This window comes from Mesorhizobium argentiipisi (SeqCode) (genome assembly GCF_037179585.1).
In the GTDB taxonomy this organism is placed as follows: Bacteria; Pseudomonadota; Alphaproteobacteria; order Rhizobiales; family Rhizobiaceae; genus Mesorhizobium; species Mesorhizobium argentiipisi.
Genome location: NZ_JAPYKO010000023.1, coordinates 1 through 55,090 on the forward strand (window position 1 = coordinate 1; position 55,090 = coordinate 55,090).

At 64.6% G+C, this 55,090-nt stretch carries 56 protein-coding genes and 4 pseudogenes; 32 read left to right on the forward strand and 28 right to left on the reverse strand.

Features of this window, described 5'->3' with window-relative positions; translation table 11 throughout:
• Positions 1–255: 255 nt before the first annotated feature.
• Entirely contained in the window at positions 256–888 is a 633-nt protein-coding gene (locus O7A05_RS25360) for a LysE family translocator (RefSeq protein ID WP_337095669.1), read from the forward strand.
• A gap of 3 nt (positions 889–891) precedes the next feature.
• On the opposite strand, the gene O7A05_RS25365 is transcribed toward O7A05_RS25360, so the two are convergent.
• Entirely contained in the window at positions 892–1,716 is an 825-nt protein-coding gene (locus O7A05_RS25365) for a DUF2189 domain-containing protein (RefSeq protein ID WP_337095670.1), read from the reverse strand.
• A 238-nt stretch (positions 1,717–1,954) separates the two neighbouring features.
• Here O7A05_RS25365 and O7A05_RS25370 point away from each other — a divergent pair, with 238 nt between their 5' ends.
• Positions 1,955–2,461, forward strand: a complete 507-nt coding sequence (locus O7A05_RS25370; RefSeq protein WP_337095672.1) for a CAP domain-containing protein — start codon at positions 1,955–1,957, stop codon at positions 2,459–2,461.
• A 6-nt stretch (positions 2,462–2,467) separates the two neighbouring features.
• On the opposite strand, the gene O7A05_RS25375 is transcribed toward O7A05_RS25370, so the two are convergent.
• The 3 genes from O7A05_RS25375 to O7A05_RS25385 form a co-directional block, all read right to left on the reverse strand.
• Positions 2,468–4,000, reverse strand: a complete 1,533-nt coding sequence (locus O7A05_RS25375; RefSeq protein WP_337095673.1) for a DHA2 family efflux MFS transporter permease subunit — start codon at positions 3,998–4,000, stop codon at positions 2,468–2,470.
• A gap of 407 nt (positions 4,001–4,407) precedes the next feature.
• The gene (locus tag O7A05_RS25380) at positions 4,408–5,631 is read right to left on the reverse strand and encodes an HlyD family secretion protein (protein WP_337095674.1); all 1,224 of its coding nucleotides are present in this window, start codon (positions 5,629–5,631) and stop codon (positions 4,408–4,410) included.
• Positions 5,628–6,107, reverse strand: coding sequence for a MarR family winged helix-turn-helix transcriptional regulator (locus tag O7A05_RS25385; RefSeq protein WP_337095675.1), 480 nt, complete (start codon positions 6,105–6,107; stop codon positions 5,628–5,630). The genes O7A05_RS25380 and O7A05_RS25385 overlap by 4 nt, the downstream gene beginning before the upstream one ends.
• 275 nt (positions 6,108–6,382) lie before the next feature.
• Here O7A05_RS25385 and O7A05_RS25390 point away from each other — a divergent pair, with 275 nt between their 5' ends.
• The 11 genes from O7A05_RS25390 to O7A05_RS25440 all read left to right on the forward strand — a co-directional run bounded on the left by O7A05_RS25390 (position 6,383) and on the right by O7A05_RS25440 (position 19,197).
• Positions 6,383–6,991 carry a CDP-alcohol phosphatidyltransferase family protein gene (locus O7A05_RS25390; RefSeq protein WP_337095676.1) on the forward strand — a complete coding sequence of 203 codons (609 nt, stop codon included), beginning with the start codon at positions 6,383–6,385 and terminating at the stop codon, positions 6,989–6,991.
• Positions 6,992–7,028: 37 nt separating this feature from the next.
• Entirely contained in the window at positions 7,029–8,816 is a 1,788-nt protein-coding gene (locus O7A05_RS25395; protein WP_337095677.1) for a bifunctional alpha/beta hydrolase/class I SAM-dependent methyltransferase, read from the forward strand.
• 13 nt (positions 8,817–8,829) lie between these two features.
• Positions 8,830–10,161: a phosphatase PAP2/dual specificity phosphatase family protein gene (locus O7A05_RS25400; protein ID WP_337095678.1), complete on the forward strand. Its 1,332-nt coding sequence runs from the start codon at positions 8,830–8,832 to the stop codon at positions 10,159–10,161.
• Positions 10,158–10,601, forward strand: a complete 444-nt coding sequence (locus O7A05_RS25405) for a hypothetical protein (RefSeq protein WP_337095679.1) — start codon at positions 10,158–10,160, stop codon at positions 10,599–10,601. The genes O7A05_RS25400 and O7A05_RS25405 overlap by 4 nt, the downstream gene beginning before the upstream one ends.
• Complete coding sequence (locus O7A05_RS25410) at positions 10,598–11,257, forward strand: lysophospholipid acyltransferase family protein (protein ID WP_337095680.1); 660 nt, start codon at positions 10,598–10,600, stop codon at positions 11,255–11,257. The genes O7A05_RS25405 and O7A05_RS25410 overlap by 4 nt, the downstream gene beginning before the upstream one ends.
• A complete protein-coding gene (locus tag O7A05_RS25415) occupies positions 11,257–12,192 on the forward strand; it encodes a phosphatidate cytidylyltransferase (RefSeq protein WP_337095681.1) in 936 nt (311 codons plus the stop codon). Before O7A05_RS25410 ends, O7A05_RS25415 begins: the two co-directional genes overlap by 1 nt.
• A 210-nt stretch (positions 12,193–12,402) precedes the next feature.
• A complete protein-coding gene (locus O7A05_RS25420; protein ID WP_337095682.1) occupies positions 12,403–13,545 on the forward strand; it encodes an efflux RND transporter periplasmic adaptor subunit in 1,143 nt (380 codons plus the stop codon).
• A complete protein-coding gene (locus tag O7A05_RS25425) occupies positions 13,542–15,128 on the forward strand; it encodes an FAD-dependent monooxygenase (protein WP_337095683.1) in 1,587 nt (528 codons plus the stop codon). The genes O7A05_RS25420 and O7A05_RS25425 overlap by 4 nt, the downstream gene beginning before the upstream one ends.
• Positions 15,129–15,246: 118 nt before the next feature.
• On the forward strand, positions 15,247–18,351 hold the full coding sequence (locus tag O7A05_RS25430) for an efflux RND transporter permease subunit (RefSeq protein WP_337095684.1): 3,105 nt from the start codon (positions 15,247–15,249) through the stop codon (positions 18,349–18,351).
• Positions 18,352–18,423: 72 nt separating this feature from the next.
• Positions 18,424–18,837, forward strand: coding sequence for a hypothetical protein (locus tag O7A05_RS25435; RefSeq protein WP_337095685.1), 414 nt, complete (start codon positions 18,424–18,426; stop codon positions 18,835–18,837).
• A 27-nt stretch (positions 18,838–18,864) separates the two neighbouring features.
• Complete coding sequence (locus tag O7A05_RS25440; protein ID WP_337095686.1) at positions 18,865–19,197, forward strand: hypothetical protein; 333 nt, start codon at positions 18,865–18,867, stop codon at positions 19,195–19,197.
• Between the two features lie 117 nt (positions 19,198–19,314).
• Here O7A05_RS25440 and O7A05_RS25445 read toward each other — a convergent pair whose 3' ends face one another.
• Positions 19,315–20,808: a winged helix-turn-helix domain-containing tetratricopeptide repeat protein gene (locus O7A05_RS25445; protein WP_337095687.1), complete on the reverse strand. Its 1,494-nt coding sequence runs from the start codon at positions 20,806–20,808 to the stop codon at positions 19,315–19,317.
• A gap of 148 nt (positions 20,809–20,956) precedes the next feature.
• Here O7A05_RS25445 and O7A05_RS25450 point away from each other — a divergent pair, with 148 nt between their 5' ends.
• Positions 20,957–21,790 (forward strand): AraC family transcriptional regulator, encoded by an 834-nt coding sequence (locus tag O7A05_RS25450; protein WP_337095688.1) that lies wholly within the window; start codon positions 20,957–20,959, stop codon positions 21,788–21,790.
• Positions 21,791–21,942: 152 nt separating this feature from the next.
• On the opposite strand, the gene O7A05_RS25455 is transcribed toward O7A05_RS25450, so the two are convergent.
• The 4 genes from O7A05_RS25455 to O7A05_RS25470 all read right to left on the reverse strand — a co-directional run bounded on the left by O7A05_RS25455 (position 21,943) and on the right by O7A05_RS25470 (position 26,648).
• Positions 21,943–22,878 carry a bifunctional helix-turn-helix transcriptional regulator/GNAT family N-acetyltransferase gene (locus O7A05_RS25455; protein WP_337095689.1) on the reverse strand — a complete coding sequence of 312 codons (936 nt, stop codon included), beginning with the start codon at positions 22,876–22,878 and terminating at the stop codon, positions 21,943–21,945.
• A gap of 157 nt (positions 22,879–23,035) precedes the next feature.
• A complete protein-coding gene (locus O7A05_RS25460; protein WP_337095690.1) occupies positions 23,036–24,172 on the reverse strand; it encodes an alanine racemase in 1,137 nt (378 codons plus the stop codon).
• A complete protein-coding gene (locus tag O7A05_RS25465) occupies positions 24,169–25,449 on the reverse strand; it encodes a D-arabinono-1,4-lactone oxidase (RefSeq protein ID WP_337095691.1) in 1,281 nt (426 codons plus the stop codon). Before O7A05_RS25465 ends, O7A05_RS25460 begins: the two co-directional genes overlap by 4 nt.
• A 14-nt stretch (positions 25,450–25,463) precedes the next feature.
• Positions 25,464–26,648 carry an MFS transporter gene (locus O7A05_RS25470; protein ID WP_337095692.1) on the reverse strand — a complete coding sequence of 395 codons (1,185 nt, stop codon included), beginning with the start codon at positions 26,646–26,648 and terminating at the stop codon, positions 25,464–25,466.
• A gap of 119 nt (positions 26,649–26,767) precedes the next feature.
• Between O7A05_RS25470 and O7A05_RS25475 the strand changes: the two genes are divergently transcribed.
• On the forward strand, positions 26,768–27,394 hold the full coding sequence (locus tag O7A05_RS25475) for a TetR/AcrR family transcriptional regulator (protein WP_140840813.1): 627 nt from the start codon (positions 26,768–26,770) through the stop codon (positions 27,392–27,394).
• 6 nt (positions 27,395–27,400) lie between these two features.
• Here O7A05_RS25475 and O7A05_RS25480 read toward each other — a convergent pair whose 3' ends face one another.
• Complete coding sequence (locus O7A05_RS25480) at positions 27,401–28,297, reverse strand: LysR family transcriptional regulator (protein WP_337095693.1); 897 nt, start codon at positions 28,295–28,297, stop codon at positions 27,401–27,403.
• Positions 28,298–28,404: 107 nt separating this feature from the next.
• Here O7A05_RS25480 and O7A05_RS25485 point away from each other — a divergent pair, with 107 nt between their 5' ends.
• The gene (locus O7A05_RS25485) at positions 28,405–29,166 is read left to right on the forward strand and encodes an SDR family NAD(P)-dependent oxidoreductase (RefSeq protein ID WP_415927052.1); all 762 of its coding nucleotides are present in this window, start codon (positions 28,405–28,407) and stop codon (positions 29,164–29,166) included.
• An 8-nt stretch (positions 29,167–29,174) separates the two neighbouring features.
• On the opposite strand, the gene O7A05_RS25490 is transcribed toward O7A05_RS25485, so the two are convergent.
• A complete protein-coding gene (locus O7A05_RS25490; protein WP_337095695.1) occupies positions 29,175–30,026 on the reverse strand; it encodes a hypothetical protein in 852 nt (283 codons plus the stop codon).
• Positions 30,027–30,098: 72 nt separating this feature from the next.
• Here O7A05_RS25490 and O7A05_RS25495 point away from each other — a divergent pair, with 72 nt between their 5' ends.
• From O7A05_RS25495 to groL, 3 genes are all read left to right on the forward strand, one after another.
• Positions 30,099–30,899, forward strand: a complete 801-nt coding sequence (locus O7A05_RS25495) for a class I SAM-dependent methyltransferase (RefSeq protein ID WP_337095696.1) — start codon at positions 30,099–30,101, stop codon at positions 30,897–30,899.
• A 229-nt stretch (positions 30,900–31,128) separates the two neighbouring features.
• Positions 31,129–31,425, forward strand: a complete 297-nt coding sequence (groES, locus tag O7A05_RS25500; protein ID WP_010915433.1) for a co-chaperone GroES — start codon at positions 31,129–31,131, stop codon at positions 31,423–31,425.
• 63 nt (positions 31,426–31,488) lie between these two features.
• A complete protein-coding gene (gene groL / locus O7A05_RS25505) occupies positions 31,489–33,144 on the forward strand; it encodes a chaperonin GroEL (protein WP_095768453.1) in 1,656 nt (551 codons plus the stop codon).
• Between the two features lie 80 nt (positions 33,145–33,224).
• Here groL and O7A05_RS25510 read toward each other — a convergent pair whose 3' ends face one another.
• Positions 33,225–33,833: a TetR/AcrR family transcriptional regulator gene (locus tag O7A05_RS25510; RefSeq protein WP_337095697.1), complete on the reverse strand. Its 609-nt coding sequence runs from the start codon at positions 33,831–33,833 to the stop codon at positions 33,225–33,227.
• A gap of 114 nt (positions 33,834–33,947) precedes the next feature.
• On the opposite strand from O7A05_RS25510, the gene O7A05_RS25515 reads away from it, so the two are divergent.
• Genes O7A05_RS25515 through O7A05_RS25525 form a run of 3 tightly spaced genes read left to right on the forward strand, consistent with a single transcriptional unit; the run spans position 33,948 to position 35,837 of the window.
• Positions 33,948–34,958, forward strand: a complete 1,011-nt coding sequence (locus O7A05_RS25515; RefSeq protein WP_337095698.1) for a zinc-dependent alcohol dehydrogenase family protein — start codon at positions 33,948–33,950, stop codon at positions 34,956–34,958.
• A gap of 37 nt (positions 34,959–34,995) precedes the next feature.
• Positions 34,996–35,430, forward strand: a complete 435-nt coding sequence (locus O7A05_RS25520; protein WP_337095700.1) for an OsmC family protein — start codon at positions 34,996–34,998, stop codon at positions 35,428–35,430.
• Positions 35,431–35,450: 20 nt separating this feature from the next.
• Positions 35,451–35,837 (forward strand): nuclear transport factor 2 family protein, encoded by a 387-nt coding sequence (locus O7A05_RS25525; RefSeq protein ID WP_337095701.1) that lies wholly within the window; start codon positions 35,451–35,453, stop codon positions 35,835–35,837.
• 9 nt (positions 35,838–35,846) lie between these two features.
• Here the strand turns inward: O7A05_RS25525 and O7A05_RS25530 are convergent, their stop codons facing one another.
• The 9 genes and pseudogenes from O7A05_RS25530 to O7A05_RS25570 all read right to left on the reverse strand — a co-directional run bounded on the left by O7A05_RS25530 (position 35,847) and on the right by O7A05_RS25570 (position 41,023).
• Entirely contained in the window at positions 35,847–36,458 is a 612-nt protein-coding gene (locus O7A05_RS25530; protein ID WP_337095702.1) for a LysE family translocator, read from the reverse strand.
• Positions 36,459–36,682: 224 nt separating this feature from the next.
• Entirely contained in the window at positions 36,683–37,033 is a 351-nt protein-coding gene (locus O7A05_RS25535; protein ID WP_415927053.1) for a YkgJ family cysteine cluster protein, read from the reverse strand.
• A gap of 4 nt (positions 37,034–37,037) precedes the next feature.
• Positions 37,038–37,208: a hypothetical protein gene (locus O7A05_RS25540; RefSeq protein ID WP_337095703.1), complete on the reverse strand. Its 171-nt coding sequence runs from the start codon at positions 37,206–37,208 to the stop codon at positions 37,038–37,040.
• Between the two features lies 1 nt (position 37,209).
• A complete protein-coding gene (locus tag O7A05_RS25545; RefSeq protein WP_337095704.1) occupies positions 37,210–37,617 on the reverse strand; it encodes a hypothetical protein in 408 nt (135 codons plus the stop codon).
• Entirely contained in the window at positions 37,617–37,835 is a 219-nt protein-coding gene (locus O7A05_RS25550) for a hypothetical protein (protein ID WP_337095705.1), read from the reverse strand. The genes O7A05_RS25545 and O7A05_RS25550 overlap by 1 nt, the downstream gene beginning before the upstream one ends.
• A gap of 482 nt (positions 37,836–38,317) precedes the next feature.
• Complete coding sequence (locus O7A05_RS25555; RefSeq protein WP_337095706.1) at positions 38,318–39,097, reverse strand: SRPBCC domain-containing protein; 780 nt, start codon at positions 39,095–39,097, stop codon at positions 38,318–38,320.
• A complete protein-coding gene (locus O7A05_RS25560; protein WP_337095707.1) occupies positions 39,097–39,417 on the reverse strand; it encodes an ArsR/SmtB family transcription factor in 321 nt (106 codons plus the stop codon). Before O7A05_RS25560 ends, O7A05_RS25555 begins: the two co-directional genes overlap by 1 nt.
• Positions 39,418–39,489: 72 nt before the next feature.
• Positions 39,490–40,274 (reverse strand): annotated as a pseudogene (locus O7A05_RS25565) (SDR family NAD(P)-dependent oxidoreductase).
• A 74-nt stretch (positions 40,275–40,348) separates the two neighbouring features.
• Positions 40,349–41,023 carry a glutathione S-transferase family protein gene (locus O7A05_RS25570; RefSeq protein WP_337095708.1) on the reverse strand — a complete coding sequence of 225 codons (675 nt, stop codon included), beginning with the start codon at positions 41,021–41,023 and terminating at the stop codon, positions 40,349–40,351.
• A 215-nt stretch (positions 41,024–41,238) separates the two neighbouring features.
• On the opposite strand from O7A05_RS25570, the pseudogene O7A05_RS25575 reads away from it, so the two are divergent.
• A pseudogene (locus O7A05_RS25575) lies at positions 41,239–41,385 on the forward strand (CsbD family protein).
• A 28-nt stretch (positions 41,386–41,413) separates the two neighbouring features.
• On the opposite strand, the gene O7A05_RS25580 reads toward O7A05_RS25575, so the two are convergent.
• Positions 41,414–42,544, reverse strand: a complete 1,131-nt coding sequence (locus O7A05_RS25580) for a metallophosphoesterase (RefSeq protein WP_337095709.1) — start codon at positions 42,542–42,544, stop codon at positions 41,414–41,416.
• A gap of 154 nt (positions 42,545–42,698) precedes the next feature.
• On the opposite strand from O7A05_RS25580, the gene O7A05_RS25585 reads away from it, so the two are divergent.
• Positions 42,699–43,154: a hypothetical protein gene (locus O7A05_RS25585; RefSeq protein ID WP_337095710.1), complete on the forward strand. Its 456-nt coding sequence runs from the start codon at positions 42,699–42,701 to the stop codon at positions 43,152–43,154.
• The gene (locus O7A05_RS25590; RefSeq protein WP_337095711.1) at positions 43,126–43,287 is read left to right on the forward strand and encodes a hypothetical protein; all 162 of its coding nucleotides are present in this window, start codon (positions 43,126–43,128) and stop codon (positions 43,285–43,287) included. Before O7A05_RS25585 ends, O7A05_RS25590 begins: the two co-directional genes overlap by 29 nt.
• Positions 43,288–43,313: 26 nt before the next feature.
• Here the strand turns inward: O7A05_RS25590 and O7A05_RS25595 are convergent, their stop codons facing one another.
• Positions 43,314–43,808 (reverse strand): LmrA/YxaF family transcription factor, encoded by a 495-nt coding sequence (locus tag O7A05_RS25595; protein WP_337095712.1) that lies wholly within the window; start codon positions 43,806–43,808, stop codon positions 43,314–43,316.
• Positions 43,805–43,996 carry a TetR/AcrR family transcriptional regulator gene (locus O7A05_RS25600; RefSeq protein ID WP_337095713.1) on the reverse strand — a complete coding sequence of 64 codons (192 nt, stop codon included), beginning with the start codon at positions 43,994–43,996 and terminating at the stop codon, positions 43,805–43,807. The genes O7A05_RS25595 and O7A05_RS25600 overlap by 4 nt, the downstream gene beginning before the upstream one ends.
• A gap of 61 nt (positions 43,997–44,057) precedes the next feature.
• Between O7A05_RS25600 and O7A05_RS25605 the strand changes: the two are divergent.
• A pseudogene (locus O7A05_RS25605) lies at positions 44,058–44,342 on the forward strand (TetR family transcriptional regulator C-terminal domain-containing protein); the annotation flags it as partial.
• Positions 44,343–44,413: 71 nt separating this feature from the next.
• Here O7A05_RS25605 and O7A05_RS25610 read toward each other — a convergent pair.
• Entirely contained in the window at positions 44,414–45,385 is a 972-nt protein-coding gene (locus O7A05_RS25610; protein ID WP_337095714.1) for a LysR family transcriptional regulator, read from the reverse strand.
• An 83-nt stretch (positions 45,386–45,468) separates the two neighbouring features.
• Between O7A05_RS25610 and O7A05_RS25615 the strand changes: the two genes are divergently transcribed.
• The 4 genes from O7A05_RS25615 to O7A05_RS25630 all read left to right on the forward strand — a co-directional run bounded on the left by O7A05_RS25615 (position 45,469) and on the right by O7A05_RS25630 (position 48,820).
• The gene (locus O7A05_RS25615) at positions 45,469–45,948 is read left to right on the forward strand and encodes a cupin domain-containing protein (protein ID WP_337095715.1); all 480 of its coding nucleotides are present in this window, start codon (positions 45,469–45,471) and stop codon (positions 45,946–45,948) included.
• 105 nt (positions 45,949–46,053) lie between these two features.
• On the forward strand, positions 46,054–47,451 hold the full coding sequence (fumC, locus tag O7A05_RS25620) for a class II fumarate hydratase (RefSeq protein ID WP_224544669.1): 1,398 nt from the start codon (positions 46,054–46,056) through the stop codon (positions 47,449–47,451).
• A gap of 388 nt (positions 47,452–47,839) precedes the next feature.
• The gene (locus tag O7A05_RS25625; RefSeq protein WP_337095717.1) at positions 47,840–48,262 is read left to right on the forward strand and encodes a DoxX family protein; all 423 of its coding nucleotides are present in this window, start codon (positions 47,840–47,842) and stop codon (positions 48,260–48,262) included.
• A 135-nt stretch (positions 48,263–48,397) separates the two neighbouring features.
• Positions 48,398–48,820: a DoxX family protein gene (locus O7A05_RS25630; RefSeq protein ID WP_337095718.1), complete on the forward strand. Its 423-nt coding sequence runs from the start codon at positions 48,398–48,400 to the stop codon at positions 48,818–48,820.
• Between the two features lie 7 nt (positions 48,821–48,827).
• Here the strand turns inward: O7A05_RS25630 and ppx are convergent, their stop codons facing one another.
• Positions 48,828–50,363 carry an exopolyphosphatase gene (ppx, locus tag O7A05_RS25635; protein WP_337095720.1) on the reverse strand — a complete coding sequence of 512 codons (1,536 nt, stop codon included), beginning with the start codon at positions 50,361–50,363 and terminating at the stop codon, positions 48,828–48,830.
• Positions 50,360–52,555 (reverse strand): RNA degradosome polyphosphate kinase, encoded by a 2,196-nt coding sequence (locus O7A05_RS25640; RefSeq protein WP_337095721.1) that lies wholly within the window; start codon positions 52,553–52,555, stop codon positions 50,360–50,362. Before O7A05_RS25640 ends, ppx begins: the two co-directional genes overlap by 4 nt.
• 251 nt (positions 52,556–52,806) lie before the next feature.
• Between O7A05_RS25640 and O7A05_RS25645 the strand changes: the two genes are divergently transcribed.
• Positions 52,807–53,052, forward strand: a complete 246-nt coding sequence (locus tag O7A05_RS25645) for a zinc-finger domain-containing protein (RefSeq protein WP_337095722.1) — start codon at positions 52,807–52,809, stop codon at positions 53,050–53,052.
• Positions 53,053–53,067: 15 nt separating this feature from the next.
• Positions 53,068–54,300, forward strand: a complete 1,233-nt coding sequence (locus tag O7A05_RS25650) for an FAD-dependent monooxygenase (protein ID WP_337095724.1) — start codon at positions 53,068–53,070, stop codon at positions 54,298–54,300.
• A gap of 57 nt (positions 54,301–54,357) precedes the next feature.
• Here the strand turns inward: O7A05_RS25650 and O7A05_RS25655 are convergent.
• Positions 54,358–55,024 (reverse strand): annotated as a pseudogene (locus O7A05_RS25655) (TIGR02117 family protein).
• Positions 55,025–55,090: the final 66 nt, after the last annotated feature.

Sequence of the window (55,090 nt, forward strand, 5' to 3'; positions counted from 1 at the left end):
CCATCTTTACTCAGCCGCCCTTGGCAACCCTGCGCCAGAATCTCCATGCCTTGCGACATCGTTGGCGCGAGCCACCACGAAAGCGCAAGTTTCAAGCCATGCCAAAGCTATCTTAGCGCATATGCCCGCAAGGGGGAGATTGGCCGCTTCGCCGATTTCGCCAATTGTCTTCGCTGGCGCAAGCACCTATCGCAGCAAGCTCTTGCGAATGGCGACACGTCTGGTGAATGTGCGGCCACTGCTGGGAGACCCTCGATGCCCGACGCCGCCAATCATCTCACTTTCGCGCTGATCTGCCTCGGCATGGTGCTGACGCCGGGCCCGAACATGATCTACCTGATCTCGCGCTCGCTGTCGCAAGGGCCGAAAGCCGGGCTGATCTCGCTCGGCGGCGTGGCGGTTGGCTTCCTGTTCTATGTGGTCTCGGCAGCCCTCGGCATCACCGCACTCATCTTCGCCGTGCCTTACGCCTACGATGCGCTGCGCTTCGCCGGCGCGCTCTATCTGTTGTGGCTTGCCTGGCAGGCGCTCAAGCCCGGCGGGCGCTCGCCCTTCCAAGTCCGCGAGCTGCCCCGGGACAGGCCGCGCAAGCTTTTCGTCATGGGGCTGATGACCAACCTGCTCAATCCGAAAGTGGCCGTGCTCTACCTGTCGCTCTTGCCGCAATTCATCAATCCGGCCAAGGGCCATGTTCTGTCGCAGCTTCTGGTGCTCGGCGTGACGCAGATCTCGATCAGCCTCACCGTCAACGCCATCATCGCGATGACGGCCGGCTCGATCGCGAGTTTCCTCGCCGGACGGCCGTTCTGGCTGGTCGTGCAGCGCTGGATGATGGGCACGGTGCTGACGGCTCTCGCCTTAAAAATGGCGACCGAAGCGCAGCGCTGACGGCTACATCGGCCGGCGTACAGGCCGGATCTGCTCCGGCTCGACCACCTTGCGGTAGAGATGCCAGGTCGCGTGGCCGAGGATCGGCATGACGACGGCGAGGCCGGCAAACAGCGGGATCGAGCCGATCACCAGCAACACGGCGACCGTCAAACCCCAGAGCGCCATCTGCAGCGGGTTGGCCATCACGGCGCGGGCCGAGGTCTCGATCGCCGAAACGGCGCCGACGTCGCGGTCGAGCAGCAGCGGGAAGGCAATGACCGTGGTGGCCAAAACGACGGCGGCGAAAACGAAGCCGACGGCGTTGCCGACGAGGATCAGCGTCCAGCCCTTGCCGGTCGTCAGCACGTCGCGCAAAAAAGCGCCGACGGAAGCGGGCGGCTCGGCGCCGAACAGGCTGGTGTAGAGCGACTGCGCGGCGAACAACCACAAAAGGAACAGCGCGAAGAGCAGGATGCCGATGACCGCGATCGACGGCAGCGCCGGCGAATGGCGCACGTCGAGCGCATGATGCCAGCGGCTGCTCATGCCGAGCTCGCGCCGGCGGCTGATCTCGTAAAGGCCGATGGCCGCGAACGGCCCGATCAGCGCGAAGCCCGACATCAGCGGATAGACGAGCTGGATGGCGTTGGAGCCGGAGCTCCACCGCGTCAGGATCAGGCCGACGATCGGATAGATCAGGCACAGGAACACATAATGCGACGGCTTGGCCCAGAAATCCTCGGCGCCGAGCCTCAACGCATCCCAGAGATCCGACGTGGTGATGTGGCGCACCGCGGGCTGCACATGCATCCCGTGCGCGTCCGTCATGACATGAAAACCGGCCATAACCGTCCTCCGTTTGCCAGCGCAGAAGCCCGAGAACCGGAAGGGTCTCGTCAAGCAATCATGCGCCAGATCAACGCGGGTCGGTCACCGCCCTGCGGTGGCCGCCCGTGGCTGCCACTTCAAGAACGGCCACATCATAACCGATTTTCCGGGGAAAGTCGCCGCTTCACGCGATTTTCATCCCTTGCCTTTCCTCCCCTGCCCGGCAAAAGCCACGATCGGCGGTATCAGAGGCCGGATGAGCATCCCGATCACAGCCCTCCCCGATCTGAACCGCCGTTTGCTGCTCAAGGCCGCCGGCCTTACAGCGCTTGCCGGCATCGCCGCCTGCAGCACCGTCACCGTGCCGACCGGCGAAGGCGCCGGCGTCTCCTCCTCCGCCATGGCGACCCTGGCCGGTATCCGCAGCTCCGCCGGTCTGCCCACGCTGACGCCGGACGCGCAGCTCGAGCAGGCGGCGCTCCAGCAGGCCGGCTACATGGCCTCGCGCGAGCGCATGAGCCACACCACCGGCTGGGGCAAGGATTTTGCCTCGCGCATGAAGGACAATGACGTGCGGGGGGCGGCGGCGGAAAACATCGCCGAGGGCCGGTTCGACCTGCAGAAACTGTTCGACATCTGGATGCATTCGGACGGACACCGCCGCAACATGCTCGACCCGGATTTCAGCCGCTTCGGGCTGGCCTATGTGCGTGACGGCCGCGATCCGGCGCTGCGTTACTGGGCGCTGGTGCTGGGCAGATAAACTAGTCTAGTCCATGTGGGCCGCGGGCGCCCCGCCCGCGGGCGCCGCCTTGGGCTTGCGCAGCAGGATGACGAACGGGATCGCGGCCAACGTCATCACCATCAGGATTTTGAAGTCGTTGATGTAGGAGATCATCATCGCCTGGACATTCACGGCACGGTCGACCTGCGAAAGCGCTGCGGGATTGCCGGCGGCGGCCGCCGGAGAAGCGGCCCACAGGTTCGGATTGTAGGGGTTGATGAAGGCCGAAAGCTCGGTGTGGTTGATCTGGGTGTTGCGCACCATCAGCGCCGCGACCACCGATACACCGATGGACGAGCCCAGATTGCGCACCAGGCTGAACAGCGAGGTGGCGTCGGTGCGATAGCGCGCGTCGAGCGTGGCGAAGGCGACCGTCGACAGCGGCACGAACACCATGCCCATGCCGAGGCCCTGGATGACGCCCGAGGAGATGATCAGCCAATTGTCCATCTGCGGCGTGAAGCTCGCCATCGTGTAGAGCGACTGCGCGGTGAGCAGGAAGCCGATGGCGACGAGGATCCTTGCGTCGATCCTGTGCATGATGCGGCCGACGACGAGCATCGAAATCATCGTGCCGATGCCGCGCGGCCCCAGCACCACGCCGATCGTCACGGTCGGATAGCCGAAGATGTTGGCAAGCATCGGCGGCAACAGCGACATCGAGGCCAGGATCAGCACGCCCATGACGAAGATGAAGCCAAGCCCGGTCACGAAATTGCGGTCGAGGAAGATCTTCGGATCGATGAAGGGATGCTCGGCCGTCACCGTGTGGATGATGAACACCCAGAAGCCGGTGAGCGACAGAGCAAGCTCGATCCAGATCTCGGCCGAGTTGAACCAATCGACCTCGCCGCCGCGATCGAGCAGAAGCTGCAGCGCGCCGACGCCGAGCGAGAGCATGGCGAAGCCGAAGAAGTCGAAGCCGCGCACGCGCTTGGCGATGACGGGGAGATATGCGGCCATGCCGAGGAAGGCGAGGATGCCGACCGGCAGGTTGATGAAGAACACCCAGCGCCAGTTGAAGTTTTCGGTCAGCCAGCCGCCGAGCGTCGGGCCAAGGATCGGCCCCAGCATGATGCCGGCGCCCCAGATGGCCATCGCCTGGCCATGGCGTTCCCGGGGGTTGATGTCTAGCAGGAAGGTCTGCGACAGCGGCACGATGGCCGCGCCGAACACGCCCTGCAACAAGCGGAAGAGCACTATGGTCTCAAGGCTCCAGGCAAGACCGCAGAGCATCGAGAAGATGGTGAACCCGACGACGGAGGCGAGGAACAGCTCCTTGCGGCCAAGCCGGTCGGCCAGCCAGCCCGTGACCGGCGTCATGATCGCCGCGGCCACGATATAGGAGGTCAGCACCCAGTTGATGTTGTCGGGCGACGCGCCGAGGTCGCCGGTCATGGTCGGCAGCGCGACATTGGCGATTGTGGTGTCGAGCGCCTGCATGATCGTCGCCAGCATCAACGCGACTGTGATCAGTCCGCGGTGCGGCACTTCCTTGAAGACTTCGGGCGTGCTCATGACGCTGAACTTCCAGCAGGTAACAAAAACGTGTACATTAGAGCATGATGCCGAAAAGTGTGAAGCGGCGTTCGGACGCCATCATGCTCTATCTCTTTGATTTAGAGACGGATTCAGATTTCAGGTCGAACACCTGAAATCATCCGGCTCTAGGTTTCCGGGCGGCAAAGCCTCCCGTTGAGAGACCTTCATCGCGGTGGGACGCGACGACCGATGTGGGGGTTACATCGACCGAAAGTCTCTGTTGGAGCGGATGCCTGCCGCCCGGAAACCTGAGGACCGACGGGTCCGTGCCCAGGCCTCAGCTTTCGGACGAGCCGCAATGCGGCTTGCCTAGCTGACCTTGCCACGTCTCCACCAGACCAATCCCCTCAATGCCCGCCGGATCGCGACGGGCTTCGCTGTCTCTACTGCGCCTGCTCCCCTGCCGTGGCGTGGCCGAAGATCGACGGCAGGCCGCGCGCCACACCGGTGTCCACCGTGACGGTGGCGCTCATGCCGGTACGCAACGCCATCTTGGCGTCGGGATCGGTCAACTCCAGGCGCACGGGAATGCGCTGCGTGACCTTGACCCAGTTGCCGGTAGCGTTTTGCGCGGGCAGCAACGAGAACTCCGCGCCGGTGCCGGCGCCAATCGCCTTGACGGTCGCCTCGAAGGTGCGGCCCGGATAGGTGTCGACGACGATCTCGGCCTTCTGGCCCGGCTTCATATTGGTGAGCTGGGTTTCCTTGAAATTGGCGTCGATCCAGGTGTCGCCGGTCTCAACGAGCGCGAACAGCGGTGTGCCGACCGAAACGTACTGGCCGACCTTGAAGGAGGCGGCCTGGTAGACGACGCCGTCCGCCGGCGCCTTGACGGTGGTCTGCGCCAGATCATAGGCGGCCTTGTCGCGCGCGGCGAGCGCCGCCATCACAGTCGGATGCTTGTCGGTCTCGATGTCCGGATTGCCGCCGAGTGCTGCCTTAGCGCTGACGATGCCCTGCTGAGCGACGGCCAACTGCTGCTTCGCCTTGTCCAGATCGTTGCGGGCCTCGTCGAGCGAGGACTTGGCGTTGATGCCTTTTTGCGCAAGATCGGCAGCGCGGTCATATTGCGACTGCGCATAATCGACCTCGCTGCTCGCCGACCTCTCCTGCGCCATCGCCTGGCTGTAGGCGGCGCGCAGCTGCTCGACATTGAGGCGCGCGGCGGCGACCGCCGCGTCGGCCTGGGCGAGCGCGATCTTGTAAGGCTCGGGATCAATGACGAAGAGAAGGTCGCCCTGCTTGACCAGTTGGTTGTCGGCGATGCCGACCTGGACGATACGGCCGGCCGTGTCGGAGGCGACCGAAATCCTGGCCTGCTGCAGGTTGGCGTTCTCGGTTTCCTGGTAGCGGCCGCCCGTGACCCAGACATAGGCGCCGCCGGCAAGCAGGGCCAGCGGCAGCGCGACCATCAACAAGAAGCGCCCGAGGCGGCGCTTCTTCTTCGGCGCGACCGGACCCGGCTGCGGCTCGGCAACCGCCGCGACCGGAGCGGTCGCCGGCTGCGCCGGGGCTTCTGCGACCGGCTGCGCCGGCGCATTAGCGACCGGCTGCGCCGGCGCAAGTTTGGTGACGTTGTCGTCTTCTATCTTGGCTGCCGCGTTCATGCTGCTGCCCCTTCCGTATTCTTCATCTTTTCCAGGGACGACGTCTCGCCGTCCGTCAGATTCTGCACGATGGTGTCCAGCACGCGGATCAGGACGCGGCGCTCTTCCGCCGACACGCCCGTCAGCGATTCCTCATAGACCTCGCCGGCCAGGCTCTTGACGTCGGCATAGGCCGCGTTTGCCTTCTCGGTCGGGAAGATCATGCGCACGCGCCGGTCAGTCGCGTCCTGGCGACGCTCGATCCAGCCGCCCTCCTCCATGCGGTCGACCAGGCGGGAGACGCTGATCGGCTCGATTTCGAGGAGCTCGGCAAGCCGCGCCTGCGCGACGCCCGCCTCCTTGGTAACGCGCACGAGCAGGCGCCACTGCGCCGAGGAAAGACCCAACCCGCTGGCGCGCGCCTCGAAACGCTTGCGCATCAGGCGCTGCACGTCGTGGATCAAAAATCCCAATCTGTCGATACCATCTGAAACCATGAGCGATATATATAATAAGCGTGCTCACTATTCAAGAGGCAGCTTTGTTCCAGAAGCCGGCAAATCGACATGGCAGGCATACGGTGCATTATGGTTAGCGGTCAGTGAATTCGTCGATCCGTGGCACGGCGAGCCCTACCGGCCGATGCGATCGCTTGGGCGATGCATTCACAGTAAGGCGTCAACCGTCTGAATATTCACCGTGTTTCTGCGCACGCTAGCGCCTTTCGGCTCGCTCATGCTAAAGGTTGCGCCGTGGATCGGGGGATCACGCAATGCCGACGCTCTATGCGCTGAAGCCGGCCTTTCAGGACAGGCTGCGGCCGCTTGTCGACCGGCTGGCGGCAATGGGCGTGACCGCCAATTCCATCACCATGCTGGCAGCCGCCCTCTCGATCGCGGCCGGCGTGACGATCGCGGCGGCGCCCGGCTCGCGCCTTCTTCTGCTGCTCGTCCCCCTGGTGCTGTTCGTGCGCATGGCGCTCAACGCCATGGACGGCATGCTGGCACGCGAGCATGGCCAGGCCTCGACGCTTGGCATGTATCTCAACGAAATCTGCGATGTCGTCTCCGACCTCGCGCTGATCCTGCCGTTTGCGGTTTTCCCGCAGTTTGGCGTCTTGGGCGTCGTTGCCTTTACCGTTGCAGCGATGCTCGCCGAATTCGCCGGCGTGCTCGGCGTCGCTGCCGGGACGGGGCGCAACTATGCCGGGCCGTTCGGCAAGAGCGACAGGGCGCTGGGGCTCGGCGTGGTCGCGGCCTTGTGCGCCATAGGTTTCTGGCCGGCCTCGATCGCGCCTTTTGTGTTTCCGGCCATGGCTACGCTTTCGCTGCTGACCGCCATCAACCGGATACGCGCCGGCCTTACTGGCAACACCGGCTAAGCATCAAGGGCTCGCCATGCCATCCGGGGGAAACGCCATGCTTCACGAACAGATCGCAGCCGCGCCCGCGGAAAATCTTGCGCGGCAGGCGCAGGAACGCAGCTTCCGCAGCCATGACGGCACGGAGATCTTTTACCGTTTCTGGCCGGCGGTGTCGACCGAGGCAAAAGGCGCGGTCGTGCTCTTCCATCGCGGCCATGAGCATGGCGGCCGCATGGCGCATCTGGTCGACGAATTGCGTATGCCGGATTACGCCTTCTATGCCTGGGATGCGCGCGGCAACGGGCGCTCTGCCGGCGAACGCGGCTACGCGCCGTCTTTCGCGGCACTTGTGCGCGATATCGACTGTTTCATGCGCGAGATAGGCGCCAAAGACAGTTTTGGCACACAGGATATCGCGCTCATCGCGCAGTCGTTCGGCGCTGTGCTCGCCGCCGCCTGGGTGCACGACTACGCGCCGAAACTGCGCGCCATGGTCGTCGCCTCGCCCGCCTTCTCGATCAAGCTCTACGTGCCCTTCGCCAAGGAAGGCATCGCGCTGTGGCAAAAGATCAAGGGACGCTTCTTCGTCAACTCTTATGTCAAGGCGAGCCTGCTGACCCATGACCCGGTGCGCATCGCCTCCTTCGAGAACGATCCGCTGATCACCAGGCCGATCGCGTCGAACATCCTGGTCGAGCTCTACCAGCATGCGGCGCGCATCGTCGTCGATGCCCGGGCCATCACCGTGCCGACCCAGCTTCTTTTGTCGGGCAGCGACTGGGTGGTGCGGCACGGTCCTCAGCACGAATTCTTCGTCAATCTCGGCAGCCGCGTGAAGGAGCGGCATGTGCTGCCGGGCTTCTTTCACGACACGCTGGGCGAGCGCGATCGCGCCAAGGCGCTCGACTTGATCCGGCCTTTCCTCGAAGGGCAGTTCGCTTCGCCGGCCGAAGCTGTCGACCTGAAGCAGGCGGATGTCGCCGGTTATACGCGCGACGAGGCCGACAGGCTTGCCTCGCCGCTCGATCTCCTCTCGCCCAAGGGCCTCTACTGGGGCTTGAGCCGCGCCTTCATCCGTATCGGCAGCTGGTTTTCACGCGGCATGAAGATCGGCGTCAGCACGGGCTTCGATTCCGGCTCGACGCTGGACTATGTGTACGAAAATGACGCGCGCGGCATCGGCCCGATCGGCCGGATGGTCGACAGGACTTTCCTCGATGCCATCGGCTGGCGCGGCATCCGCCAGCGCAAGCTCCACCTCGAAGAGCTGATCGGCCAGGCGCTGGCAACGCTGAAGGCGGCCGGACGGCCAGGCCATATCCTGGACATCGCCGCCGGTCACGGCCGCTATGTGCTCGATGCGATCAGCAAGAGTTCGGAGCAGCCGGCCAGCGTGCGCCTGCAGGACTATTCCGACATCAATGTCGAGCTCGGCCGCAAGCTGATCGCCGAACGGCATATGCCGGCGACCGTTTCGTTCCGGCGTGCCGACGCCTTCGACGGCGACGGGCTGGCAGGGCTCGATCCGGCGCCGGACCTTGCGATCGTCTCCGGCCTCTACGAGCTCTTCTCGGACAACGCTCTGGTTACCCGCTCGCTGGGAGGCCTCGCCCGCGCCATGCGGCCCGGCAGTCTGCTCATCTACACCAACCAGCCCTGGCATCCGCAGCTTGAAATGATCGCGCGCAGCCTGACCTCGCATCGCGGCGGTCAGGCCTGGGTGATGCGGCGGCGCACGCAAGGCGAGATGGACCAGTTGGTGGAAGCAGCCGGCTTCGAGAAGCTCGACCAGCGCCTCGACCAGTGGGGCATCTTCACCGTCTCGTTGGCAAGGCGGCTCTAGGAACCGTCCACGCATGCCCGCCAGCGCCGAGCCCCCGCCACTTTCAGCCATCGCCGAGCCCTATGGACGTGTCGTCCTGCGGGCAGCGCTTTGGCTCGCGTTTCTCGCGCCATTCTTCTATTCGACCTACGGCTTCGCCAACTGGCTGGCCTCAAAGCGCTTATATGTCGGCAGCATCGTCTTCTCCTGGGAGCACTACGTTCCGTTCATTGCCTGGACGATCGTGCCCTACTGGTCGATCAACCTGTTCTACGGACTGTCGCTTCTGCTCAATGACACCCGGCAGGGCGTCGACCGGCTGGCCGGCCGCTACCTAACCGCGCAGATCGTTGCCGTCTCTTGCTTCATCCTGTTTCCGCTGACTGCCACTTTCGTCCGACCGGCAACGACCGGCCTGCCCGGTTTCCTGTTTGCCGTGCTCGGCGGTTTCGACAAGCCGTTCAACCAGGCGCCGTCGCTGCATGTCGCGCTTCTGGTGATCGTCTGGGATCACTGGCGCCAACGCCTTTCCGGTCCCGTGCTCGCGCTCTGGCATTTTTGGTGCTTCCTGATCGGCGCCTCGGTGCTGACGACGTGGCAACACCATTTCGTCGACATCCCGACCGGCGCGCTGCTCGGCTTCTTTGCGCTGTGGCTCTTTCCGGCTGACGGAGAATTGCCCTTCGCTGGTTTCCGCCTGACCGCTGATGTCAAGGCGCGGAGGCTTGCGCTCTACTATGCCTCGGGCGCCGCTCTGGCGCTTGCCGGCGCAGCCGCCGGCGCCTTCTTCTCGGCTATAGCGCTTGCGCTTTTGTGGCCTTCGCTGGCACTGGCCATCGTCGCTTTAGGCTATGCCGGGGCGGGGCCAAAAGTGTTCCAGAAGACGGCTAACGGCCGCGTCTCGCTGGCAAGCCGCGTCCTGCTCTGGCCGTATCGGTTGGGCGCCAGGGCCAATGTCTGGGCCTGGACCCGCAAGCTGCCGCCGGTCGTTGCCGTCGCCGACGGCGTCTTCCTCGGGCGTTTTCCCGATGCTGCCGAAGCCGATAGCTTCGGCACGGTGATCGACCTTGCAGCCGAGCTGGAGCGGCCGCGCGATGCGATGGGGCGATGGACGAGCTTGGCCATGCTCGATCTCCTTTCGCCCCCCGCCGATACACTCGACAAAGCGGTAGGGGCGATCGAGCCGGCGCGCAGGCAGGGCACGGTTCTGGTCTGCTGCGCGCTCGGCTTCCAGCGCAGCGCCACCGTCGTCGCCCAATGGCTGGTTATCAGCGGTCGCTCGCACACGGCGGCGCAGGCGCGCAAGCAGCTCGCCGCATCCGGCCGGCCGGTGCATCTTCAGGTCGGCATGGACGAGCCGGCATGAGCGACGACGCCTATCAGCGCGAGACTGCCGCCTTCGCCGCGATGCTGGTCAAGCAGGCGGCATGGCCGGCCGCGCTCGTGATCGCCGCCGACAGCGTGGCGCCGCTCGTCGCTTCGGCGCGCGGCGCGCTCTACGCGCCCCTCGCGGTGCTGGCGCTAGTGGTCGCGGCGGCGAGCGCCGTCGTAGTGCTTGGACTTTCCACGCTCCTCCTTTTCGACGCACTGCTGTTTCGTTTGATGGCGAGCCATGGCGACGAAGTGTCGGGCGGCAGCGCAGTGGACGACATGCTGACGCGCATGCGGCTAAAGCCCGCTCCGCCAACGCCGCGTCCGCTGGAAGAGCGGGTCGCGGGAACGCGAAAACTGCTCGCCCGCCAACGCATCGCCTTCGCGATCTTCGTCGTCGCGTTCCTCACCGCCGGTTTCTGGATGCCGAGATGAGCACGCTTGCGCTGCGCACCTACACCTTGCTGCAGACGTCGACTTCGGTCGGCCTGTCGGCGCTGGCCTGGGCGGTCACCGGCGTGCGGCCGATCTGGAACGGCAGCCAGCCGTCCGACCGTCAGCGCATCTATTTCGCCAACCACACCAGCCATGGCGATTTCATCCTTCTGTCGGCCTGCCTGAGCGAAACGGAGCGCGCCAAGACGCACGCCATCGCCGCTGCCGAATATTGGGGCAAGTCGCGGCTGCGCCGTTTCATCGCCGAGGACATGCTGTCTTCCGTGCTGATCAGCCGGCAATGGATAAGCGAGGCGGAGCACCCGATCTCGATCATGCTCTCCGTGCTCGATCAGGGCCATTCGCTGATTATCTTCCCGGAAGGCACCCGGAACACCAGCGATGAACTGCTGCCCTTCCGCTCCGGGCTCTACAATCTGTCGATGGCGCGGCCAAACGTCGAGCTGATCCCCTGCTGGATCGAGAACATGTCGCGCGTGCTGCCCAAAGGCCAGTTCCTTCCGGTGCCGCTGCTTTGCCGCGTTGTCTTCGGCGCCCCTGTGGCCGTGGCGCCCGGCGAGGAACGCCGCGCCTTTCTGCAGCGCGCCCGCGCCGAGCTTATGGCGCTCAACCCGCGCCCTGACCGAGACGATTGATGCGCCACGAAATCAGCATTTTGATCATCGGCCTTTTCGTAGTGCTGAGCACTGCCAGCGTCACCGCCGGCATCCTTTCGATGCGCGCGCCGAAGCCGCTGAGCGCGACACTGGTAAACCTTACCCAGCGCATCAACGCCTGGTGGGTGATGGTGGCGCTGATGACGGTCGCCTTCTTCTTCGGCCGCTACGGCATGACCATTCTGTTCGCGCTGATCTCGTTCGCAGCGCTGCGCGAATTCGTGACGCTGACGCATAGCCGGCGCAGCGACCATTGGGTGCTCCTCGGCATGTTCGGCATCGTCATCCCGTTCCAGTACTGGCTGGTGTGGACCGCCTGGTACGGTCTCTTCGTGATCTTCATCCCGGTCTACTGCTTCCTGCTGATGCCGGCGATCACGGCGCTGCACGGCGACACAGAACGTTTTCTCGAGCGCGTCTCGGCCCAGCAATGGGCGATCATGATCTCGGTCTATTGCGTCAGCCATGTCCCTGCCTTGCTCACGCTCGACGTGCCTGGCTTCGAGGGCCGCAACCTGCTTCTCATCGCCTTCCTGATCATCGTCGTGCAAGGCAGCGATGTGCTTCAGTATATTTTCGGCAAGTTGTTCGGAAAGCACCGCTTCTCACCGACCGTCTCACCGTCGAAGACCTGGGAAGGCCTGATTGGCGGGCTAGTGGCGTCGAGCCTGCTTGGCGCGCTCTTGTCCTTTATTACGCCGTTCTCGCCGCTGCAGGCCTCGGCCGTCGCCTTCATCGCCTGCACGATGGGATTCCTCGGAGGACTCGTCGCCTCGGCGATCAAGCGCGACCAGGGCGTCAAGGATTGGGGGCACCTGATCGAGGGCCATGGCGGCATGCTCGACCGCACCGACAGCCTGGTCTTCGCCGCGCCGATCTTCTTTCACATCGTGCGTTATTTCTGGACGGTTTGACCATCACCATCGGCACGGGCCGGCAGCGATCCAAAGTCTCAGCCAAACATCGGAAAATTTTCAGAAACCGTTCGGGATTTCCCGGGCCTGAAACGCCAAGAAGATGGGGCTGGCGAAAGACAGGCCGCGAACGCCCGATCCCCTCTCCAGCCGACACATTTCCCGGTCGCATCCTCCCTGCGCGACCGCAACATTGGGCATGGAGACAACATGATTGCCGCACTCTTCCGCAACAAGCCGCTGAGGCGCCGCCTCATCGCGAGCTCGATCGCCGTTCTTGCTTGCGGCGCCGCAATGGTCTGGCATGGCGCCAAAGGCGAGGCCTCGAGCGTCAAGCCCGCGACGCCTGAGACGAAGCTCGTCAAGGCCGTCGCGGTCGCCCCGACGCTCGGCGCGGACACCCGCACCGCCGTCGGCGAGATCCGTCCGAGGCTCGAAAGCGACCTCGGCTTCCGTGTATCCGGCAAGCTCATCGAACGCATCGCCGAGATCGGCGCGACGGTGAAGAAGGGCGACGTGCTCGCCCGCATCGACGATCAGGACTATCGCAACCGGCTCGCCAGCGCCGAGGCCGATGTCGCGGCGGCGCAGGCCGTCCTTGTCGAGGCAAATGCCGCCGAGGCGCGCATCGGCGCGCTGCTCGCCAAGGGTTTTACGACGCGGGCCAATTATGACGCGACGCTGAAGAACCTGCGCTCGGCGCAAGCCAAGCTCAAATCGGCGACCATTGCCTCCGATATGGCCAAGGACCAGCTCGGCTATACCGAGCTGCATGCGGAATTCGACGGCATCGTCACCGCCGCCGGCGCCGAAGCCGGCCAGTCAGTCAATGTCGGACAGATGGTGGTGCGCGTCGCCGATCCGGACGGCCGCGACGCCGTGTTCTCGATCGCGGAAGCCGCCTTCGCCAACGCTCCCGACACCAAGCGGCCGCCGCAGGTGACCGTTTCTCTACTCAGCAATCCGGCGATCACGGCCGTCGGCACCATCCGCGAGATCGCGCCGATGGCCGATGCCGCGACCCGCACCTTCCAGGTGAAGGTCTCGATCGACAATGCACCCGACGAGATGCGTTTCGGCGCAAGCGTCGCCGGCCGCGCCGAGATGGGTGGTGGCGCGCCGGTCATGGTGCTGCCGGGCAGCGCGCTCTTCGACAAGGACGGCAAGCCGGCAGTCTGGGTTGTCACCTCTTCGTCCGCTGTCGAACTCAAGCCCATCACGGTCGCCCGCTACGAGACCGACCGCGTGGTGGTCAGCAACGGGCTCGCCAAGGGTGATATGGTCGTCACCGCCGGCGTGAACCGGCTGCGGGAGCACGAAAAAGTTCGTATCATCGAGGGAGAAGGAAAATGACCATGTCCAAGGCAAAGGTCCTCATTGCCGGTGCCGGCCCGACAGGGTTGACGCTCCCGCTGTGGCTGACCAGGCTCGGCGTGCCGGTGCGCATCTTCGACAAGGCCGCCGCTCCCGGCGAAACCTCGCGGGCGCTGGCCGTCCAGGCGCGCACGCTGGAGTTCCACCGCCAGATCGGCATCGTCGACGACGTGCTGGCGGCAGGCGTGAAGCTCGAGCGGCTTACCGTGCACACGCCGGCCGGCGTCGCCGCCAGGCTGCCGCTGTCGGATTTCGGCCGCGACATCAGCCCTTACTCCTTCGCCTTCGCGCTGCCGCAGGACATCCACGAGCGCGTGCTGATCACGCATCTGGAGCGCGCCGGCGTCGAGATCGAGCGCAATACGGAGCTCGTCGCTTTCCAGGACAAGGGCGAGGCGGTCATCGCCACGCTGAGCAGGAATGGCCGGATCGAGACCGTCAGCACCGCCTATCTCGCAGGCTGCGACGGCGCCCGCAGCGCGGTGCGCCACGGGCTGAACATCGGCTTCCCCGGTGGCACCTACGAGCAGTCCTTCTACGTCGCAGACGTGAAAGGTAGCGGCGAGATCACCCGCAACGGCATGGACACGACGATCAGCACCTACGGCTTCGCAATCGTCATGCCGGTGCGGCAGTCCGGTTCGGTCCGGCTGATTGGCATCGTGCCGAAGGCGCATGAAGCCGACGAGACGATCAGCTTCGAGGCGATCCGCGCCGATGTCGAGCGCGACACCGGCGTCAAGGTCGACGAGGTCAACTGGTTCTCGACCTACCGCGTCCATCACCGGGTCGCCGAGCGCTTCCGCGTCGGCCGCGTCTTCCTCGCCGGCGATGCCGGCCACATCCACAGCCCGGCCGGCGGCCAGGGCATGAACACCGGCATGGGCGATGCGGTGAACCTCGCCTGGAAGCTCGCGGCGGTCGTACAGGGCCGGGCCGATGCGCGCCTGCTCGACAGCTACGAACCGGAACGCATTGCCTTCGCGCACAAGCTGATCGAGAACACCGACACCGCTTTCCGTTTCATTACCAGCCGCTCGCGGCTCGTCGGCCTGTTCCGGCGCTACCTGATGCCGAAGATCCTGAACATCGCCCTGCACACCTCGATCGGCTCGCGCGCCTTCTTCGGCGTGATCTCGCAGGCGGCGATCCAGTATCGCGCCGGGCCGATCAGCTCGGGGGTGGCGGGCAAGGTCAGCGGCGGCGATCGCCTGCCCTATGTCGCTTGCAACATCATGGGCGCGGGCGGCGACAATTTCGAGCCGCTGCGGTCGCTCGACTGGCAGATCCATGTTTATGGCGAGGTCAATTGCGATTTCCGGGCGATGCTCGCACCGACAGGAATTGCAGTGCATGCCTTCGCTTGGACCGACGCAGCCGGGAAAGCCGGGCTACAGCGCGACGCAGCCTATCTGGTGAGGCCGGACGGCCATGTCGCGCTCGCCTCGCCGGTTCAGGAAGCCGCCGTTTTCCAGCGCTATCTCGCCGGCCTCGCCATCCGACCGAGGACCGCCGAACGCGCGCCCTACCGTGTGCCGGGCACCATGCACAGCCTGGCCTGAATTGCGACAGTGCCCGCCGAGCGGCGGGCGCTGACTGAACCCAAACCGTCATTTGTTTTGGCCAGCCGGCAAGCGCCGGCGGAGCGCGCTTGCGCGCGCCCTGAAAAGGAACCGCATCATGACCAGCTTCAATCTTTCCGAATGGTCGCTGCGCCACCGCAGCTTCATCGTCTATCTGATGGTCGCGGCCGCACTTGCCGGCCTCTACGCCTATCGCGGCCTCGGCCGCGAAGAAGACCCGCCCTTCACCATCAAAACCATGGTGGTGAAGACGATGTGGCCGGGCGCCGGCACCAACGACACAGTAGAGCAGATCACCGACCGCATCGAGAAGAAGCTCGAGGAACTGCCGGACCTCGATTACGTCAAGAGCTACACGAAACCCGGCGAATCCGTCGTCTTCGTCAACCTCAAGGACACGGTGGCCGCCGACCAGGTGCAGCCGCTCTGGTACCAGGTGCGCAAGAAGCTCGACGACATCAAGCCGACGCTGCCCTCAGGCGTGCAGGGCCCGTTCTATAACGACGAGTTCGGCGACACGTATTCGCTGATCTATGCGCTCACCGCCGACAGCCTCAGCCATCGCGAGTTGAAGGATCTCGCCACCAGCCTGCGGGCCGGGCTGCTGACGGTGAAAGATATCGCCAAGGTCGACCTCATCGGCCAGCAGGACGAGAAGATCTATCTCGAATTCTCGACGCAGAAAGTGGCGGCGCTCGGCCTCGATGTCGGCACGCTGTCGCAGGCGCTGCAGGCGCAGAACGCGCTGACGCCGAGCGGCACGGTCGATGCCGGCCCCGAGCGCATCGCCATCCGCGTCTCGGGCAGCTTCACCTCCGAGGAAAGCCTCAAGGCGATCAACTTCTATGCCAACGGCCATTACTTCCGGCTGGGCGACGTCGCCGAGGTCAAGCACGCCTATTCCGACCCGCCGCAGCCGATGTTCCGCTTCAACGGCAAGCCGGCGGTCGGCATCGCCATCTCGATGACTTCGGGCGGCGACGCGCTGGCGCTTGGCGAGACGGTCAAGGAGAAGATGCATGAGATGGAGGGCGAGCTGCCGCTCGGCGCCGAACTCGGCCTGGTCGCCGACCAGTCGCATGTGGTGGAAGAATCCGTCGGCGAGTTCACCAAGAGCCTCGGCGAGGCGATCGCCATCGTGCTCGCCGTCTCGCTGCTGGCGCTCGGCTGGCGTCCCGGCGTCGTCGTGGCGGTCGCCATCCCGCTGGTTCTGGCGATCACCTTCGTCACCATGGAGTATTTCGGCATCTCGCTGCAGCGCATCTCGCTCGGCGCGCTGATCATCGCGCTCGGCCTGCTGGTCGACGATGCGATGATCGCGGTCGAGATGATGATCGCGCGCATGGAGGAAGGCTACGACAAGATCTCGGCCGCCACCTATGCCTACACCTCGACCGCCTTCCCGATGCTCACCGGCACGCTGGTGACGATCGCCGGCTTCGTGCCGGTCGGCTTCGCCAAGAGCGGCGCCGGCGAATACTGCTTCTCGCTGTTCGCTGTCGTGGCGATCGCGCTCGTTGTCTCTTGGGTGGTTGCGGTGCTGTTCACGCCGCTGACCGGAGTCTTCCTGCTGCCCGATCGCATAAAGGGTCATGGTGGCAGCCATCATCCCTTGCGCATCGCCCGCGGTTTCCAGGCGCTGCTCGAAATGGCGATGCGGGCGAAGTGGCTGGTGCTGTCGGCGACGGCCGGACTGTTCGCGCTCTCCGTCGTGGCGATGGGCTTCGTCGGCCAGGAGTTCTTCCCGAAGTCCGACCGGCCCGAGGTCATGCTCGACCTCACCTTGCCGCGCACTGCTTCGATCAAGTCGACGGATGCCGTGGTCGAGCGCGTCGAGAAGCTGCTCGCCGCCGATCCAGATATCGACCACTGGAGCTTCTATGTCGGCCAGGGCGCGGTGCGCTTCTACCTGCCGCTTGACGCGCAGCTCGCCAACGACTTCTTCGCCCAGGCCGTGGTCGTCACCAAGGGCCACGCCGTACGCCAGGCGGTCATCGACCGGCTGGAGAAAAAGCTGTCGACCGGCTTCGACGACGTTATGGCCCGCGTCACGCCGCTGGAGCTCGGCCCGCCGGTCGGCTGGCCGCTGAAGTTCCGCGTCAGCGGTCCGAACCCGGACAAGACGCGCAGCCTCGCGCAGCAGTTCGCGCAGGTGCTGGGCAGCGATGCCGCCGTGCGCAACATCAACTACGACTGGAACGAGCCGGCCAAGGTGATCAAGGTCGATGTCGACCAGGATCGTGCGCGCGCGCTTGGCATCTCCTCGCAGCAGCTGTCGGAGACGATCAACGCAGTGCTGTCCGGCTCCAAGATCACGCAGATGCGCGACGACACCTATCTTGTCGACATTGTCGCACGTGCCGTGGACAGCGAACGCGCCAGCATCGACACGCTGCGCGGTCTGACGATCGGCGCTTCGGGCGGACGGCGGGTGCCGCTCGAACAGGTCGCGAAGCTCAGCTACCAGACCGAGCCGCCGCTGATCTGGCGCCGCGGCCGCCTGCCGACCGTGACCGTCCAGGCCGACGTCGCACCTGGCGAGAACGCCACCACCGTGTCGAAGCGGCTAGCGAGCCCCATTGCCACCTTCGAGGCGCAGTTGCCGGCGCGCTACAGCGTCGAGCAGGGCGGCGTGATCGAGGACAGCGCCAAGGCGCAGGCCAGCATCTTCGTGGTCTTCCCGCTGATGCTGTTCATCATGGCCACCGTGCTGATGATCCAGTTGATGAGCTTCCAGCGCCTGGTGCTGGTGCTGCTCACCGCTCCGCTGGCGATCATCGGCGTGGCCGGCGCACTGCTTCTGTCGGGAGCACCGATGGGCTTCGTCGCGATCCTCGGCGTAATGTCGCTGATCGGCATGGTGATCCGCAACTCGGTCATTCTGATCGCGCAGATCGACCAGCATATCGCCGCCGGCGAGGAACCCTGGGCGGCGGTGATCAGCGCCACCACGCATCGCTTGCGGCCGATCTTGCTCACGGCGGCGGCCGCCATTCTCGGCATGATCCCGATCGCGCCAACCGTATTCTGGGGGCCGATGGCCTATGCCGTGATGGGCGGCCTTTTGGTCGCGACCGTGCTGACGCTGGTCTTTCTGCCGACGCTCTACGTCACCTGGTTCGGCATCAAGGCGCCGGTCGAGAGCGCTCCCACGGCCGAGCCGACCACGGCCGCCGCCGAGCCCCAACCGCTGGCGGCCTGACCGGCGCTTCCTCCAACAGCCACGGCGGATGCCGCCGTGGCGAGCCTTCATCCAACACGGAAAGGAACGATCATGACACCCTTCTTTGGCAATCTTCTGGTTCGCTTCAACGCCGGCTTCCTTATCCTCGCATCGGTCGGCGGGCTCGCCACCGACATCGCCGGCTCCTTCTTCGGCCGCGGCGCCGAGGCCGTGCTGCTCAACAACGCGCCCGGCACCGGCATCGGCTTTATCGAAGCGCATGGGCTCGCCTTGATCATCGGCGTGACGCTCTGGCGCACCGCCTATTCCCGCAATTGGCACGCCGTGCTGGCTGCCGTGCATGTGCTGCTCGGAACGGCAAACCTTCTGTTCTGGCAGTTCTTCATCGCCGCCGACGTGCTCGTCGTCGGCGGCGTCACAACCGCGGCGCACTGGCTGTTCGTGGTTGCTCACCTGGCGGCATTGGCGGGTTCGGCCCGGGTTGCCGCTGCATCCTCCCACTAGACCTCACCAACATCTGGAGAAACCAACATGCCTATGAAATCCCTCAGGAAATTCCGTTCGGCGGCAGCGTTGCTCGCCCTCGCGATCACCGCCGTCGAGATCGTCGGCAGCGCCGTTCCGGCCCTGTCGCTGGTCAGTACTGCCGAGGCACGAATCGGCGCGCCCTGGACGCCGCACAGCGCAGCGGGCGTTGCCCGCCGCACCACCACCTGGCGCGTGCTGCGGCATACGACAGCCTGGGTCGCGACGCTCCCCGCCGGCTGCGTCCGCACCAAGCTCAACGGTTTTGACGTCTGGCGCTGCGGCGGCACCTACTACCGCGCCTATCAGGGCCGCTACATCGTGGTCGTGACCGATTGATTGGTCCCGAGCACGACTTAAGGCGCGTTGCGCTGAAACGGAGTCACGCGACGCGCTTTAGATCTTTGTTCTGGTGCACGTTGTCTCGGAACCGCTGCACGTCTGAGCGACATGCATTTAGCCGAGGGCAAGCCTAACGCCTTCGGCGAGATGCTCAGCATCCGCCTGGCTTTCGAACGGAACGCCGCGCAACGCATAGTCGAGCGGCGAGAACGGAGCGCCCTCGTCGACGAGGGCGATCTGCCGACGCGCCTTCTCCATATCTCCCATCTGGGCATAGCAGGCCGCCAGCCGCGTGCGGATCCAGGGCGCCGGGCGCGTTGCCAATTCCAGCGCCTCTGCCGCTTGCCGGTACTCCCCCATCATATAAAGCGCCAGCGCGCGGTCGAACTGGTACCAGTGCGGATGCAAGGGATCGATGCGAATGCCGCGGGCCAGCCAGGTCAGCGCTTCTAGCGGCCGGCCGCGCATGGTGAGCAGCATTCCCATCTGCTCGATGCTGTCGGCGTCATAGGGGTTGAGCTCAAGCGCGATGCGCATGTGATGCTCGGCCGCCTCGTGATCGCGCATATAGAGGCGGATCAGCGACTGCACGCGATGCCCGGTCGGCTGATCGGGCGACAAGGCCAGGCCTTTGTCGGCAAGGTCGCGCGCGTTCTCCAGCACGGCATCGTTGGCGCGCCCGAACTCCCCGTCCAGCGAGCGCGCTAAAGCGAGATAGGAGTAGGCAAGGCCATAATTCGGATCCTTGGCGATCGCCGCCTCGAACAAGGCCTCGGCGCCGCGCTGGTCGGTCTGAGCCGGATCGCGCAACAGCGCAAAACCGCGCAGCAGAAGCTCGTAGGCGGCGAGGCTGGTCACCGGCTTGCGTGAAGCTCGCTCCAGCCCGGCATTGGTGACCCGCGTCACCAGGCGGCTGACGATCTGCTCGACGATCTCGCGTTCGATGGCAAACAGCCCGGCGCCTTGGGACTGGTAGCGGTCGCCCCAGAGCTGTCTGGCGCTGGCGATGTCGACAAGGCTGACGGCCACCACGACATGCTCGCCCTGCCGACGCAGCGACCCCTCGACCAGATAGTCGGCGCCGATGCGGGCGCGGATCTGCGGCCACTCGGCGCGGCCGAAGGAGGTGAAAGAGAAGCTCGAATTGCGCGCCAGGACCGTGACCGTGCCAAACCGCGCTACGCCGTTGATCAGGTCCTCGGCAAAGCCGTCGACCATCGCCTCGTCGGCCGGATCGCCGCTATCGTTACGAAAGCGCACGACGGCCACGATCGGCTGCGAACTGATCTCGGGCGCGGCTTCGGCCTCGGCGGCAAGCATGTAGCCGCGCTTGGAGATGGTGCGCACCATATCCTCGCTCAGCACCTTGCGAATTTCGCGTACCGATTGCGTCAGCGAATCCTCGGTGACGTAGACGCCCGGCCAGACGACATCCATCAGTTCCGATTTCGGCACGACGCGGCCCATGTTGCGGGCAAGATGCGACAGCAGCGCATAGGCTTTCGGGCGCAGGAACAGCGGTTCGTTGACGCCGCGCAGCGTACCCATGGCAAGGTCGAGCGTGAACCCGCCAAACCGGAACACCTGATCGGCCGTCGCCGTCGTCATCGGGAACACCCCTTCCCGCCTATCGTGCACAATGTCAGCCCTTCCCGCTCGACCCGGCTCGCACATCACCATTATTGCCCAGAGCGCAATTTCGATCAAACTGGCCGGCGGCGTAGGGCTAGTATCGTCCCGCCAAATGCGAGGAGCCATGAACCCGACCGAGAAGGCGCTATGGTTTGTCGAAAGCCACTTGCCCGACGCCATCAGCCTCGACGAGATAGCGGCAAGCAGCGGCGTGTCGCGCTTCCATGTGACGCGCGCCTTCGGCGCGGCCACGGGACGATCGGTGATGGGTTATATGCGAGCGCGGCGGCTCAGCGAAGCGGCGCGCAAGCTGGCCGGCGGCGCGCGCGACATTCTCTCGGTCGCGCTCGATACCGGCTACGGCTCGCATGAGGCGTTCACGCGGGCTTTTCGCGAGCAATTCGGCACCACGCCGGAGCTGGTGCGCGCGCAAGGCTCGACCGAAAACCTCGACCTCGTGGAGCCCATTCTGATGGACAGTTCGCTTCTCACCACACTCGAGCCGCCGCGCTTCGAGACCAGCCGCCCCTTCCTCGTCGCCGGGCTTGGCGAGCGCTACAGCTGCGAGACCAGCGCCGGCATCCCGATGCAGTGGCAGCGCTTCACCCCTCATATCGGCAACATTCCGGGCGAAGTGCACGGCGTCTTCTATGGCGTGTGCACGAATGGCGACGATGCCGGCAATTTCGACTATGTCGTCGGCGTCGAGGTGACGGACTTCTCCGACCTGCCGAAGGATTTCCACCGCGTGCGGGTGCCGGCGCAGAAACATGCGGTATTCTCGCATCGCGAGCACATCTCGACCATCCGCCGGACCGTCAACACGATCTGGAACAGCTGGCTGCCGGCCTCCGGCCACGAGATCGCCGATGCGCCCGAGTTCGAGCGCTATGGGCCCGAATTCGACGCGCGCACCGGCAATGGCGGGCTGGAGATCTGGGTGCCGGTCAAGGGGTGATGGTTTTCCCTTCTCCCCCTGTGGGAGAAGGTGGATCGGCGCGCAGCGCCGAGACGGATGAGGGGTGTTCCAGCGGAGTGAGACGTTGGCATTCCCTGGAGCACCCCGCGCCTTCGGCGACACCTTCTTCCACAAGGGGAGAAGGAAAAGCGCTAAAGCTCGAGATTCCACGTTTGCCCGACAAGATCCTTGCCAAAGGAATGATGGCGTTCTTCCTCGACCAGCTTGAAGCCCGCGGCTTGGTAGATGCGGCGGGCCGAGCCAAGGATGTCGTTGGTCCAGAGCGTCAGCGTCTTGTAGCCCTTGGCTCGAGCAAAGGTGATGCATTCGTCGACCAGCCGCCGACCGATGCCGAGGCCGCGCGCCGACGGTTCGACGTAGAGCAGCCTGAGCTTCGCGACCTTGGGTGACTTGCGCATGACGAAGACCGAGCCGACCACCTCGCCTTTGCGCTCGGCGATCCAGCTGCGCTCCCATTGCGGGACGAAGTTCTTGACGAACTCACCGAGGATCTCTGCGACCAGCGCCTCGTAAGTTTCGTCCCAGCCATAGTCCTGCGCGTAGATGAGGCCTTGACGGTGCGTGATCCAGCCGATGTCGCCGACCTGCAGCGGCCGCAGAATATAGTGAACCTTGGCTTCAGGTCTGTCGCCGAGCAAGTCTTGGACGGTGCGCATGGCGTTGACCAGCCGCTCCTGTTCGGCCGGCGCCAGGCGATCGAGCAGCGCGCGCACCTGGTCATGCGAATCCTGGTTGAGAGGCGCAAATGCTTCCCTGCCGGCTGGCGTCAGCGCGATCGAGGCGCGGCGCGCGTCGGTCTCACTAGCTTCGCGTCCGACCAGGCCGCGCTCCTCGAATTTCTTCAACAGCCGGCTGACATAGCCGGGGTCGAGGCCGAGGTCGCGCACCAGGTCGCTTGCGACCAGCCCATCGCGATGGGCGAGCTCGTAAAGCACCCGCGCCTCGGTCAGCGAGAAAGGACTTTTCAGCAGGCCCTCGTCGAGCAGGCCGAGCTGGCGGGTATAGAAGCGGTTGAAGGCGCGCACCGCATCGATACGGTCCTTGCCGGGGTGATTATGGATGGTCATGGGAAATCCTCCTGCCATAGACAGGATCAACCATTTAGTTGACTTAGTCAATTAATATGGCGAGGGGACACTACACAATTTCGTCATTCCAGGGCGGAGCAAGGAGCGAAGCGACGCGCAGTTGCGGAGGCCAATGCCAATCGCGACCGCAGCGGCCCTACCCCATTGGCAGCACTGGCCAAAACTCCACAATACTCCCGGCCGAGAACACAGCGATCGCCCCAAAATGCTGCAGCACCGCCTCGCTCTGCGTCGGCCGCAGGAAGGCATAGTCGCCGGGCTTCACATCTGCGCCCGCCGGCAGGCCCATGAATTGCTGGTTGGACGACAGGCCCATCAATCCGTTCGGTTTCATGCCTTCGGGAAACACCGGCTCGGCCATCCATTTGCCGCCATAGAGATAGCAGCCCTTGCGCGGGAAGAGGCCAAGCCCCTGCAGCGCCCTGGAAACCGCCGACGGGCCGGGCAGCATCGGATCGAGCGCCTTGAGGATCGGCGTGGCGATAAAGGCCGCCGGCTGGAAGCCCTCCAAGCCAGGCGTGTCGAAATCCTTTGGCAGCACGAAGGCCGAGCCGATCGATACTTCGTTGGCGACGCCGCCGCCATGCAGCAGCGCGGTCTTGGAGCCCCCGATGTTGAGGATGCGGCGCTGGTCCGGATCGAGGGCGGCGGCAAAATCGGCGACTTTGGCAGAGGCCTGCTTCAGCGCCTTGGCCGCGCCCCCGAACAGACCCGGTATCTCCGGCGCATGCGCCTCATAGGCCATGATGCCGTCGCAGAGCAGACCTTTTGGAAGCGTGAGCGCGTTAATCTCGGCGGGATCACGAAAACCGCCGCGATGCAGGCCGACATCCACCTCGAAAGCGAAGCGCAATTCGGTGTCGAGCGCGGCAGCGAGCGCGCCATATTCCGCCAGCCGCTCCGGCGTGTCGATCAGCCAGCAGACGCGCGACCACCAGCCGGCGCCGCCCCTGGTCAGCGCGGCCTTGGCGGCACCCATCGGCATCGGCTTGCCGTAGAGAAGATCGCCCTCGGAAAACGCGTGAAGCACGGCCTGCGTCACCGGCGGATGGAAGGTCATAAAGCGGTTGGTGCCAAGCGCCTTGGCGATGTGCGAAAGCAGCGGCATGCAAGGCAGCGACTTGTCGACCAGCCGCACGTCAAGGCCCGGCGCCAGCCTTTGCTTCACCAGCGCGACGTTGCCGTCCAGCCGGTCGCGATCGAGGACAAGGCAGGGCCGGAAAATCTCGGCGGCCATCAATGCATCGGCCAGGGCGGCGAAATAGGCGCTCATTGTTGGATGCCGAACAGGCCGGCCATGTAGGGCGAGACGAAACGGTTTTGCGGATCGATGTCGCGCCGCACCGCCATCGCATCGTCCCAGCGCGGATAAAGCTTCTTGAAGTCCGCCGCCTTCAGGCTGTGCATCTTGCCCCAATGCGGCCTGCCGCCACACTTGCGGAAGATCGGCTCGGCGGCGCGCATGAAAGGCAACGGGTCGTCCGCCGCATCGTGGTGGATTGCGATCGAGCAGGTCAGCCTCTTGTAGAATGGCGAAAGCCAGAATTCGTCGGCCGCCACCGAGCGCACCTCGATCGGGAAATAGACTTCCGGGAAATGCTTTTCCGTAAGCGCAATGATCTCGGCCAACGCCTTGGGACCTTCCTCGTAAGGCAGGTGATACTCCATCTCGTTGAATTTGGTGCGACGCTCGCTGGCGTAGACGTTGAGCCAGTCCTGCACATAGTCTTCCGCCGGCACCTTCTTCACCGCCCCTCTGATCAGCGCGCGGCGCAACCGCGGCAGCCAGCGCAACGCCGTCCGCAGCTTACGCAAAGTCGCCAACCCTTCCTCGTCGTCTTCGGTAGGCCGCGTCGTCGGCGCCGCGTCGCTAAGATCGCTGGCGATGAACTGGGCGTAGCCGGAGAACGGGATGTAGTAGAACTCGGCCGAGCGATGCGCGGCCATCATCATCTCGAAGTTTTTGAGCATGTCGCCGATCGGCAGCACCCATTTGCGGCGGCGCAGCCGGTAGCTGGCGATGTTGTTCATCGCCACTTCGGTCAGCACGCCGAAGGCGCCTAGCGCGACGCCCGTGGCGTGGATCATGTCCAGGTCGTCTGCCCGGCTGAACTCGCGCAGCTCGCCTTGCCCATCGACGAGTTGCAGCGCCTCCAATTGCGTGTGATAGGCGCCGAGAGTCGGCCCGGAGCCATGCGTTGCCGTGCCCAGCGCGCCGCCGATCGCCTGGCGGTCGATGTCGCCCATGTTGGGCAGGCCTTGGCCGATGTCCTGCAGGATGTGCATCAAGGCGCCGAGCCGCGTGCCTGCCCTCACCCGCGCCCGGTTGTTCGCGGCATCGTGCGAGACCAGCCCCTCGATCTTCTCCAGCGAGACGATGGCGCCGTCGGACTGCACCAACGGCGTGAAGGAATGGCCGGCGCCGGCGACGCGCAGCGGACCGGGCGCCGAGCGCACCAGTTCGGCCAGCTCGCCGGCATCGGCGGGCGCCGCGATCAATTTCGGGGAAGCCGTGACGAAGCCGGACCAGTTGCTCCAGGCGGTTGCCATCTTGACCCCTTTGCTCAGACCCGGCCGCGCCGCCGCGCGACCAGCACGAAAATGCCGAGCAAAAGCACGCTCGCCAAAGCGGCGGCGGCGGCGAATTCGGGCACGGGCCGGAAGTCCGCGCCGTCGATCAGCAGCGAGGCGGCGACCGGGCCGATGGCGAGGCCGAAGAGTTGAGCGGCCGGCACCAGCAGCACGGCGGTGCGCGTCTCGTCAGCCGTGATCGCCAGCCGGATCTGGTAAGGCACGATGAAGAGCAGGATGAAGCCCATCACCAGCGCCACGGCCCAGAACACCGAAAGACCCGGGCCGGACGCAAGCAGCAGCGAGTTGATCGCCGCGACGATCCCGATCAAGGTGATGGCAAAACGATAGTCGATGCGCGCCTCAAAGCTTGTCGCAGTCATCGCGCCGAGCACCTGCGCGGCAAGGCTCGCCGAAACCATCAGGCCGACGGTGCGGCCATCGATGCCGAACTGCGCGCCGATGGGCTCGAGAAAAGCCCAGACGGCGCCGAAGAACATGAAATAGCAGAAGATCGACAGCAGCGCGGCGATCGCCGGCACGGTCGCAACGTTGGCGAACTGCTCTTCCTTGGGTAGGTCGGCATAGTCGTCCGGCACGGTCCATGCCACGACGAGCGAAAGCAGGCAGACGATGCCGAGCGCGATGAAGCCGCCAGCCGAGCCCGCTCGCGGCACGGCAAAGAGCGCGAGGATCAGCGCCAGCGCGCATTGCGCCAAGGTCTGCAGCGTAACGAAATAGCCGCCGATGCGCTCGGCCCGGCGCGAGCGGGCGATCAGCTCGGTCGCGACGGCGACAAGCCCGCCCTCCGCGAGGCCGGCCAGCGTGCGCGCGCCAATCAGCGCATTGGGGCTGCCGGCATAAGCGGTCCAGACATTGGCGAGTGCCAGCAGCATGAGCAGCACCGTGCTTTTCCAGCGCATGTTGCGCGCCGGCAAGAGCATCGCCACCACGCCCGAGCCGATCGCTATCGCGATCATCTCGGCGGTGGCGACCAGCGCCAGCTCGTCGCCGGTGACATGGCCTTCGCTGTAGAGCGCACCGAGCAGCACCGGCTGCAGTCCGAGGATGAGGAGACCGACCGAACCGATCCACAGCACCGAGGCCAGCTGCAGGCTCGTCGGATTGCCGACAAGCCAATCGCCATTTTCCGCTTGCGCGGCTTGCGATGCGGTCACGAGGCGCTCTCCCTTGCAGCTCGATCGAAAAACTGACAAGTTGTCAGTATTTGACGGAACTGATACTTGATCATGTTTCTTGTCAACCGCGAATTCGCGGCTTTCACGAGATTTGGCGCATGACGCAGACAAGGCGAACAGCGACGGAACCGCGGCGCAGGCCGAAGCAGGAGCGCAGCCGCGAGCGCATCGACGCGATCCTCGCCACGACCATGCGCCTGATCGGCGAGAAGGGCATCGACGCGGTGACGATGAAGGAAGTCGGCGCGCTGGCCGGCGGGCCGATCGCTACCGTCTATCACTATTTCCCCAGCAAGTCGGCGATCCTGGCGATGCTCTATGAGCGGTTCTCCGAGGAAAGCCGCGCACGCTTCGGCGCGATCATCGCCGGGATAGCCCGGCTGGATGACGTGACCGCCGCGGCCGACCAGCTGCTCGACGATTATCATGCCCGTGTCGCCGCGGACCCGGCTATCCAGGACCTGCAGAACGCCATCCAGGCCGACAAGGCGCTGCAGCATCTCGACATCGCCGAGACGAGGCAACAGGCGAAGATGTTCTGCGACAAGGTCGGGCCGATGCTCCAAGCGGAGCAGCGCGAGGCGTTCGGACGTGTCGTGTTCCTGATCTTCCAGCTCGCCGGCGGCGTCGTGCGGCTGGCGCTGACGCAGGACGAGGCGGAGGGCCGGCGCACGATCGAGGATTATCGTTCGATCATCCACACGCAGTTGCGATTGTTTCTCTGAGCGCGATCAGGGATCCAGCTTCGGCCCCAGGATTTCCACCAGCCAGTCGACGAACACCCTCACCCGTGGCGACAACTGGCGGCTCGGCGGATAGAGCACCGAGATCGGCGTCGGCGTCGGCGGAAAATCGGGAAGCACCTCGACCAGCCGGCCGGCCGCGATATCGTCCGCATAGCGGAGCCTTGGCGCCTGGAACAGCCCGAAGCCCAGCCGGACCAGCGCGGCACTTGTGTCTGAGTTCGCGACCGTGACCCGCGACGGCAGGACGATTTCGCGAACCTTGCCGTCGACGGTGAATTCCAGCGGCATCACCTGCCTCGTGCGCGACGACACGAAGCCGATCATCATATGGCCGGCAAGGTCATCCGGCGTGCGCGGCAGGCCGTGGCGTTCGAGATAGGCGGGGCTGGCAACGGTGATTTCGCGGGCGATGCCGAGCCGCCGCACGATCATGTCGCTGTCGGGCAGCGTGCCGGCCCGGATGACGCAATCGACGCCCTCGCGCACGAGGTCGACGAGGCGGTCGCCTTCGCCGATATGCACGGTCAGGCCCGGATATCTGGCGAGCAGCGCCGGCAGTTCAGGCAGCAGGAAGGTGCGCGCCATGTGGCCGTTGACGTCGACGCTGAGCCTTCCCCGCACATCGTGCGCGCCGAAGCCGCCTTCGGCATCCTCGATGTCGGCTAGAATGCCGATGCAGCGCTGGTAATACGCTTCGCCGTCGAGCGTCGTCGTGACGTGGCGCGTGGTGCGCCTCAGCAATTGCACGCCGAGCCGCTCCTCGAGCTGCTTGATCGCGGCGGTGGCGCTGGAGCGCGGCAGGGCGAGATCGGCGGCGGCCGCAGTGAAGCTGCGCCGTTCCACGACGCGGGTGAAGAGCCGCATGCTGTCGAATCGGTCCATCGCGTATTGTTCGCACATGCTGAATAGTGTTGGCAATCCATGGCCGATTAATGTCGGCCCACCGGGCGAGTATATGCATCTCCATCCAGACAGAAGGAGATTTCGCCGTGACCACTCGTCCCATCGCTCTCATCACCGGCGGCAGCCGCGGCCTCGGCCGCAACACCGCGCTCAACCTCGCCCGCAAGGGTGTCGACGTCGTCCTCACCTATCACTCGCGCGCCGACGAGGCGAAGACGGCAATCGCCGAGATCGAGGCGGCCGGCGGCCGGGCTGCCGCGCTTGAGCTCGACGCCGGCGCCGTCGCCAGCTTCCCGGCTTTCGTTGAAGCGTTGAAGAAGACGCTTCACGAGACCTGGCAACGCGACCGTTTCGACTATCTCGTCAACAATGCCGGCACCGGTCTGCGCAAGATGATCGCCGAGACGACGCAAGAGGAGTTCGACACGCTGATGAACGTCCATCTCAAGGGCGTGTTCTTCCTCACCCAGGCGCTGCTGCCGCTGATCAACGATGGCGGCCGTATCATCAACGTCTCGAGCGGCCTGGCGCGCTTCTCGGTCCCGGGCTCCGCCGCTTATGCGATGATGAAGGGCGGCGTCGAAGTGTTCACGCGCTACCTCGCCAAGGAACTGGCGGCCCGGCGCATCACCGCCAACACGGTGGCGCCGGGCGCGATCGCGACCGATTTCAACGGCGGTCATGTGCGCGACGACGCCGAGATCAATCGCGTCGTGGCTGGCATGACGGCGCTCGGCCGCGCCGGTGTCGCCGACGACATCGGCCCGATGATCGCCTCGCTGCTGTCCGAGGACAATCGGTGGGTCAACGCCCAGCGCATCGAGGTGTCTGGGGGCATGAATATCTAGACGATCGGTCACTTGACCTGGCGGATCAGTCCTTCGAAGCCGTCGGCAAGATTGGCATTGCCGGCGGCGATGAAGCTCGACAGGTTCCTGGCACGCCCAGGGGTCTTGTTGGCATCGAGCAGCACCGCCCTGCCCTCATGCATGACGAAGTCGAACTTGCCGTAATCGAAGCCGAGCTGGCGCCGCAGAGCGCGCAGCTCATCCGGCACGGGCACCGCCTCGCGGCGGATGGTGTCGTCGCCCTTGACCAGGTTCTGCGGCGAGACATGACGGGTGCAGCGCTCGCGCTCGCCGCAGAACAGCCAGAAGCGGGCGCCAAAACCGTCCGGCTCCGGCTCGGGAATGAATTTCTCGACGATCAGATCCCGGCGTTCGAAGATCTCGGCCGGAACATCGGCGAGCGAGGCATGGATCTCGTATCTTGCGAAGGCTGGGACGCCGGGGAACGGCTCCGGTCTGCCGGCTCGCCGCGCGCGCCGGTTCAGCTGCTGTTCCGGCGTTCCCCGATGGTTGAGGCTGCTCTTGACGATGACCTGTCCCTGCCAGTCGTCGCCTTGGTCAATCACGGCGCCGCTGATGCGGCGTTTCGAGATGTCGGCGGCCCCAAGATTGAGGCAGAAGGGAAAGCGGCGCGCATAGTCGACATAATCGGGCGGCGTCACGGTCGCGTCGAGATGCAGCACCGCGATGTCGGCGGCCGGCTTCGCCGAGGTGCCGCGCAGGACCCGCACCGAATGGCCGCGGCGCTTCAGCTCCTGCAGCAGGTCGAAGAGCATATACGGGCTGTCACGGCGCAGCAGCAGCCCGCGCCGGCTCTGGAAGCGGTCTTGTTCATGCGTGATGACGGCGATGCGTGCCATGCGCCCCACTTGGCTTATTATGCGCCTTCGACTATGCGACCGAACACAATGCCTAACCGATACAGGGTTTGCATGACCGAGCACTGGAATGCAATTCGCAAGCACTGGCAGTTGCTCGGCTCGCCGCTGCGGCCGCCGGCTCAGGTGGTCGAGGCCTATGAACGTGAGCTCGAGCTTTCGCAATCGCACGTCGTGATGTTCGGCGTGACGCCCGAGCTCACCGGACTTGGCGCCACGATGACGGCGGTCGACGAATCTCCCGACATGATTGCCGGCATCTGGCCGGGCGACACAGATACGCGCAAGGCGGTGCAAGGCGACTGGTTCGACTTGCCGTTTCCCGGAGCAAGCGTCGATGCGCTGATCGGCGACGGGTGCCTCTCGGTCATCGGCGCCGCGGACCTCAGGCGCGCGCTGTTCGCGTCGATCGCGCGTGCGCTCAAATCCGACGGGCGCGCCGGCATCAGGCTTTATGCTTGCCCCGAAACCCGCGACGAACCGCAGCAAGTCCGCGCCCTGGCGCTGGCCGGTGGCGTCTCGACCTTCCACGAGCTCAAATGGCGTGTGGCCATGACAGCCATGGGCGGTGCGCCTGATTACACGATACCGGTTACGGGCATCCTCGAACATTTCGACAGGATGTTTCCCGACCGCGAGGAGCTGTCGGCTCGAACCGGATGGGAACTGCCGGTCATCGGAACCATCGAAGTTTATCGGAACTCGTCCGTCGTCTACAGCTTCGCCCCGACGGCAGCGCTGATCAAGGAAGCCGTTGCCTTCTTCGATGATGTCCGGCTGGCCTCGACCGGCACATACGGGCTCGCAGAATGCTGCCCGCTGCTGGTGCTGCGTTCGCCGAAGCGCCTGGACTGACGGCAGGATTGCTTGTTGGCGCCCTCGCGATGGCCGACGCATTTCGGCCTGGCGTCTCGCACGAGAAAAATTTCGCGCCGCCGCCCCATTGCGCGCGCCTTGACTCTCGCAACTCGCCAGCCTATTTCAGCGCGACGTTAGCACTCGCCTTTGGTGAGTGCTAACTCATATCCGGCGGCCTCGCCGGATGGAGGAACAGTTCTCACCGTTCTCATTCGAGGAAGACAACATGGCAAAGTCCAAGTTCCGCCCGCTTCATGACCGCGTGGTCGTTCGCCGGGTCGAATCCGAATCCAAGACCGCCGGCGGGATCATCATCCCGGATACGGCGAAGGAGAAGCCGCAGGAAGGCGAGATCATCGCCGTCGGCTCCGGCGCCCGCGACGAAAGCGGCAAGCTCGTGCCGCTGGACGTCAAGGCCGGCGACCGCATCCTGTTCGGCAAGTGGTCGGGCACTGAAGTCAAGCTCAATGGCGAAGACCTTCTGATCATGAAGGAATCCGACATCATGGGCATCATCGGCTGATCATCGGCCTCATCTGAATCTTCATCTTCGGGCTCTTCCCGAGCCCCTGCCAGGAGCTAAAACATGGCTGCCAAAGACGTAAAATTCTCCCGCGATGCCCGTGAGCGCATGCTGCGCGGTGTCAACATCCTCGCCGACGCGGTGAAGGTCACCCTCGGCCCGAAGGGCCGCAATGTCGTGATCGACAAGTCGTTCGGCGCCCCGCGCATCACCAAGGACGGCGTCACCGTCGCCAAGGAGATCGAGCTTGAGGACAAGTTCGAGAACATGGGCGCGCAGATGGTCCGCGAAGTCGCTTCGAAGACCAACGACATCGCCGGCGACGGCACCACGACCGCAACGGTTCTGGCGCAGTCGATCGTCCAGGAAGGCCACAAGGCGGTTGCCGCCGGCATGAACCCGATGGACCTGAAGCGCGGCATCGACCTCGCCGTCACCGAAGTCGTTACGGCGCTCGGCAAGGCCGCCAAGAAGATCAAGACTTCCGAGGAAGTCGCCCAGGTCGGCACGATCTCGGCCAATGGTGACGAGTCGGTTGGCAAGATGATCGCGGAAGCGATGCAGAAGGTCGGCAACGAAGGCGTCATCACCGTCGAGGAAGCCAAGACCGCCGAGACCGAGCTGGAAGTCGTCGAAGGCATGCAGTTCGACCGCGGTTACCTGTCGCCCTACTTCGTCACCAACGCCGACAAGATGGTCGCCGATCTCGAGGACGCCTACATCCTGCTGCACGAGAAGAAGCTGTCCAACCTGCAGGCCATGCTGCCGGTCCTGGAAGCCGTCGTCCAGACCTCGAAGCCGCTGCTCATCATCTCGGAAGACGTCGAAGGCGAGGCCCTGGCCACGCTGGTCGTCAACAAGCTGCGCGGTGGCCTGAAGATCGCCGCCGTCAAGGCGCCGGGCTTCGGTGACCGCCGCAAGGCCATGCTGGAAGACATCGCCATCCTTACCGGTGGCCAGGTCATCTCGGAAGACCTCGGCATCAAGCTCGAGAATGTCGGCCTCAACATGCTCGGCCGCGCCAAGAAGGTGTCGATCTCCAAGGAGAACACCACCATCGTCGACGGCGCCGGCAAGAAGGCCGAGATCCAGGGCCGCGTCGCCCAGATCAAGCAGCAGATCGAGGAGACCACCTCGGACTACGACAAGGAGAAGCTGCAGGAACGTCTGGCGAAGCTCGCCGGCGGCGTTGCCGTGATCCGCGTCGGCGGTGCGACCGAAGTGGAAGTCAAGGAAAAGAAGGACCGCGTCGATGACGCCCTGAACGCGACCCGCGCGGCCGTGGAAGAAGGCATCGTCGCCGGCGGCGGCGTTGCGCTCCTGCGCGCTTCGGGCAACCTCAAGGCCACCGGCGCCAACTCCGATCAGGCCGCCGGCATCAACATCGTGCGTCGCGCGCTGCAGGCTCCGGCCCGCCAGATCGCGGCCAACGCCGGTGCGGAAGCCTCGATCGTTGCTGGCAAGATCCTCGACAACAAGGGCGCGACCTTCGGCTACAATGCCCAGACCGGCGAGTATGGCGACATGATCGCCATGGGCATCGTCGACCCGGTCAAGGTCGTGCGCACGGCTCTCCAGGACGCGGCCTCGGTCGCCGGCCTGCTCGTCACCACCGAAGCCATGATCGCCGAAGCTCCGAAGAAGGAGTCGGCTGGCGGCGGCATGCCTGGCGGCATGGGCGGCGGCGGCATGGGCGGCATGGGCGGCATGGATTTCTAAGAAGTCTGACCCATCACTGATACGGAAAGGGCGCCGAAAGGCGCCCTTTTTGTTTGCATTTGGAGATCAAATCCAAGTCCTCAGGCGGCACTCTCCGCCTGCCGTGCGACCTTTCCGGCAAGCACCGCCTGCTCGACCAGCGCAGCGACCTCGTCGGCCACCGCCTGGACCGGGGTACGGTCGCGGGTGGCGCGGGCGATCACCATCAGGCCTTCCAGCGAGGATTCGACCAGCAGCGCCAGCGCCTGCGCGCGCCGCTCCGGCACCCCTGCCCGCATGAAAGCCTGGCGCAGCAGCCCGATCCACTGCTCAAAGGCCGAGCGGCAGATTTCAACCAGGTCCGGAACATCGTTTGGTGCGTCGAGCACCACCGGCGCCACCGGGCAGCCGAGCGAAAATTCGTTCTCCTCCAGCATGCGGGCGACCGACTGGTAGATGTGATGGACGGCCACGGCGGGATCGCGTTCCTCCAACAGCGCAGCGCCCAGCCGCTCCGTCACATCAGCGACGCTGGCGCGCGTCACCTCGATGACAAGCTGGTCCTTGCCGCCGGGAAAATGAAAGTAGAGCGAACCGCGGGGTGCTGCGCTGGCGCTCAAAATGTCGTTCAGCGACGTGCCGTGATAGCCGCGCTGCCGGATGAGCAGCGCCGTCGCCTCGATCATGCGGGTGCGTGTGTCCGTCGCCACGTCGACCTCTCGAATGTCAGCCTCTGTCAGGAGCACGCATTATAGAGCTTGCCCCGAATATGACAATCGGTCTACATAATATGTAAATCGGTCTACATATTTTCGGAGGCAGCAATGCGGAATTATCGGCTCGAGGAATTCGGCGACATCGAGAAGCTGGCAGTGTGCGAGGTGCCAATGCCCAAGCCAGGGGCAAACCAGATCCTGGTGCGTGTGCGGGCAACCTCGCTCAACCGCCGCGACACGATGATCCTCAACGGCACCTATCCGCTCCCGCCGCGCGCCGGCATCGTGCCGCTGAGCGACGGCGCCGGCGAAGTCGTGGCGGTCGGCGGGGACGTGACCCGCTTTGCCATTGGCGACCGCGTGACCGGCAGCTACTTCGCGCGCTGGATCGACGGCCGCATGCACCCGGGCGTCGTCGATCAGCTCGGCTGCACACTGGACGGCATGCTCTCAGAATATGCGCTGCTCGACGAGCAATGGGCCGTGCGGCTGCCCGACCATCTCTCATCGCAGGAAGCAGCGACCTTCACCTGCGCCGGGCTGACCGCCTGGAGCGCGCTGACGGGCGCCGAGATTCCGAAGCCCGGACAATGGGTTCTGGTGATCGGCTCAGGCGGTGTTGCGCTCTTTGCCTTGCAGTTCGCCAAGCTCATGGGCTGCCGCGTGGCCGCCGTCACCTCGCGCGCCGAGAAGGCCGACAGGCTGCGGGCACTCGGCGCTGACCTCGTCATCGCGGCGGCCGAAACACGGGAATGGGGCATGAAGCTGCGCGAGGTGACCGGCGGCATCGATCTGGTCGTCGAGACCGGTGGCCCTGCCACCTTCGCGCAGTCGCTGATCGCCAGTTCGCTCTACGGCCGCATCGTGCTGCTGACCGTTCAGGACCAGAAGGGCAAGCCGGTCGAGATCCCGGGCGCGGTCTATCAGCGCAGCCTCGTCACCATCAGCCGACTGTTCGTCGGCAGCCGCAACGGGCTGGAGGCAATGCTTGCCGCTGTCGCCACGCACCGGCTGAAGCCGATCATCGACAAGGTCTTCCCCTTCGCCGAGGCGCGCGAGGCCTACCGCCATTTCCAGCAGGGCGACGTCTTCGGCAAGGTCGTCGTCGACGGCGCGTGACCACGACGCTTTCCCGCAAACAGAGAGGAGATCAGCCATGACAATTCGAGAAGCCTCGGCCCAATGGCGGGGCACGCTCAAGGAGGGATCCGGCCGGCTGCGGCTGGGCAGCGGTGTGTTCGAAGGCGCCTATTCCTTCCCGTCGCGCTTCGAGAGCGGTCCGGGCACCAATCCGGAAGAACTGATCGCGGCCGCCCATGCCGGCTGCTTCTCGATGGCGCTCACCGCCATACTCGGCGCCAAAGGCCATACGGCCGAGAACATCCATACGATCGCCAAGGTGCATCTCGGCGCCACTACGGCCGGGCCGACGCTCACCCGCATCGAGCTCGAAACTCAGGCCCGCGTTGCCGGCATCTCCGCGGAGGATTTCGAGCGGTTGGCGCAAAAGGCCAAGGCGGCCTGCCTCGTCTCACGGGCGCTGGCCGGCGTCGCAACCATCACGCTCAAGCCGAGCCTCGTAGCTCAATGAAACGACAGGGAGAATATCCAATGACCCAGGAATTGATCATCGACATCGCCACGGCCAAGCACTCCGCCGAGACGGCGAAAATCATGCGACGCTATAATGACGTCTTCCAGCGTCACGATCCGGCGGCACTGGACGAATTGGTGGCGCAGGACTGCGTGATCGAGAACACCACGCCGGCGCCCGACGGCGCCCGCCGCATCGGCAAGGCGGCTTGCGTCGAATTGTGGTCGGCGATCGCCACCGGACCCGGCACCCGCTTCGACATCGAAGAAACATTCGTCGCCGGCGACCGCGCCACGATTCGCTGGCGCTTCTGGATGTCCGACGGCAGGTCGCTGCGCGGCGTCAACCTGATGCGTGTCGCGGATGGCAGAATCGTCGAGGCGATGGGCTATGTGAAGGGATAGGTGACCCACTTATCTGTCCGCCAGCGCCAGCTTGGCGCCGAGCATCACGAAGGCACCGGCGAAGGTCCGGCGCATCCAGGTCAGCACCTTCGGCCGCGACACGATGTGGCTGCGCACCGAGGCGGCGAACACGCCGTAAATGGCAAAGACGACGAAGGTCATCAGCATGAAGACGCTGGAGAGCTCCAGCATCTTGGGCAGCGCGTGCGGCTCGGTGGTGCTGACGAACTGCGGCAGGAAGGCGAAGAAGAAGATCGACAGTTTGGGGTTCAGGATGTTGACGAGGACGCCGGAGGTGATGGTCCTCGCGGTCGAGCGCGGCACGGCATCCTGATCGATGCTCAAGCCGCCCTTCTCCTTCAGCGTGTTCCAAGCCATGTAGAGCAGATAGGCGACGCCGAGATATTTCAGCGTCTCGAAAGCGACGGCGCTTGTATGCAGCACAGCGGCGAGGCCGGTGATGGCGGCGGCCATATGCGGGATGATGCCCAGCGTGCAGGCGAAGGCGGCGATGATCGAAGCCCGTACGCCGCGCGAGAGGCCGGCGCTCAGCGTGTAGAGGACGCCGGTGCCTGGCGAAGCCACGATGATCAGCGACGTCAACAGGAATTCGATGCTCATGGATTTCCTCCGCAGCCTGCCCGGCGCGAAGGTACTGACAGACGTGCGACCGGGCAAGCGGGTGGAGAGCGTTATCTTCCCTCTTGAGGGGGAGATGTCGCCGGAGGCGACAGAGGGGGTCGCAGCGCACAAAACGCCAACCCCTTGCGCGACAAGATGACGTCGCTTTGTGCGAGACGACCCCCTCTGACCGCTTCGCGGCCATCTCCCCTCTAGGCGGGAGACTAGCTCACCGCCAGCCTATGCGCTGCCCTCGCCATCAGGCAGTCGTCGCCGCCGGGCATGCAGGCGCGGCAGACATCGGGACGAAGATCATAGATGCCACAGGCCGTATGTTTGCCCACCTCGCCGGTGAGCGCCGAGCATCGCGTGCCCTCGCAGCGCATGCCGGATTGGTCGGCAGCTATCAGCTCGGCCGGGATACGATCGAGCTGCTCCTCCTCCTCGGTCGAAAAGCGTGGCCATTCGGCCGAATAGGCGCAGCATGCGCCGCAGCTCTGGCAGTCGAAGGCAGCAGTTGCCTTGGCTGCCGGATCCGGCAGCCAAGGCAAGCGGCTGTGGCCGTCGTGCGGCAAGGCGCTATTTCTTCTTGCCCGTCTTGCGCGGCGACGCTTCCGCCGATGTCTCGAACAGATCGGTCGCGGCCGGTCCATCGGCTCTCGGAGCGGCAGCCGGCTGGCCCGGCTTTACGGCAGACGGCTTGATCGGCTTTTCGGCAGGCTGACCCTTGGCGGAGTATCTTATGGCCATATCAGTTCTCTTCAGCGACATGCGGTGACGGCGCACGCGGATTGCGCAGGCGGCCGATCAGTGCCGAAACCGCCGTGATGTTCATTTCCTCCGGTGACCAGTTCCTGGCCTCCTCGATGTGATGCGGCGCCAGTTCGCGATGCGTGCTGCCACTATAGGCCGCATCGCTATAGGCCACGCGTTCGTGGGTCTTGCGATCCTCTCGCACATACTCGATCAGATAGTTCGGGCATTCGGCACGGCTGCGCACACCAAGCCGCACCTGGGCATCGCCATGGATGCGCCTGCAGCGCTCCAGCTTCTCCAAAACGCGCCGGACATATTCGACTGGTCTGTCCAGAACATCGACCATATCGGCTATGGTCGAGTCGGCGGCGATCGGCCTTGGCGGGATGCGTTTGGTGGCCATCAGGCTTTGCTTGCGCGCTTCGAGGCGGGGGCAGCGAGGGCAGCCGCCTCTGCTTCCTTCTCCAGCCGCAGTTCGCGCAGGCGCGCGGTCTTAGCCTCCCTGGCCTGGCTGACGGCATCCCGTTCGGACATGATGCGGTTGAGCGACATCGACTGGGTCCGGGACTTGCTGAAAAGGGACTCGGCCTGATCGCGGGATGTTTTCGGAATTACGGACAAAATCTTCTCCTGGTTCGGAGTATTTACATTTGCGGGTGCGGGCTGCTTAGCACATCGCAATCGAGCCGTGACGAACAATCCACTCCTGGAAACGAAAAAGTCAGACATCGGCCCGACCCTCTTTCGCATTTAGCGATGCCAGTTACATCGCTGGTCACGGCAGGGTAGTTTCGCTCAGGCAACCTGCAACTGGTCGGCGGACGTCGTGTCCCGAGCCATCTCGTAGCCGCGCTTTTGGCGAAAAGGCGGCGGCCTAGGGGTCGTCAGGCTGAATCGGGACGGTGGTGGCGTTGAGCCTTTGCCGCGCCGGTGCTGACATCGAAAAAGTGGGGGCCAGCTCCCGAAAAAATTCGCGAACGGCGGGAACCAATCCGGCATCCGCACATTGAATATGGTCAGCAATCCAAGAGAGCAATCTCACGAGAGCTGACAAAGACGCCTCCCGCACCGTAAAAAGCGCGAGAGGCGTTTTTGCGTCAGCCTCACATGATCGTGCTCATCATAGGCAGGATTTCATAACGAAAACCGCGGCCTGAGCGCACTGTCGGGTCGGCATCGGTAAGAACCTTGACTTCGGCCTCGTCTCTGGCGCGGACAATGCCGAGTCCCCAGGGACCCGCCGGATCGGCGACAGGACCGAACAGGATCACCGCGCCTTCGTTGAGCTTGCCACGCAGATAGTCGGCATGCGCTGCCATCAGCGCCCGCTCCTCTTCCGTCAAGGTGAAAGCGAAATCCGGGCGCGGCGGGATCAGCCGGCAATGAAAGACCGAAAGCGGCCTGGCATTGGTCTCCTTGGCGAGGAAGTCGCCAAGCCAGTCCAGCACCCGCTCCCAGCCCGAGCCGTGATCGCGGCAGGAGTCATGGCGCTGGCCGAAGCCTTCGTGGCGCAACGTAAGCCGCGTGCCGTTTTCGACCGCCTCCAGCGTATAGCTGACGGTTGTGATGTTGTCGCCGTCCCAGGGCGCCTTCCAGGTCATGACGAGCCGATGCGGCGGCTCAACTTCGAGATACTCGCCACCGACGTGAAATTCCTGGCCGTCGGAGCCCTTGCCCTCGGAGCGCCACGCGCCGCCCGGCCGGACATCAGCCACGTGCTTCGTCGTCCGATACATGTGGTCGGCGCCCCACCAGAGGGGGATCTGATCCTCGGCGGTGATGGCGCGGAATACGCGCTCCGGCGGCGCTGCGATCATCACCGCGGCAAGGATGGTGCCCGAGGAAGTGTCGGCGATTGCGCGCGGTCTGTCGCTGACGGCCATTATTCGTTCTCCAGATAGGATTTCAGGTTGCCGAGGCTCTGCTGCCAGAAATCGCGGTAAGGCAGAATCCAGTCCGCGATGTCCTTCAACTCCGCCGGTTCCAGTCGGTAGACACGTTCGCGGCCCTGCCGCCGCTCGGAGACCACACTGAGTTCACGCAGGATTCTCAGATGCTTGGAAATGGCAGGCCTGCTCTGCGCGAAGGCGGACGCCAGCTCGTTGACCGGCGCAGGGCCTTTTCGCAGGCGGTCGAGGATGGCGCGCCGCGTTGGATCGGCGATAGCGCGGAAGACGGAACGGTCTTGCTCAGCTTGCGGCATAATGCGTATCCATTCGGTTACATATTATGTCGAACGACGGCTCCGGTCAATTTCTCCTGATTGACGGACGCCTCAGCGTTCCTGGTCGGTCGGGCGGATCAGGATCTCGTTGACGTTGACGCGCGGCGGTTGGCTGACGGCATAGAGGATCGCGTTGGCGATATCCTCGGCAGTGAGTGCTTCCATCGTGGCGAGGCGGTGTTCGAGTCCGGCTTTGGATTGCGCGTTGGTGATGTGGTCGCCGAGTTCGGTGCGCACGAGACCGGGCTCGATGACGGTGACGCGCACCTTGTCGGCATAGACTTCGCGGCGCAGCGACTCCGAGAAGGCGACGACGCCGAACTTAGTTGCCGCATAGCCGCTGGCGCCGGGATTGGCGACCCGGCCGGCCACCGAGGAGACGTTGACGATATGACCCTTGGAAGCCTTCAAGTGCGGCAGCGCCGCCTTGGTGGTGCCATGAGGCCAATCAGATTGAGCTCGATCATGTGCCGCCAATCGTCGAGATCGGCTTCGGCCGCAGGGGCAAGCAGCATGACGCCGGCATTGTTGACGAGGATGTCGAGCCGTCCCCATTCGGATACGGCCTTGTCAACCATCGCGGTGATATCGTCGCCCTCGGCGAGGTCGGCTTCGATGGAGAGTGCCTTGCCGCCTGCCTTTTCGATGCGCGCAACCATCGCCTTGAGGCGATCGGCACGACGGGCGGCGACCGCGACTTTCGCGCCGGCCGCGGCAAGGACCATTGCGGTGGCCTCGCCAATGCCGGACGAAGCTCCGGTGACAAGCGCGACCTTGTCCGTGAGCGGTGAATTTGCAGTTGTCATGAGGAATCTCCAGAGCCCGACCCGTCCCATCACATAGGCCGCGCCGCTAAGGCTTGAAGTCCCCCATCCCAGCAGTTGACGCAATTTGCGGACGGGGCTCGCGCTCAATCCTGTTCGTGCGGCCCGGGTTCAGGCCAGGGCTCTTTGGCGGCTTCGGCATACCAGTGAAGCATCGCCGGCGTCGCCAACACCGCGTCGACATAGGCGCGGGTGACGGGCGCCAGTTCGCCGCCATAAGTGTCGAAGCGCGTGACCACAGGCGCATACATGGCATCGGCCGCGGTGAAATGGCCGAACAGGAACGGGCCGCCTTCGCCATATTGCTCGCGCCACTGGCGCCAGATCGCTTCGATCCTGGCCCGCTGCGCCTCGCCCTCGGCATCGAGCGGCTTGTGCGATTTCGGCCGACGCAGATTCATCGGCCAGCCGTAACGGACCTCGCGGAAACCGGAATGCATCTCGGTCGCCACCGAACGCGCCAGCGCTCGGGCGCCGAGCTCTTCTGGCCAGAGCCTTTTTTCTGGATAGAGATCGGCCAGATATTCGAGGATGGCAAGCGTTTCCCAGACGATCCTGTTCCCTCCCTTCGGCAGTTTATGATCCAGGACCGGCACCAGGCCGGTCGGCCAGACCTTGGCGAGGTTGGCGGCGGTTTCCGGCGTGCGCAGGCGCACGAAACCCTCCTCGAAAGGTATCTCAAGGTGCTTCATCGCCACCCAGGGCCGCAACGACCAGGAGGAAAAGCACTTGTTCCCGATATACAGTGTGAATTCAGTCAAGACTGACCTCTCCTCATGCAGGTTGCGGCCCAACCTAGCCGCTTCACTTTCGAGCCGAAAGTCCGAGCCGAAAGTCATTGTCGCAACGCCGGTTTGCGGAACCAAAATCTCTGCGTCCGTTGGCTGCCGGATGCGGTTCTCGCATCCAGCTCCCATCCAGACCCAGGACATGCGCGCATGGTGAAAGAGATCAGGTCGCCGGCATTGCCAAGCAAATGAAGGGCTCGGTCGAGCAGGCGGCCGGCAAGGCCACCGGCAACCGGCGAACCCAGATCTGAAGCGCCGCCGACAAGCTCGCCGGCAGGGTGCAGAAGACCTGTGGCGACGTGAAAGATAAGGTCCGCAAGGTCTTTTGGTTTTGATCGCAAGAGGCAGCCACGAGGCGGCCTTTCATGTCTGGAATTGCTTGGCCAAGGCATTGGTGAAGACGATTTCGCCGTGATCGCCGACCGCCTCGCCCAATACCACATCCATGTTGCCGGCCGTCACCCGCGCCAGGGCCAAGCCCCCTAAAAAGGCGGCCTTCGGCTTGACGATATCGAGCCCGTCGCGCTGATAGATCATCGGCACTTCATGCTGGTGACCATGGAAGACGGCGATGACATTGTAGCCCTTGATTGCGCCCAGCAGCGCCTGGCGGTCGGCCTCGCCCCACCAGTGCGGACGGCCGGCGCCCTCGTCGTCATAGGTCCGTTTCACCGGGTCCCAGCGCTCGGTCGAGAAAGTGTCCCAGCCATAATGCTGGAACAGGACGACTGGACGACCGTCGCCGGCATAGGTGGCGAGGTCCTGCTTCAGCCAGGGCAGGCTGCTCGGTGCGCCGTGGCCGGTGTCCCCGGCGAAGCGGTGCATCTGGATGAGGTGCAGGCCGCCCCAGTCCCAGGAATAGCAGTCGGTGTCGACATCGTATTCAGTCGCCGGCACCGGCGGCTTGAAGAACACGCCAGGGCGATGATTGACCTCGACATAGTCGCGCAATTCGCGGCGATACCACTCGACATGCGGCGGTGAGCCGTTCTGGTCGAGATCGTGATTGCCGAGCCCGACATAGACCGGGATATGGACACGGTCGGGCCCGATGCCTTCCTGATAGCGCTGGGAGAACTGCAGAAGCTGCGTGCCTTCGCTGGGCTCGGTGACCTGGCCGCCGCCGTCGTCGGTGATGTCGCCCCCGGTGACGAGGCCGAGCGGCGTGCCGATGCGGGTGCCGGCCGAATGGAGGCCGGTGCAGACGCCGTTGATCTCGGCCGGCCATTTCTTGTCGGCAATCGCGTTCAGGGCCGCGATGTTGCGCAGAAGTGCTGCATCGGTCTTGCCTTCCTGCAGGCAGTTCGGGCTGAGTCCGCTCGCCATTCGGCAGGCATGGATATCGGCGATGAAGAGGAAGGTGGCGTCGATCGGCTGGACGCGCTTGCCGGTCTGGCCGAAGGCCGCACGAGGCAAGGCGCAGGCGATAGCGAGACCTCCCATCCTGGCGATGAAGATGCGGCGCGAAACGGTTGCTGGCGAAGAGCGATTCATCGTCACCGGATTAAACACCCTCGACCCGCCTCGTCCAGTTCAATGCCCGGCCACTGCGCTGGAGACTTTTCATGCTAAGGCATGAAAAGCTCTTGGGTCGACAGCGCGGCGGGGGTCTGTCATTGCTTTGGAACATGCATCCAGGGACGAAGGCATGAAGACCCTCACAATCGGCATGACGTTCGCCATGCTCGCCGGCGCCGCGCAAGCTGCCGATTGCGTCGACGGCAAATCCGCGAAAGCCGGCTTCGTGCTCGAAAAGCCCGGTATCCGCAGCGAATTCCGCCAAGCGCCCGGCGGCATGGTCGCGGTCACCAACAAATACGAGTCAGACTCACCGCAGACGCAGTATCTCTATGCCGGGCTGATCGAAGTGTTCCGCGACAGCGACACCGGGCGGCTCTCGATGATCCCGCTCGGCGACTTGAAGAAGCTGTTCCCGCTGAAGGCGGGCGCCAAGAGCAAGACCGAATTCGTGCGGCTGTCTTCAAAAAAGGTGCCGAATGGCACCGAGATTCTGGCTTTAGCCGTCAAGGGCAAGGACATCTATAAGCTCGGCGACTGCAAAATACAACGTGCTCGTGGTCAGCGAAACAATCATCGGCGATAATGGCAATGTCATCGACACCTTCACCGCGCTCTATTCGCCCGACCTGCAGGCGGTGCTGGCGCGGCGGTATGATGAGGGGACGAGCGCACAGAGCGAGGTGGGGTTCGAGACGATCAAGCCGTTGAGGGAGTGAGGCGTCATTGTCATCGACGCAATCCTTCACGCCTCCTCCCCCGCAGGCATTATCCGATCTTGGGCCGTGGCAACACGCGACGCCGCCGCTTCAACCTGCCCTGCGATGGCGATAGCTCGAAATTTTCGAACCCCTTCAAACACTCCCGCAACACTTCGGCGTCCTGCGATGTCTTGGCCATCGACATGGCGCCGGAATAGGCCGCCACGGTCAGCGCCGCAAAAACGCTCCGGATCGATTGCGCCCTCCCCGCCGTCCAGCTGGTCGGCCCGGATCTTGTCAGCGATCGCCTGCCGCCAATCGGCAAAGATCCTGGCCAACGCCAAGCGGAACTCGTCGTCGGCCAGCGACAGTTCATGCGCCAGGTTGTTGAGCGGGCAGCCGCGCACATAGCCTTGTTGCTCGAGCTCTTCGGCCACCGCCTCGAACACGGCCCGCACGCCTTCGCGAGCCGAGGGCGCCGCCAGCACCGGGTCGATCCAGGTTTCCCGGACCGCTGCCGCTACCCGTTCCTCGATCACCGCCAGCCCAGCGCCTTCTTGGTCGGGAAATGATGGTGCAGCGCGCCGCCGGTGACGCCGGCCGCCGCCATCAGATCGCCGAGGCTCGAGGCGTGATAGCCGGGCGCCTGGAAGATGTCTTCCGCCACGTCGAGGACGCGTCGGCGCATGCCCTCCGGATCGTTGGTGCGCTTTTTGCGCATGGCCATGTCGATCTCCCCTTTCTCCTTGTTGGAGAAGGCACCTGAGCGAAGTGAGGGCGGATAAGGGTGCCCCGCGGAACCGCGCGACGAGAAGCTGGCGCGCATCCAGAAGGTCATCCACGCCCGCATGCGCTCAAACCTCTTGTCCGGCCTGCGCGGGCTCACTTCGCCCGAACTGGCCGACGAGATCGTGCTTGGCGTGGCGGCCTTGATCGACGGACTGTGGCTCCGGCTCGGCCTGCAGCCGGACAGCGTCACGCGCGAGCAGGCGGTGCGCCAGGTCAAGGATTTCGTCGCGGGGCGGCTGGCGTTGCGCCAGCCCGCGTCCGTCGGCCTGGCCTCAGCTGGATAAGTTCATACCCGGCGATAGTTGCCGCGCTTGACCGCCCGCGTTGCCGGCGCTGCATTTTCGCTTCAACGCGGCTATATCGCCGGATGAGCACTCGCGGTGTCGTCCCAGTCCTTGAACCCGAGCTTCCCCACCTCATCGAGTATCTGCTCGCGGATCCAGCGATGCGGTGGCTCATCGTCGCGGCGCGCGTGCCAGTACATTCTGACGGCCGGCGACGGGATCGAGATCGGTGCTCGATAGATACCAATCGGCAGGGATTTTGCAGCTTGAACCGCGAACTGCGTTGGAACGGCCGCCAGATAGGGCCCGCTCGCCACCGCCAGCGCAACGGCCTGAAAATGCGGCAAAGCAAGCGTGACGCGGCGCGCCCGGCCCGTTCTGCCCAACGCATCGTCGGTGAAACCCGACATCGAGCCATCGATGGAGCGCAGCGCGTGCGGCAGCGCACAAAAGAGGTCTATCGGCACCTCTTCGCCCTCGGCGATGCCCGCCCGACCGAGAGCGGCATTGTCTTTCGCCGCGATGACGGCGAAGGGCGAGCCGAACAGCGCCACGCTCGAGACCCACTCCGCGACCTCCAGCGGGCGCTCCAGCGCGAGGTCGATCCGATCCTCCTGCAGCAGCTTCGAGACGTCACCTATGGCGCTGTCGAGGAAGCGGAACGAGACACCAGGCGCCACCGTCGCGATGCGAGCGGCAAAGGGCGGCATCAGGAGCATGGAGAAGAAATCGGCGCCCATGAAGGTGAAGGTTCGTTCCAACCTTGCCGGATCGAAATCGGTCGCGGGCTGAAAGGCGCGCTCGATCTCGCGCAGCGCTGCGCGCACCGGCTCGGCAAGGCTCTCGGCGCGCGGCGTCGGCACCATGTCGTTGCCGCGGCGCACGAAGAGCTGGTCGTTCAGCGTATGGCGCAAGCGGTTGAGCGCCGCGCTCACGGCCGGCTGGCTAAGGCCGATCTGCTCGCCGGCGCGCGTCACGCTCTTCTCGCGCAGAAGCGCATCGAGCACCCTCACCAAATTGAGGTCGAGCGCGTTCAAATTCATCGCGTCAATCCGCCCCATACGATCATTCGATTTCCATCACCGGCTCGTCCTTGCTTAGGTCACCGTCGAAAAGGAGAGCAATGATGACAATGATCAACGCGACGATCGCAGGCAAGGAACTCCTCTGGTTCAACAACACGCTCGTCACCATCCGGGTTTCGTCGGCCGATGGCGAGGACGGCATCTGTGTCATCGAACACCGCCAGCCCTACGGCGATTCCGCGCCGCTGCACGTGCATCACAATGAGGACGAGGTGTTTCATATCCTCGAAGGCCGGATACGTTTCGTCCTTGACGGCCGCGAGCGGATTGCCGACGCCGGCGAAACGGTGCTCGCGCCAAAAGGCCTGCCGCACACTTACCGGGTGGAGTCTCCGGAAGGCGCGCGCACGCTCACGGTGACGCGCGGTTCGGCCTTCGAGACGATGGTGCGAAAGGCTAGCCGCCCGGCCGAACGGCCGGACCTGCCGCCGGCGGCGGTGCCGACGCCAGAGATGATTGAGGCGCTGACGAGACTGTGCGCCGAAAACGGCATCGACATTGTCGGGCCGCCGATGGGGTGAGCTTCCCTTCAACCGATTTGCATCTTTCCCGCCCGCAATCTCCGCTTGATGCCGTTTGTGCAACGCGATACGCCGTTGCCCAAATCGACAGACCGGAGACTTGCCGTGAGCGCTGAAAAGACCAGAACCGAAACCGATACGTTCGGCCCCATAGAGGTGGCAGCCGACCGCTATTGGGGCGCGCAGGCGCAGCGTTCGCTGGGCAATTTCAAGATCGGATGGGAAAAACAGCCGGCTTCGATCGTGCGCGCGCTCGGCATCGTCAAGCGCGCCGCGGCCGAAGTGAACATGGAGATGAAGCGGCTCGATCCGGCCATCGGCAAGGCGATCGTCGAGGCGGCGCAGGAAGTGATCGACGGCAAGCTTAACGATCATTTCCCGCTGGTGGTTTGGCAGACCGGCTCGGGCACGCAGTCTAACATGAATGCCAACGAGGTGATCTCCAACCGGGCAATCGAGATGCTCGGCGGCGTGATGGGCTCGAAGAAGCCGGTGCATCCCAACGACCACGTCAACATGAGCCAGTCGTCCAACGACACCTATCCGACGGCCATGCATATCGCCTGCGCTGAGCGGGTCGCGCACCATCTGATCCCGGCGCTGCACCATCTGCATAAGGCGCTCGACGCCAAGGCCCGCGCCTTCAACCACATCATCAAGATCGGCCGAACGCACACGCAAGACGCCACGCCGCTGACGCTCGGCCAGGAATTTTCCGGCTATGCCGCACAGGTCGCCTCGTCGATCAAGCGCATCGAGCTGACGCTGCCCGGCCTGCAGGAGCTGGCGCAAGGCGGCACCGCGGTCGGCACGGGCCTCAACGCGCCGGTCGGCTTCGCGGAAAAGGTGGCGGACCGCATCGCCGCCATCACCGGCATCGCCTTCGTCACTGCGCCGAACAAGTTCGAGGCCCTCGCGGCACACGATTCCATGGTGTTCTCGCATGGTGCGATCAACGCGGCGGCCGCCGCGCTGTTCAAGATCGCCAACGACATCCGCCTGCTCGGCTCCGGCCCGCGCTCGGGCCTCGGCGAGCTCTCGCTGCCGGAAAACGAGCCGGGCTCCTCGATCATGCCCGGCAAGGTCAACCCGACCCAGTGCGAGGCGCTGACGCAGGTCTGCGTGCAGGTGTTCGGCAACAATGCAGCACTTGCCTTCGCCGGCAGTCAGGGTCACTTCGAACTCAATGTCTACAACCCACTGATGGCCTACAACTTCCTGCAGTCGGTGCAGCTGCTTGCCGACGCCTCTGTCTCCTTCACAGACAATTGCGTGGTCGGCATCGAGGCGCGCGAGGACAACATCAAGGCGGCGCTCGAACGCTCGCTGATGCTGGTGACGGCGCTGGCGCCGACCATCGGCTACGACAACGCCGCCAAGATCGCCAAGACCGCGCACAAGAACGGCACCACCTTGCGCGAGGAGGCCTTGGCCACCGGGCTGGTCAGCGAAGCCGATTACGATCGGCTGGTGCGGCCGGAGGACATGACGCATCCGGGGTAGTTTTCGCGGCGCGAAGGCCCCACCAGGTCGTTATGTATGGACGAAGCAGGAGCGAAGCTCCGTCGCGGCGACCCTCCATGCCGTCACCTGAACCGAAGGACGCAGCGGAGCAGAATCTGCATCGCAACGGCTGTTCTGACCTCACGGCATAGTTTCCAGGGTCTGCGCGCGTCGCTTCGCTCCTTGCTCCGCCGGTGGATGACAAAGCGACAGGGATTTTTTGACAGCACAATTTGCTCCCTAACTTGACCTGACCACACGATTTTCGCGTGCGTCGGCGGGAGAGAGGAACATTTTTCTGTGAACAATGTGTCGCCGCATAGGCGACTTTAGTGAACAGTCTTCGTCGTCTATCTGACGGAGCATTCAACCCGTTCGGAGAACCGCCATGTCCACCAACTCTTCCGTCGCCGGCAACGGCATCGCGTCCAACAGTTCCGCAACGATCCTCCTGGGTCGTATTCTGCTCGCCGTCATCTTCCTGCTTTCCGGCTTCGGCAAGCTCACCGCCATTTCCGGCACCGCCGGATACTTCGGCGCCCTCGGCCTGCCGTTGCCGACCGTAACCGCCGTCGTTGTTGGGTTGATCGAGCTGCTTGGCGGCCTTGCCATTCTTGTCGGCTTCCAGACGCGGATCGCCGCATGGGTGCTCGCGATCTTCACGATCGCCACCGGGCTGGTCGCTCACACCGGCTGGGCCGACCAGATGCAGATGATCCAGTTCCTCAAGAACCTCGCCATCACCGGCGGCTTCATCCTGCTCGCCTCTTCGGGCGCCGGCGCCTATTCGATCGACGCCAAGCGCGGCTGATCTTTTTCCTCCCATACTGATCCTCCCAAACTGAAACGAAAGCGGTGCGGAATTTTCCGCACTGCTTTTTCGTTTTCCGGTTGTAGGCGTAGACTGCGCCGGCAGCCGGCCTGATGCCGGCAAGGGAGATGACCAATGCCCCGCAATGCGTTGCTTCTGGTCTCGCGGCTCCTTCTTGCCGCGCTCTTCGTGCCATCAGGCTTCCAGGCACTCACCAATATCGGCGGCACGACCAATTATTTTGCCGGCCTCGGCCTGCCGCTGCCGGCTTTTGCGGCCTGGGGCACCGGCCTGTTCGAGCTGATTGCCGGGCTTTTGATCCTTGTTGGTTTCCAGACGAGGATCGTGGCGCTTTTGCTTGCCGCCTTCTGCGTAGCCGCCGGCTTCATCGGCCATTACGGCCAAGGCGGCGACGATGCAACCCTCGCCTTCCTGCACCAGCAGATGCTGATGAAGGACATCGCCATTGCCGGCGGCTTCCTGGCGCTCGCCATGGCCGGCGCCGGCGCATGGTCGGCGGACGGGCGCGGTTTCGGGATCGGCGCCGAAGTGACGTGAGCCGGCCCTATTTCACCGACACACTTGGTCCGCCCTCGACCGCCAGCACCAGGCGCCGGTTGGTGATGCGCGCGAGCTGCGCCAGCCGGCCGGCCGGGCGCTCGCCATAAAGGTCGGCGAGCGAGGCCGGCAGCACCAGCGCGAGCGCGCCGTTGCCGCGGCTTTCCCATTTCAGCCTCGGCATCACGCCGGGCATCGCCGCGGTGAGCAAGTAGACCACGCGCATCATCGCCGCCAGCACGCGGGCGCGCTCGAGCAGGCGCGGCGGCGCCAGCGCCTTGATCTCGGGAGCGATGCCGTCGTTGAAGATGCCGTCATGGCGATAGGCGTTGGCCAGGGCCAGATAGGCGCGGCCGGGGTGATCGACGCCGATGAAGGAGGCATGCGCGATGATGTTGAGCGATTGCCTGCCGCGATATTCCGGATGCGCGCGCCAGCCGATATCGGCGAGCAGGCAAGCTGCATGGCGGTAGCGCGCCTCGTCCTCCGTCTCGTCAATGCCGAAGGCCTTGAACGCCTTCCCGGTCCATTCGACCAGATCATGTGCGTGGTGCACCGAGCGCGAGCGCAACAGCGCCAGTTCCTCGGCCGCCGATATCAGCGGATCGGCCTTCTGCTCCTCGGCGTCGAGCAGTGAATAGAGGAAGCCCTCGCGCACGCCCTGGGCTGAAACGACGATCTTCGAGGGCTGCATCGCCGCCATGATCTCCTGCAGCACGACCGCGCCGTAAGGCAGGAGCGAGCGGCGGTTCTTGGAAACGCCCTCGATGCCGCGCACCTTCTCGACCTCGCCCCTGGCCACCTGCTTCAGGAAGGTCTGCGCGTTGTCGGCCGAAATCTCGTAGTGATGCATGACGCCGAGCGGATAGTTGATCATTTCCATGTGCAGCCTGGCGAGGTTTCGCCAAGTGCCGCCGACGGCATAGAAGACCCTGCCCTGTCCGCCGTTGAGCAGCTTTGCCCGCGCCAGCTCCTGGCGCGCGATCTTCTGCGCCTGCACCAGCGAGTTCTTCGCCATGTCCTGCAGGCGCAGGCCTCCGAGCGGCAGCGTGATGCCGTCGCCCATCGCCTCGCGATTGATATCGATCAGCTCGAGGCTGCCGCCGCCCAGGTCGCCGGCGATGCCGTTGGCCGGATGGAAGCCGGAAATGACGCCGAGCGCCGAATAATAGGCTTCCTGGCGACCGGTGAGCACACGGATCTCGGTCTTCAGCACATCTTCGGCGCGGTGGATAAAATCGGGGCCGTTGCCCGCCTCGCGCGCCGCGGCGGTAGCCAGCACGTACATGTGCTCGGCGCCTGCCTGGTCCGATAGCGCGCGGAACCGGCGGAATTCCTCCATCGAGCGCGTCACCGCCTCAGGGTCGAGCTTGCCCGTCGAAACGATGCCGCGGCCGAGGCCCGCCAGCATCTTCTCGTTGAACAGGAGCGTGGGCGAGCGCGCCAGCCCCTCATAGACGACAAGGCGGATCGAGTTCGATCCGATGTCGATGATCGACAGCGGCCGCCGGTCCTGAAGCCGGCCCTGGGAAACTGCAATCACGCGGCGGCGTTCTTCTTGCGGCGCTTGAACTGGGCAATGCGCTTGGGCGCATGCGATTTCAGCGCGTCGCCCCGTCCGGACAGGCTCGGATTGGTCATGAAATATTCCTGCGCGTTGAACGGCTCCTCGCCCTCCTCCAGCACAACGCGCCGGGAGGTGCCGTCAGCCAATACGTCGAAACTTTGCTGGTTGTCCATGACATTGCCCAGCATGATCTGGCCAAGCACCTGTTCATGCACAGTTGGATTGGTGATCGGCACCAGGGTTTCGACGCGGCGGTCGAGATTACGCGGCATCATGTCGGCGGACGAGATGTAGACGATCGCCTCGTCCGACGGCAGGCCGTGGCCGTTGCCGAAGCAGAAGATGCGGCTGTGCTCGAGGAAACGGCCGACGATCGATTTGACCCTTATGTTCTCCGAAAGACCCGGCACCTGCGGCCTGAGGCAGCAGATGCCGCGCACGACGAGGTCGACCTCGACGGCGGCGCGGCTGGCGTCGTAAAGCGCGTCGATGATGGTCGGATCGACCAGCGCGTTCATCTTCATCCAGATGCGCGCCGGCCGGCCTTCACGGGCATGGACGATCTCGTCCGAGATGTGTTTCAGGATGCGCTTGCGCAGCGTGAAGGGCGATACGGCAAGGCGCATCTCCTCGGCGGGCTCGGCATAGCCGGTGATGAAATTGAAGAGCTGCGCGACATCGCGCGCGATCGTCGGGTCGGTGGTGAAGAAGGACAGGTCGGTGTAGATGCGGGCGGTAACCGGGTGGTAGTTGCCGGTGCCGAGATGCACGTAGTTGCGCAGCCGGCCATCCTCGCGGCGCACGATCAAAGACATCTTCGCGTGCGTCTTCAATTCCAGAAAGCCGAACACGACCTGCACGCCGGCGCGTTCAAGGTCGCGCGCCCAGCGGATGTTGGCTTCCTCGTCGAAGCGCGCCTTGAGCTCGACAAGCGCCGTGACCGACTTCCCGGCCTCGGCTGCGTCGATCAGCGCGCGCACGATCGGGCTGTCGTTGGAGGTGCGGTAGAGCGTCTGCTTGATCGCCACCACTTCCGGGTCGGCGGCGGCCTGGCGCAGGAACTGCACCACCACGTCGAACGACTCGTAGGGGTGATGGACGACGATGTCCTTCTCGCGGATGGCGGCGAAGCAGTCGCCGCCATGCTCGCGGATGCGCTCCGGGAAGCGCGGATTGTAGGGCGTGAATTTGAGGTCGTCGCGCGGAATGGCGACAATCTCGGATATCTGGTTAAGCGCCAGCGGACCGGTGAGCACGCTGATACGGCTCGACGAAACGCCGAGCTCGCCGGCGACGAAGTCCCGCAACGCAGCCGGCATCAGCGTGTCGAATTCGATGCGGATAACCGAGCCGCGGCGACGCCGCTTCAGCGCCGTTTCGAACAGGCGCACCAGGTCTTCCGACTCTTCCTCGACCTCGATGTCGCTGTCGCGGATGATGCGGAACGTGCCGGAGCCCTTGACCTCATAGCCGGGGAAAAGCTTGCCGATATAGATGCCGACCACTTCCTCCAGCGGGATGAAGCGCACATGGTGCTTGCGGTCGGGCAAGCGGATGAAACGCCTGAGCGCCACCGGCAGGCGCAGCAGCGCGCTCATCTCCTCGCCATTCTTGCGATGGCGCAGTTGCAGCGCGATCGAGAAGCCGAGATTGGGGATGAAGGGGAACGGATGCGCCGGGTCGATCGACAACGGCGTCAGCACCGGGAAAACCTGCTCCTGGAAATGTTCCTCCAGCCAGGCCTTCTCATCCTTGGTGAGCGCGTCACGGGTGATGCTTTCGATGCCTTCCTTGTTGAGCAAGGTCATAAGCACCGAGAGGCTCTTCTGCTGGTCCTCTTGCAGGCGCTCGACCTCGCGCAGCAATTGCTCGAGCTGCTGCTCGGGCGTGCGGCCGTCCGGGCTTTTCAGCGCGATGCCCTCGCGCACCTGGCCGGCAAGGCCAGCGACGCGGACCATGAAGAACTCGTCGAGATTGGCGGCCGAAATCGACAGGAAGCGCACGCGTTCGAGCAGCGGATGATGCTCGTTCAGCGATTCTTCCAGCACGCGGCGGTTGAACTGCAGCCAGGAGAATTCGCGGTTGACGAAACGGTCGGGATTGCCGCCGTCCGGGCTGGCCGCCTCGACGGTGATGAACTCGCTCTGCACCGGCTTCAGTTCGTTCATGGTTTCCCGCTCTTGTTCGCAACCGTCCTTGGGAGCGCCGCATATTGGCGTTCGGCGACGCTCTAGCATGTCTTTGTGACGCATGATCGTCACGGAATCGCTCCGACACCGGCCTCACCCGCTTAACCGGCTCAACTTATCCTCTGCCAGGCTTTTGCGACAGTTTGATTTCATCGATCTTGCAAACTGGGCTGTTATGCTCCAGATGCAGGCTGGTCACACCCACTGGCCGAACCCAATTGGAGACGACGATGGCAGGCGGCAGCATTCCCCATTTCCAGAACGACGCGGGCCATCCGTTCATCGAGATCGGCGTCAAGGAATTTATGTGCACCGGCGCCAACCCACCTTTCGACCATCCGCATGTGTTCCTCGACATGGGCGACGACGATGAGAAGGTCTGCCCCTACTGCTCGACGCTCTACCGCTATTCGCCATCGCTGAAGGCGACGGAAACGCAGCCGGCCGGCTGCCTCTATGTCGACCAGGCCGCCTGATCGCCCCTTTCGACCATGACTGAAACACCGTCCCGGCAGATCGTCATCGCCGGGGCTGGTATTTCCGGGCTGACGGCGGCGCTTGCCTTTGCCGAGCGTGGCTTCCCGGTAAGACTGTTCGAGCAGGCCAGGCAACTCGAAGCGGCCGGCGCCGGCCTCCAGCTTTCCCCCAACGCGACCCGCATCCTGCGCCGGCTCGGCGTGCTCGATAGCCTGCTGCCCAATGCGATCCGGCCGCAAGCGGTGGTGCTGAAGGATGCAAGGAGCCTGCGAGAGCTGGCGCGCGTGCCGCTTGGGGAAGCGGCAGAAAAGCGCTGGGGCGCGCCTTATCTCGTGGCGCACCGCGCCGACCTGCAGGCGGCGCTGATGGCGGCGGTGGCGCTGCGGCCGGACATCCAGCTTATCACCGGCGCGAGCGTTACCGGCATTGCCTTCGACCCGCACAGCGTTACCGCGACGGTCGAAATCGACAGCAAAGCGACGGATGTCTCGTGCGGTTTGCTGGTCGCAGCCGACGGCGTCTGGTCGTCGGTTCGCGCCCAGCTTGCCCGGACGACCGGCTTTGCGGCAAGCCGCTTTTCGGGCGAACTCGCCTGGCGCGCGACGGCCCCGGCGGAAAGCGCCGCCGGCCAGGCCTTTATGCAAATCGGCGCTGCCGACTGCGTCACCACCTTCCTGCATCCCGGCTTCCACATGGTCGCCTATCCGGTGAGCAGGGGCAGCGCCTTCAACCTGGCGGCCTTCACCAAGGGCGAGCGCATCGCCGAAGGCTGGTCCGGGTATGCCGATCCCGCCATACTTTCAGCAGCCATGCGGAGCACGGCGGCAACGCTGGCGAAGCTGGCGGCGCTTGCCGGGCCGTGGACGGCCTTCCCCATCCACACGGTCGCGCAGCGGCGCTGGACCATGTCGGAGGGAGTGGCACTGATCGGCGATGCCGCGCACGCCATGACGCCCTTCGCGGCGCAGGGCGCGGCGATGGGGATCGAGGACGCCGCGATGCTCGCCAATCTCGTTGCCGACTTCCCCGGCGATCCAGCTCAGGGCCTCGCCATCTGGGAAAATCTCAGACGCCCGCGCGTCGAAAAGGTGCTGAAACGCGGCGCTCTCAATCGGCTGGCCTGGCACGCCTGGGGACCTGTGGCGATCGCGCGCAACCTGGTGCTGGCGGCGCGGCCGGCGGATAAGCTCGCCGCGGACCTGGACTGGCTTTATGGCTGGGAAGAGCGGAAGGTAGTGAGGCGGTAGCGCGCCGACGGCCGGATAGACTGGCAGGACAGAGGGAGGCGAAGGAATGAGGCGCTTCTAATTATACAGGCTCAGCGACCAACCCAATGACACCGGCAGCGGGTTCCACCAACCTGTCCGGATGCCGCCAGTGCGCAATGCCGCCGCCGCCCACGTATTACAGCCGACCAGCCCGTTGAAATGGCCGTTGGCCTCGTAGAAACGGTCGTAACTTGAATAGCCCGCATTTTCGATCGGCACCGGTCCGCCAGGCCCCTGCCGGAAGCTTGCCGCGATATAGTCGAGCAGCGCCGAGAAATGTTCCTTATCGATGTCAAAGCCGGCCACATCCGGATGCGGCTCAAGAATAGCGCCCGCAACGTCGACATGCATCACCGCGGCGTCGAGCGTAAGCGCCTTCAGCACCGGCATGGCCTTCAGTTGCGACCAGGTCGGCGTGTCCAGATAGAAGGCGCGGCCGCCCCAGCCGAAGATGAAATCGCGCCTCCGACGCGTCGGTCGGCAGGCCGGCATCGACCAGGAAGGCAAATCGGCGGCGCACGTCATCATCGACCGGTATCGCAATGTCGGTGTGAATCGGATTCCTCAGCACCAATATGTGCCGCGTCCCCTCGCCTTCGGCCCGTGCAGCCGGCCAGAGCGGACGCGGCACCAGCGTGCCGAGCGCAGCGGCAAGCACTACCGCTCCCAAGAGCATCACCAGATATCGCAGGACTCGTCTCATCGGATGCGGTAGTTCCATCTTGTCTGGGGCGATTCCAGGAAGGCCTGACGATCAGGCCCGACGATT

Bases quoted from the DNA above. Each gene is read 5' to 3' on its own strand.
- O7A05_RS25445 (WP_337095687.1), bottom strand. From the start codon at position 20,808: ATGACGACGGCGACGGCCGATCAGGTGTTCCGGTTTGGCGGGTTCACG.
- O7A05_RS25450 (WP_337095688.1), top strand. From the start codon at position 20,957: ATGAACCCGACCGAGAAGGCGCTATGGTTTGTCGAAAGCCACTTGCCC.
- O7A05_RS25475 (WP_140840813.1), top strand. From the start codon at position 26,768: ATGACGCAGACAAGGCGAACAGCGACGGAACCGCGGCGCAGGCCGAAG.
- O7A05_RS25530 (WP_337095702.1), bottom strand. From the start codon at position 36,458: ATGAGCATCGAATTCCTGTTGACGTCGCTGATCATCGTGGCTTCGCCA.
- O7A05_RS25435 (WP_337095685.1), top strand. From the start codon at position 18,424: ATGACACCCTTCTTTGGCAATCTTCTGGTTCGCTTCAACGCCGGCTTC.
- O7A05_RS25420 (WP_337095682.1), top strand. From the start codon at position 12,403: ATGATTGCCGCACTCTTCCGCAACAAGCCGCTGAGGCGCCGCCTCATC.
- O7A05_RS25495 (WP_337095696.1), top strand. From the start codon at position 30,099: ATGACCGAGCACTGGAATGCAATTCGCAAGCACTGGCAGTTGCTCGGC.
- O7A05_RS25425 (WP_337095683.1), top strand. From the start codon at position 13,542: ATGACCATGTCCAAGGCAAAGGTCCTCATTGCCGGTGCCGGCCCGACA.
- O7A05_RS25640 (WP_337095721.1), bottom strand. From the start codon at position 52,555: ATGAACGAACTGAAGCCGGTGCAGAGCGAGTTCATCACCGTCGAGGCG.
- O7A05_RS25580 (WP_337095709.1), bottom strand. From the start codon at position 42,544: ATGAATCGCTCTTCGCCAGCAACCGTTTCGCGCCGCATCTTCATCGCC.
- O7A05_RS25440 (WP_337095686.1), top strand. From the start codon at position 18,865: ATGCCTATGAAATCCCTCAGGAAATTCCGTTCGGCGGCAGCGTTGCTC.
- O7A05_RS25395 (WP_337095677.1), top strand. From the start codon at position 7,029: ATGCTTCACGAACAGATCGCAGCCGCGCCCGCGGAAAATCTTGCGCGG.
- O7A05_RS25365 (WP_337095670.1), bottom strand. From the start codon at position 1,716: ATGGCCGGTTTTCATGTCATGACGGACGCGCACGGGATGCATGTGCAG.
- O7A05_RS25455 (WP_337095689.1), bottom strand. From the start codon at position 22,878: ATGACCATCCATAATCACCCCGGCAAGGACCGTATCGATGCGGTGCGC.
- O7A05_RS25555 (WP_337095706.1), bottom strand. From the start codon at position 39,097: ATGGCCGTCAGCGACAGACCGCGCGCAATCGCCGACACTTCCTCGGGC.
- O7A05_RS25360 (WP_337095669.1), top strand. From the start codon at position 256: ATGCCCGACGCCGCCAATCATCTCACTTTCGCGCTGATCTGCCTCGGC.
- O7A05_RS25625 (WP_337095717.1), top strand. From the start codon at position 47,840: ATGTCCACCAACTCTTCCGTCGCCGGCAACGGCATCGCGTCCAACAGT.
- O7A05_RS25515 (WP_337095698.1), top strand. From the start codon at position 33,948: ATGCGGAATTATCGGCTCGAGGAATTCGGCGACATCGAGAAGCTGGCA.
- O7A05_RS25410 (WP_337095680.1), top strand. From the start codon at position 10,598: ATGAGCACGCTTGCGCTGCGCACCTACACCTTGCTGCAGACGTCGACT.
- groL (WP_095768453.1), top strand. From the start codon at position 31,489: ATGGCTGCCAAAGACGTAAAATTCTCCCGCGATGCCCGTGAGCGCATG.
- O7A05_RS25385 (WP_337095675.1), bottom strand. From the start codon at position 6,107: ATGGTTTCAGATGGTATCGACAGATTGGGATTTTTGATCCACGACGTG.
- O7A05_RS25390 (WP_337095676.1), top strand. From the start codon at position 6,383: ATGCCGACGCTCTATGCGCTGAAGCCGGCCTTTCAGGACAGGCTGCGG.
- O7A05_RS25560 (WP_337095707.1), bottom strand. From the start codon at position 39,417: ATGCCGCAAGCTGAGCAAGACCGTTCCGTCTTCCGCGCTATCGCCGAT.
- O7A05_RS25490 (WP_337095695.1), bottom strand. From the start codon at position 30,026: ATGGCACGCATCGCCGTCATCACGCATGAACAAGACCGCTTCCAGAGC.
- O7A05_RS25520 (WP_337095700.1), top strand. From the start codon at position 34,996: ATGACAATTCGAGAAGCCTCGGCCCAATGGCGGGGCACGCTCAAGGAG.
- O7A05_RS25650 (WP_337095724.1), top strand. From the start codon at position 53,068: ATGACTGAAACACCGTCCCGGCAGATCGTCATCGCCGGGGCTGGTATT.
- O7A05_RS25630 (WP_337095718.1), top strand. From the start codon at position 48,398: ATGCCCCGCAATGCGTTGCTTCTGGTCTCGCGGCTCCTTCTTGCCGCG.
- O7A05_RS25375 (WP_337095673.1), bottom strand. From the start codon at position 4,000: ATGAGCACGCCCGAAGTCTTCAAGGAAGTGCCGCACCGCGGACTGATC.
- O7A05_RS25615 (WP_337095715.1), top strand. From the start codon at position 45,469: ATGACAATGATCAACGCGACGATCGCAGGCAAGGAACTCCTCTGGTTC.
- O7A05_RS25645 (WP_337095722.1), top strand. From the start codon at position 52,807: ATGGCAGGCGGCAGCATTCCCCATTTCCAGAACGACGCGGGCCATCCG.
- O7A05_RS25610 (WP_337095714.1), bottom strand. From the start codon at position 45,385: ATGAATTTGAACGCGCTCGACCTCAATTTGGTGAGGGTGCTCGATGCG.
- O7A05_RS25600 (WP_337095713.1), bottom strand. From the start codon at position 43,996: ATGGCCATGCGCAAAAAGCGCACCAACGATCCGGAGGGCATGCGCCGA.
- O7A05_RS25460 (WP_337095690.1), bottom strand. From the start codon at position 24,172: ATGAGCGCCTATTTCGCCGCCCTGGCCGATGCATTGATGGCCGCCGAG.
- O7A05_RS25370 (WP_337095672.1), top strand. From the start codon at position 1,955: ATGAGCATCCCGATCACAGCCCTCCCCGATCTGAACCGCCGTTTGCTG.
- O7A05_RS25405 (WP_337095679.1), top strand. From the start codon at position 10,158: ATGAGCGACGACGCCTATCAGCGCGAGACTGCCGCCTTCGCCGCGATG.
- O7A05_RS25585 (WP_337095710.1), top strand. From the start codon at position 42,699: ATGAAGACCCTCACAATCGGCATGACGTTCGCCATGCTCGCCGGCGCC.
- O7A05_RS25465 (WP_337095691.1), bottom strand. From the start codon at position 25,449: ATGGCAACCGCCTGGAGCAACTGGTCCGGCTTCGTCACGGCTTCCCCG.
- O7A05_RS25525 (WP_337095701.1), top strand. From the start codon at position 35,451: ATGACCCAGGAATTGATCATCGACATCGCCACGGCCAAGCACTCCGCC.
- O7A05_RS25430 (WP_337095684.1), top strand. From the start codon at position 15,247: ATGACCAGCTTCAATCTTTCCGAATGGTCGCTGCGCCACCGCAGCTTC.
- groES (WP_010915433.1), top strand. From the start codon at position 31,129: ATGGCAAAGTCCAAGTTCCGCCCGCTTCATGACCGCGTGGTCGTTCGC.
- O7A05_RS25545 (WP_337095704.1), bottom strand. From the start codon at position 37,617: ATGGCCACCAAACGCATCCCGCCAAGGCCGATCGCCGCCGACTCGACC.
- O7A05_RS25380 (WP_337095674.1), bottom strand. From the start codon at position 5,631: ATGAACGCGGCAGCCAAGATAGAAGACGACAACGTCACCAAACTTGCG.
- O7A05_RS25480 (WP_337095693.1), bottom strand. From the start codon at position 28,297: ATGGACCGATTCGACAGCATGCGGCTCTTCACCCGCGTCGTGGAACGG.
- O7A05_RS25540 (WP_337095703.1), bottom strand. From the start codon at position 37,208: ATGGCCATAAGATACTCCGCCAAGGGTCAGCCTGCCGAAAAGCCGATC.
- O7A05_RS25415 (WP_337095681.1), top strand. From the start codon at position 11,257: ATGCGCCACGAAATCAGCATTTTGATCATCGGCCTTTTCGTAGTGCTG.
- O7A05_RS25400 (WP_337095678.1), top strand. From the start codon at position 8,830: ATGCCCGCCAGCGCCGAGCCCCCGCCACTTTCAGCCATCGCCGAGCCC.